The sequence below is a fragment of the Streptomyces sp. NPDC051677 genome, assembly GCF_044453465.1.
GTDB lineage: Bacteria > Actinomycetota > Actinomycetes > Streptomycetales > Streptomycetaceae > Streptomyces.
Genome location: NZ_JBITCT010000025.1, coordinates 9,341 through 66,408 on the forward strand (window position 1 = coordinate 9,341; position 57,068 = coordinate 66,408).

The 57,068-nt window shown below is 71.1% G+C and carries 49 protein-coding genes, 2 tRNA genes and 1 pseudogene (1 of these 52 cut by a window edge); 25 read left to right on the forward strand and 27 right to left on the reverse strand.

Translation table 11 applies throughout. The features are described 5' to 3' along the window. From ACIBAF_RS27045 to ACIBAF_RS27055, 3 genes are all read left to right on the forward strand, one after another. The coding region (locus tag ACIBAF_RS27045; RefSeq protein ID WP_399466382.1) for a VWA domain-containing protein at positions 1–1,018 on the forward strand (1,018 nt) is incomplete at its 5' end. Positions 1,019–1,167: 149 nt separating this feature from the next. Next, positions 1,168–2,892 carry a methionine--tRNA ligase gene (gene metG, locus ACIBAF_RS27050; protein WP_399466384.1) on the forward strand — a complete coding sequence of 575 codons (1,725 nt, stop codon included), beginning with the start codon at positions 1,168–1,170 and terminating at the stop codon, positions 2,890–2,892. A 144-nt stretch (positions 2,893–3,036) separates the two neighbouring features. After that, positions 3,037–3,528, forward strand: coding sequence for a hypothetical protein (locus ACIBAF_RS27055; protein ID WP_399466385.1), 492 nt, complete (start codon positions 3,037–3,039; stop codon positions 3,526–3,528). A 27-nt stretch (positions 3,529–3,555) separates the two neighbouring features. Here the strand turns inward: ACIBAF_RS27055 and ACIBAF_RS27060 are convergent, their stop codons facing one another. Beyond that, positions 3,556–3,738, reverse strand: coding sequence for a hypothetical protein (locus ACIBAF_RS27060; protein ID WP_399466387.1), 183 nt, complete (start codon positions 3,736–3,738; stop codon positions 3,556–3,558). A 409-nt stretch (positions 3,739–4,147) separates the two neighbouring features. Here ACIBAF_RS27060 and ACIBAF_RS27065 point away from each other — a divergent pair, with 409 nt between their 5' ends. Continuing rightward, positions 4,148–5,557: a hypothetical protein gene (locus ACIBAF_RS27065; RefSeq protein ID WP_399466389.1), complete on the forward strand. Its 1,410-nt coding sequence runs from the start codon at positions 4,148–4,150 to the stop codon at positions 5,555–5,557. A 2-nt stretch (positions 5,558–5,559) separates the two neighbouring features. On the opposite strand, the gene ACIBAF_RS27070 is transcribed toward ACIBAF_RS27065, so the two are convergent. Beyond that, positions 5,560–6,909 carry a polysaccharide lyase family 1 protein gene (locus ACIBAF_RS27070; protein ID WP_399466390.1) on the reverse strand — a complete coding sequence of 450 codons (1,350 nt, stop codon included), beginning with the start codon at positions 6,907–6,909 and terminating at the stop codon, positions 5,560–5,562. Positions 6,910–7,106: 197 nt separating this feature from the next. Between ACIBAF_RS27070 and ACIBAF_RS27075 the strand changes: the two genes are divergently transcribed. Then, entirely contained in the window at positions 7,107–7,472 is a 366-nt protein-coding gene (locus ACIBAF_RS27075) for a PH domain-containing protein (RefSeq protein WP_319676688.1), read from the forward strand. Between the two features lie 91 nt (positions 7,473–7,563). After that, positions 7,564–8,241, forward strand: a complete 678-nt coding sequence (locus ACIBAF_RS27080) for a hypothetical protein (RefSeq protein ID WP_319676689.1) — start codon at positions 7,564–7,566, stop codon at positions 8,239–8,241. 32 nt (positions 8,242–8,273) lie between these two features. On the opposite strand, the gene ACIBAF_RS27085 is transcribed toward ACIBAF_RS27080, so the two are convergent. Together ACIBAF_RS27085 and ACIBAF_RS27090 are read right to left on the reverse strand one after the other, a co-directional pair. Beyond that, positions 8,274–9,125: an intradiol ring-cleavage dioxygenase gene (locus ACIBAF_RS27085; protein WP_399466392.1), complete on the reverse strand. Its 852-nt coding sequence runs from the start codon at positions 9,123–9,125 to the stop codon at positions 8,274–8,276. A gap of 259 nt (positions 9,126–9,384) precedes the next feature. Further along, positions 9,385–9,870, reverse strand: coding sequence for a hypothetical protein (locus ACIBAF_RS27090; protein ID WP_399466394.1), 486 nt, complete (start codon positions 9,868–9,870; stop codon positions 9,385–9,387). 285 nt (positions 9,871–10,155) lie between these two features. Between ACIBAF_RS27090 and nadD the strand changes: the two genes are divergently transcribed. Beyond that, positions 10,156–10,752 carry a nicotinate-nucleotide adenylyltransferase gene (nadD, locus tag ACIBAF_RS27095; RefSeq protein WP_399466397.1) on the forward strand — a complete coding sequence of 199 codons (597 nt, stop codon included), beginning with the start codon at positions 10,156–10,158 and terminating at the stop codon, positions 10,750–10,752. Here the strand turns inward: nadD and ACIBAF_RS27100 are convergent. Both ACIBAF_RS27100 and ACIBAF_RS27105 read right to left on the reverse strand, forming a co-directional pair. After that, a complete protein-coding gene (locus ACIBAF_RS27100) occupies positions 10,728–11,573 on the reverse strand; it encodes an SIR2 family protein (protein ID WP_399466398.1) in 846 nt (281 codons plus the stop codon). The genes nadD and ACIBAF_RS27100 overlap by 25 nt on opposite strands. A gap of 341 nt (positions 11,574–11,914) precedes the next feature. Beyond that, positions 11,915–12,592 carry an ADP-ribosylglycohydrolase family protein gene (locus tag ACIBAF_RS27105; RefSeq protein ID WP_399466400.1) on the reverse strand — a complete coding sequence of 226 codons (678 nt, stop codon included), beginning with the start codon at positions 12,590–12,592 and terminating at the stop codon, positions 11,915–11,917. A gap of 288 nt (positions 12,593–12,880) precedes the next feature. Here ACIBAF_RS27105 and ACIBAF_RS27110 point away from each other — a divergent pair, with 288 nt between their 5' ends. Beyond that, positions 12,881–14,137, forward strand: coding sequence for a glycosyltransferase family 4 protein (locus tag ACIBAF_RS27110; protein ID WP_399466401.1), 1,257 nt, complete (start codon positions 12,881–12,883; stop codon positions 14,135–14,137). 29 nt (positions 14,138–14,166) lie between these two features. Here the strand turns inward: ACIBAF_RS27110 and ACIBAF_RS27115 are convergent, their stop codons facing one another. Both ACIBAF_RS27115 and aspS read right to left on the reverse strand, forming a co-directional pair. Then, positions 14,167–15,171, reverse strand: a complete 1,005-nt coding sequence (locus ACIBAF_RS27115) for an intradiol ring-cleavage dioxygenase (protein WP_399466403.1) — start codon at positions 15,169–15,171, stop codon at positions 14,167–14,169. Between the two features lie 150 nt (positions 15,172–15,321). Beyond that, positions 15,322–17,085: an aspartate--tRNA ligase gene (aspS, locus tag ACIBAF_RS27120; protein ID WP_399466405.1), complete on the reverse strand. Its 1,764-nt coding sequence runs from the start codon at positions 17,083–17,085 to the stop codon at positions 15,322–15,324. A 178-nt stretch (positions 17,086–17,263) separates the two neighbouring features. Between aspS and ACIBAF_RS27125 the strand changes: the two genes are divergently transcribed. Further along, on the forward strand, positions 17,264–19,450 hold the full coding sequence (locus ACIBAF_RS27125) for a SpoIIE family protein phosphatase (protein ID WP_399466406.1): 2,187 nt from the start codon (positions 17,264–17,266) through the stop codon (positions 19,448–19,450). Here ACIBAF_RS27125 and ACIBAF_RS27130 read toward each other — a convergent pair. Continuing rightward, positions 19,402–20,466, reverse strand: a complete 1,065-nt coding sequence (locus ACIBAF_RS27130) for an AI-2E family transporter (protein WP_399466407.1) — start codon at positions 20,464–20,466, stop codon at positions 19,402–19,404. The genes ACIBAF_RS27125 and ACIBAF_RS27130 overlap by 49 nt on opposite strands. A 171-nt stretch (positions 20,467–20,637) precedes the next feature. Here ACIBAF_RS27130 and ACIBAF_RS27135 point away from each other — a divergent pair, with 171 nt between their 5' ends. Beyond that, entirely contained in the window at positions 20,638–21,546 is a 909-nt protein-coding gene (locus tag ACIBAF_RS27135; RefSeq protein WP_399466409.1) for a Bro-N domain-containing protein, read from the forward strand. Positions 21,547–21,634: 88 nt separating this feature from the next. Here ACIBAF_RS27135 and ACIBAF_RS27140 read toward each other — a convergent pair whose 3' ends face one another. Both ACIBAF_RS27140 and ACIBAF_RS27145 read right to left on the reverse strand, forming a co-directional pair. Further along, complete coding sequence (locus ACIBAF_RS27140; protein WP_399466411.1) at positions 21,635–22,606, reverse strand: pirin family protein; 972 nt, start codon at positions 22,604–22,606, stop codon at positions 21,635–21,637. Positions 22,607–22,768: 162 nt separating this feature from the next. Continuing rightward, positions 22,769–23,251 (reverse strand): SseB family protein, encoded by a 483-nt coding sequence (locus ACIBAF_RS27145; protein WP_319337746.1) that lies wholly within the window; start codon positions 23,249–23,251, stop codon positions 22,769–22,771. 119 nt (positions 23,252–23,370) lie between these two features. Here ACIBAF_RS27145 and ACIBAF_RS27150 point away from each other — a divergent pair, with 119 nt between their 5' ends. From ACIBAF_RS27150 to ACIBAF_RS27170, 5 genes are all read left to right on the forward strand, one after another. Further along, positions 23,371–24,159 (forward strand): alpha/beta fold hydrolase, encoded by a 789-nt coding sequence (locus ACIBAF_RS27150; RefSeq protein ID WP_399466414.1) that lies wholly within the window; start codon positions 23,371–23,373, stop codon positions 24,157–24,159. 138 nt (positions 24,160–24,297) lie between these two features. Continuing rightward, entirely contained in the window at positions 24,298–26,124 is a 1,827-nt protein-coding gene (locus ACIBAF_RS27155) for an acyl-CoA dehydrogenase (protein ID WP_399466416.1), read from the forward strand. Positions 26,125–26,496: 372 nt separating this feature from the next. Beyond that, positions 26,497–27,795 (forward strand): M18 family aminopeptidase, encoded by a 1,299-nt coding sequence (locus ACIBAF_RS27160; protein WP_399466418.1) that lies wholly within the window; start codon positions 26,497–26,499, stop codon positions 27,793–27,795. Positions 27,796–27,885: 90 nt separating this feature from the next. Continuing rightward, positions 27,886–28,140: a DUF6458 family protein gene (locus ACIBAF_RS27165; protein ID WP_079661102.1), complete on the forward strand. Its 255-nt coding sequence runs from the start codon at positions 27,886–27,888 to the stop codon at positions 28,138–28,140. Between the two features lie 147 nt (positions 28,141–28,287). Further along, positions 28,288–28,785, forward strand: a complete 498-nt coding sequence (locus tag ACIBAF_RS27170) for an LURP-one-related family protein (RefSeq protein ID WP_334578729.1) — start codon at positions 28,288–28,290, stop codon at positions 28,783–28,785. A gap of 88 nt (positions 28,786–28,873) precedes the next feature. Here ACIBAF_RS27170 and ACIBAF_RS27175 read toward each other — a convergent pair whose 3' ends face one another. Further along, positions 28,874–29,674, reverse strand: a complete 801-nt coding sequence (locus ACIBAF_RS27175) for a carbon-nitrogen family hydrolase (protein ID WP_399466420.1) — start codon at positions 29,672–29,674, stop codon at positions 28,874–28,876. Positions 29,675–29,855: 181 nt separating this feature from the next. On the opposite strand from ACIBAF_RS27175, the gene ACIBAF_RS27180 reads away from it, so the two are divergent. After that, positions 29,856–30,680 carry a maleylpyruvate isomerase family mycothiol-dependent enzyme gene (locus ACIBAF_RS27180; RefSeq protein ID WP_399466422.1) on the forward strand — a complete coding sequence of 275 codons (825 nt, stop codon included), beginning with the start codon at positions 29,856–29,858 and terminating at the stop codon, positions 30,678–30,680. A 108-nt stretch (positions 30,681–30,788) separates the two neighbouring features. Here the strand turns inward: ACIBAF_RS27180 and ACIBAF_RS27185 are convergent, their stop codons facing one another. After that, the gene (locus tag ACIBAF_RS27185; RefSeq protein ID WP_399466424.1) at positions 30,789–31,691 is read right to left on the reverse strand and encodes a D-alanyl-D-alanine carboxypeptidase family protein; all 903 of its coding nucleotides are present in this window, start codon (positions 31,689–31,691) and stop codon (positions 30,789–30,791) included. Positions 31,692–31,924: 233 nt separating this feature from the next. Here ACIBAF_RS27185 and ACIBAF_RS27190 point away from each other — a divergent pair, with 233 nt between their 5' ends. From ACIBAF_RS27190 to ACIBAF_RS27210, 5 genes are all read left to right on the forward strand, one after another. Then, the gene (locus ACIBAF_RS27190) at positions 31,925–32,632 is read left to right on the forward strand and encodes a GntR family transcriptional regulator (protein WP_399466425.1); all 708 of its coding nucleotides are present in this window, start codon (positions 31,925–31,927) and stop codon (positions 32,630–32,632) included. A 62-nt stretch (positions 32,633–32,694) separates the two neighbouring features. Next, on the forward strand, positions 32,695–33,942 hold the full coding sequence (locus ACIBAF_RS27195; protein ID WP_399466558.1) for a nitrate/nitrite transporter: 1,248 nt from the start codon (positions 32,695–32,697) through the stop codon (positions 33,940–33,942). A 321-nt stretch (positions 33,943–34,263) separates the two neighbouring features. Next, positions 34,264–34,336, forward strand: a tRNA-Trp gene (locus ACIBAF_RS27200). Between the two features lie 5 nt (positions 34,337–34,341). After that, positions 34,342–34,413: transfer RNA gene (locus ACIBAF_RS27205), tRNA-Pro, on the forward strand. 2 nt (positions 34,414–34,415) lie between these two features. After that, the gene (locus ACIBAF_RS27210; RefSeq protein WP_399466427.1) at positions 34,416–36,785 is read left to right on the forward strand and encodes a hypothetical protein; all 2,370 of its coding nucleotides are present in this window, start codon (positions 34,416–34,418) and stop codon (positions 36,783–36,785) included. Between the two features lie 126 nt (positions 36,786–36,911). Here the strand turns inward: ACIBAF_RS27210 and ACIBAF_RS27215 are convergent, their stop codons facing one another. From ACIBAF_RS27215 to ACIBAF_RS27230, 4 genes are all read right to left on the reverse strand, one after another. Next, positions 36,912–38,411 carry a dihydrolipoamide acetyltransferase family protein gene (locus ACIBAF_RS27215; protein ID WP_399466429.1) on the reverse strand — a complete coding sequence of 500 codons (1,500 nt, stop codon included), beginning with the start codon at positions 38,409–38,411 and terminating at the stop codon, positions 36,912–36,914. Positions 38,412–38,421: 10 nt separating this feature from the next. Continuing rightward, complete coding sequence (locus ACIBAF_RS27220) at positions 38,422–39,429, reverse strand: alpha-ketoacid dehydrogenase subunit beta (RefSeq protein ID WP_399466431.1); 1,008 nt, start codon at positions 39,427–39,429, stop codon at positions 38,422–38,424. A 1-nt stretch (position 39,430) separates the two neighbouring features. Next, positions 39,431–40,633, reverse strand: a complete 1,203-nt coding sequence (pdhA, locus tag ACIBAF_RS27225; protein WP_399466433.1) for a pyruvate dehydrogenase (acetyl-transferring) E1 component subunit alpha — start codon at positions 40,631–40,633, stop codon at positions 39,431–39,433. A 936-nt stretch (positions 40,634–41,569) separates the two neighbouring features. Beyond that, a complete protein-coding gene (locus tag ACIBAF_RS27230; RefSeq protein ID WP_399466435.1) occupies positions 41,570–43,159 on the reverse strand; it encodes a protein kinase in 1,590 nt (529 codons plus the stop codon). A 360-nt stretch (positions 43,160–43,519) separates the two neighbouring features. Between ACIBAF_RS27230 and ACIBAF_RS27235 the strand changes: the two genes are divergently transcribed. Next, positions 43,520–45,157 (forward strand): protein kinase, encoded by a 1,638-nt coding sequence (locus ACIBAF_RS27235; protein ID WP_399466437.1) that lies wholly within the window; start codon positions 43,520–43,522, stop codon positions 45,155–45,157. A 127-nt stretch (positions 45,158–45,284) separates the two neighbouring features. Here the strand turns inward: ACIBAF_RS27235 and ACIBAF_RS27240 are convergent, their stop codons facing one another. Beyond that, a complete protein-coding gene (locus ACIBAF_RS27240; protein ID WP_399466439.1) occupies positions 45,285–45,830 on the reverse strand; it encodes a bacterial proteasome activator family protein in 546 nt (181 codons plus the stop codon). A gap of 163 nt (positions 45,831–45,993) precedes the next feature. On the opposite strand from ACIBAF_RS27240, the gene ACIBAF_RS27245 reads away from it, so the two are divergent. Further along, positions 45,994–46,542 (forward strand): hypothetical protein, encoded by a 549-nt coding sequence (locus ACIBAF_RS27245; RefSeq protein ID WP_399466441.1) that lies wholly within the window; start codon positions 45,994–45,996, stop codon positions 46,540–46,542. A gap of 64 nt (positions 46,543–46,606) precedes the next feature. Here the strand turns inward: ACIBAF_RS27245 and ACIBAF_RS27250 are convergent, their stop codons facing one another. Together ACIBAF_RS27250 and ACIBAF_RS27255 are read right to left on the reverse strand one after the other, a co-directional pair. Further along, positions 46,607–47,587, reverse strand: coding sequence for an NAD(P)H-quinone oxidoreductase (locus tag ACIBAF_RS27250; RefSeq protein ID WP_399466443.1), 981 nt, complete (start codon positions 47,585–47,587; stop codon positions 46,607–46,609). A 91-nt stretch (positions 47,588–47,678) separates the two neighbouring features. Beyond that, positions 47,679–48,377 (reverse strand): annotated as a pseudogene (locus ACIBAF_RS27255) (potassium channel family protein); the annotation flags it as partial. 120 nt (positions 48,378–48,497) lie between these two features. On the opposite strand from ACIBAF_RS27255, the gene ACIBAF_RS27260 reads away from it, so the two are divergent. Further along, entirely contained in the window at positions 48,498–49,616 is a 1,119-nt protein-coding gene (locus ACIBAF_RS27260; protein ID WP_399466445.1) for a potassium channel family protein, read from the forward strand. 51 nt (positions 49,617–49,667) lie between these two features. Here the strand turns inward: ACIBAF_RS27260 and ACIBAF_RS27265 are convergent, their stop codons facing one another. The 5 genes from ACIBAF_RS27265 to pdhA (ACIBAF_RS27285) all read right to left on the reverse strand — a co-directional run bounded on the left by ACIBAF_RS27265 (position 49,668) and on the right by pdhA (ACIBAF_RS27285) (position 55,557). Further along, a complete protein-coding gene (locus ACIBAF_RS27265) occupies positions 49,668–51,047 on the reverse strand; it encodes a molybdopterin molybdotransferase MoeA (protein WP_399466447.1) in 1,380 nt (459 codons plus the stop codon). Next, complete coding sequence (locus ACIBAF_RS27270; protein WP_399466450.1) at positions 51,044–52,012, reverse strand: NTP transferase domain-containing protein; 969 nt, start codon at positions 52,010–52,012, stop codon at positions 51,044–51,046. The genes ACIBAF_RS27265 and ACIBAF_RS27270 overlap by 4 nt, the downstream gene beginning before the upstream one ends. 82 nt (positions 52,013–52,094) lie before the next feature. After that, positions 52,095–53,420, reverse strand: a complete 1,326-nt coding sequence (locus ACIBAF_RS27275; RefSeq protein ID WP_399466452.1) for a dihydrolipoamide acetyltransferase family protein — start codon at positions 53,418–53,420, stop codon at positions 52,095–52,097. Next, positions 53,420–54,424, reverse strand: a complete 1,005-nt coding sequence (locus tag ACIBAF_RS27280) for an alpha-ketoacid dehydrogenase subunit beta (RefSeq protein ID WP_399466454.1) — start codon at positions 54,422–54,424, stop codon at positions 53,420–53,422. The genes ACIBAF_RS27275 and ACIBAF_RS27280 overlap by 1 nt, the downstream gene beginning before the upstream one ends. Next, complete coding sequence (pdhA, locus tag ACIBAF_RS27285) at positions 54,421–55,557, reverse strand: pyruvate dehydrogenase (acetyl-transferring) E1 component subunit alpha (protein WP_399466456.1); 1,137 nt, start codon at positions 55,555–55,557, stop codon at positions 54,421–54,423. The genes ACIBAF_RS27280 and pdhA (ACIBAF_RS27285) overlap by 4 nt, the downstream gene beginning before the upstream one ends. 175 nt (positions 55,558–55,732) lie before the next feature. On the opposite strand from pdhA (ACIBAF_RS27285), the gene ACIBAF_RS27290 reads away from it, so the two are divergent. Further along, entirely contained in the window at positions 55,733–56,242 is a 510-nt protein-coding gene (locus ACIBAF_RS27290; RefSeq protein WP_399466458.1) for an Lrp/AsnC family transcriptional regulator, read from the forward strand. 21 nt (positions 56,243–56,263) lie between these two features. On the opposite strand, the gene ACIBAF_RS27295 is transcribed toward ACIBAF_RS27290, so the two are convergent. After that, positions 56,264–56,854 (reverse strand): TetR/AcrR family transcriptional regulator, encoded by a 591-nt coding sequence (locus ACIBAF_RS27295; protein WP_399466460.1) that lies wholly within the window; start codon positions 56,852–56,854, stop codon positions 56,264–56,266. Continuing rightward, positions 56,851–57,068, reverse strand: partial view of a 3-hydroxyacyl-CoA dehydrogenase gene (locus ACIBAF_RS27300; protein WP_399466462.1) — the final stretch only. It continues 1,297 nt past the right edge of the window; only the last 218 of its 1,515 coding nucleotides appear in the window; its start codon lies off the right edge, out of view; it ends in the stop codon at positions 56,851–56,853. The genes ACIBAF_RS27295 and ACIBAF_RS27300 overlap by 4 nt, the downstream gene beginning before the upstream one ends.

Below are 57,068 nucleotides of genomic sequence, written 5' to 3' on the forward strand. Positions count from 1 at the left end.
GCCGGAAGCGGTCACCGAACCCGAGCCGATCGCAGCCGCGAAGGCGACGGAGCCCGAGGCCGAGGCGATTGCAGCCGAGCCGGAGACCGAGGCCACAGCCGAGGTGCCCGAGCCCGCCGCAGCCACGGAAGCCGCAGAGCCCGAGGCCGAGGAGACCGCGCCGGAAGCGGTCACCGAACCTGAGCCAGTCGCAGCCGCGAAGGCGACGGAGCCCGAGGCCGAGGCTGAGCCGGTGGCGGAGGAAGCCGCGCCGGAAGCGGTCACCGAGGCCGAGGCCGAGCCGGTCGCCGTTGCTACGGGGGCCGAACCGGAGGCCGAGGTGGCCGAGACCGTTGCGGCCGCGGTGGCCGCGGGCGAAGGCGAGGTCGTTGGCGGGTTCCAGGCCCCGCAGGGCCTCGCCACCGCCTACCAGGCAGCCGCCACCGCCCTGGAGGCAACCCACCTCACCGGCACCCGAGCGAAGCTCTACCTCGTGCTGGACCGCTCCGCGAGCATGCGCCCGTACTACAAGGACGGCTCCGCCCAGGCCCTCGCCGAGCAGACCCTCGCCCTCGCCGCCCACCTGGACCCCGAGGACACGAAGGTCCCCGTCGTCTTCTTCTCCACGGAGGTCGACGGCACCGCCGACCTCACCCTCACCGACCACGAGAACAAGATCGACGACGTCCACGCCGGCCTCGGCCGCATGGGCCGTACCAGCTATCACGTCGCCGTCGAAGCCGTCCTCGCCCTGCACGAGAAGTCCTCCGACCCCACCGCCCCCGCCCTGGTGGTCTTCCAGACGGACGGCGCGCCGGACGCGAAGACCCCCGCCACCCACTCCCTCACGGACGCGGCGAAGAACCACCCCGCCGTCTTCTTCTCCTTCGTCGCCTTCGGCGACCCGGAGAACAAGGCGTTCGACTACCTCCGCAAGCTGAAGCTGGCCAACACGTCCCACTTCCTGGCCGGCGAGACCCCGCGCGAGCTCACGGACGCGGAGGTCTACGAGGGCATCCTGGCGACCTGGCGTCCCTGACCTCGTAGATCAACCCGGGCCGCCCCTTCCCACCCCGTAAAACGGGAGGCGGGCGGCCCACCCGTGTCGGCTACGATTTCAAGTTCAAGGCCCACAAGAACACCACCGCACGACACACCGCCGCACGACCGACCTGGGAGCAGCCCCCGATGGCTCGACACCTCATCACCAGCGCCCTTCCGTACATCAACGGAATCAAGCACCTGGGCAACATGGTGGGGTCCATGCTCCCGGCGGACGTGTACTCCCGGTACCTCCGCCAGCGCGGCCACGACGTCCTGTACATCTGCGCGACCGACGAGCACGGCACCCCCGCCGAGCTGGCCGCGAAGGAGCAGGGCCTCCCGGTGGCGGAGTTCTGCGCGCAGGCGCACGACGCGCAGAAGGCCGTCTACGACGGCTTCGCGCTCGCCTTCGACTACTTCGGCCGGAGTTCCTCCCCCCAGAACGTCGAGATCACCCAGCACTTCGCCCGCCGCCTCAACGAGAACGGCTTCATCGAGGAGCGGGCGATCCGCCAGGTGTACTCCCCGGCCGACGGCCGCTTCCTCCCGGACCGCTACGTCGAGGGCACCTGCCCCCACTGCGGCTACGACAAGGCCCGCGGCGACCAGTGCGAGAACTGCACCCGCGTGCTGGACCCGACCGACCTGATCAACCCGCGCTCGGCGATCTCCGGCTCCACCGACCTGGAGGTCCGCGAGACCAAGCACCTCTTCCTCCTCCAGTCGAAGCTCCAGCACGAGGTCGAGGAGTGGGTCTCCCGCCACGAGGCGGACTGGCCGCAGCTGGCCTCCTCCATCGCCCGCAAGTGGCTGACCGAGGGCCTGCACGACCGCGCCATCACCCGCGACCTCGACTGGGGCGTCCCGGTCCCGGCCGACACCTGGCCGGAGCTGGCCGCCGAGGGCAAGGTCTTCTACGTCTGGTTCGACGCCCCGATCGAGTACATCGGCGCGACGAAGGAGTGGTCGGACCTCGACCCGGCCGGCCGCGACTGGAAGTCCTGGTGGTACGAGGCGGACTCCGGTGAGAACCCCGTCCGCTACACGGAGTTCATGGCCAAGGACAACGTCCCGTTCCACACGGTGATGTTCCCGGCGACCGAGCTCGGCGTGCGCGAGCCGTGGAAGAAGGTCGACTACGTCAAGGCCTTCAACTGGCTGACGTACTACGGCGGCAAGTTCTCCACGTCCCAGAAGCGCGGCGTCTTCACCGACCAGGCGCTGGACATCCTCCCGGCCGACTACTGGCGCTACTTCCTGATCGCCAACGCCCCCGAGTCGGACGACTCGTCCTTCACCTGGGAACACTTCACCGCCACGGTGAACAAGGACCTCGCCGACACCCTCGGCAACTTCGTCAACCGCGTCCTGTCCTTCTCCAAGAAGCGCTTCGGCGAGGAGGTCCCGGCGGGCAGCGCGCCCGGCGAGGCGGAGACGAAGCTCGGCGAGCAGATCGCGGAGCTGCTCGCCGAGTACGAGTCGCAGATGGAGGCGCTCCAGTTCCGCAAGGCGGCCGCCGCGCTGCGCGCGCTGTGGTCCGCGGGCAACTCCTACCTGGAGGAGAAGGCCCCCTGGCTGGAGATCAAGACGGACAAGGACGGCGCGGCCCTCACCCTGCGCACGGCGATGAACCTGATCCACCTCTACGCGGTGGTCTCGGAGCCCTTCATCCCGTCGACGGCGAAGACCATGCGCGAGGCGTTCTCGCTGTCCGACGACACCGCGACCTGGGTCACGCCGGACGAGGCGAAGGCCCTCGCCGCCGTCCCCGCCGGCACCCCCTTCACCGTCCCGCCGGTCCTCTTCGCCAAGCTCACGGACGAGGACCTGCAGGCGTACAAGGAGCGCTTCGGCGGCACCGAGGGCTGACGACGGACGACTCCTGTCCTGCCCGCCGCGCGCACCGGTACCAGCGGTGCGGCGCGGCGCGCAGGAAAGGAGAAGATGTAGAGGAAAACGCGAAGGGCTTCCCCCCGCTTCGGCATGTATTCGCCAAGCCGTATGGTTTCCGCCATGGAGGTCCCCGAGGTCATTCCGATCGCCTACCAGCCGAAGCACCGCACCGAGTCCATCGGACGGTACGCGGACGGCCAGTTCCTCGCGTCGGTCACATACGCCTTCCCCCAGGGTTTCCGCCTCGACGACGGCTGGGAAGAGCACAAACGCCTCTACACCGTGCTGCACACCTTCGACGCCGAGGGCCACTACCGTGCCTCGGACATCTGGTGCGCCGGCACCTGGGCGGAGCAGCAGCGCGCCCCGCACGGCGAGGACTCCGTCCTCACCCGCGCCCGCGTCCGCCTGGCGACGCTGCTGCGCAGCCTGCCCCGCCGCGCCTACACGGACATCGCGGTCCGCCCCTTCCAACTCACCTACGAGAACGTCCTGTTCGGCCTGGTGATCAGGAAGGACGAGGACGAGGGCGGCACTCCCGAAGCCTGGGCGGAGCTCTACCCGGACCGCCTCGCCTTCGCCGAACCATGGGACGGCACGTACGACACGTGAGCCGGCGGGCCCGGGATCAGACCGGGATCAGACCGGGGGCAGGTCGGCCCGGTCGGCCCCCTGTTCTTCCTGCCCGCGCGTGCGGCGGGCCCGCAACCGGTTGACGACGACCCCGGCGACGGCGAGCAGGACACCGGCGGCGAGTGAGCCGAGGAACTCCGGCAGGGCGTCCCGTAGCAGCGAATGACCCTGCGTCCGGTCCGACGTCACACCCGACGACGCACCCGTCGTCGTAGCGAGTGCGAGGGCGCAAAGGTAGGCACGGTACCGCAGAGTCGCCCCGCGCCCGCGGCTTTGGCCAGGTTGCGCTTCACGCGTCCACGTCCGTCGTAGCTTGAACATATCGCCCCTTTGAATGAAGTGGGTGGGAGAGACCGGGTCGTCGCGGACCACAGGCAGCGGGATGCGCGGCCCGGTCTCGGCAGGCACGGCCGGGGGCTGACCGGCCGCAATCTCCAGTCGACACCCACGAGCAGGGGCGCTGACGCGTATGACGGGGCAGATCTTCCGTCAACGCGCTCTGACACACGCCCCTTCGCGCCGTCTGCCGAACGGCTGACATATGCGATGCTCCGGCTGATCGATCTGACACAGCCTTGACAGTTGAGGAGCCGCGGCCATGACGGCAGGGTCGCCGGACGGGCAGGAGCCACCGGGCGCACTGCACCGCCTCGCGCAGGAGGTGACGGCCCTGCGGGCGGCGGCCGGAAACCCGTCGCTGCGCGAGCTCGAAACCGTCATCCGCGCGAACGAGAAGAACGACTTCGAGGCGACCGCCAGCCGTCAGACCATCTCCGTCATCGTCAATGCCCGACAGCGCACCAGGTTGGACACGTTGCGCGCCGTGGTGCTGCAACTGCTGCGGATGGACGGCACGTCCCGGACGCCGAAGGAGGAACACGCCGTCTGGGCACGGTTCGAGGCGTTGTGGTGCGACGCGCTGCGGGAGGAGACGTCGGGGGCCGCGCCGGAGGCCACGGCTGCCGCCCAACGGTTCGCGTCCAGGCTGCGCGCGGGCGTCCTGACAGCGCTGGGGGGCGATTTCACCGTCATCAGCGACCGGCTGCGCGAGCTCCTCCCGGCCGGCGAGCCGGACGACGGCGTGACACCGGCCGCGCTGGCGGCTGTCGCCCAGGGCTCCCGGACACCGCAACCCCGCGAAGTGGAGCTTCTGCTGGGCCTGTTGGCGCGGGACGGCCGTCCACTGTCCCGGCAGGACTGTCAGACGCTGATGCTCGACTACCTCGACCTGCTCCGGCGCTGCGCTCCCGACCTGTACAGCCGGTTCATGACGGAGGAGCTGCTGGACGCCTACCGCGCCCACTCGGCCGCCGAACGCGCGGAGCGGCTGCGTCAGAGACTGTCACACCGGGCGGAACAGGCACGGCTGACGGCACGGCTGAAGCTGCTGGAGAGCGACCGTGCCGAGGCCGTGGGCGAGCTCGTCACCCTCCGGGAGGAGCGCGACAGGCTCGCCGCGCTGGCGGCCCCGCAGCAGGACACGCAGGAGTCGAGCGGCCGTATGCCGCCGTGGAACAGGCTCGCTCCGACCGCCGTCATCGCGGACCTCACGGACCCGGACACGCACTACGGCTACTCCGCCTCGTCCTACGACTTCTCCCCGTGGACGAACGGCAGCCTCGGTGCCTACGGCGGCTTTGAGAGCTCTGACAGCTCTGACAGCTCCGACATCTTCGGCAGCTCGGACATCTTCGGCAGCTGTGACGGCTTCAGCGGCTCTGACGGCTTCGGCAGCTCTGACGGCTTCAGCGGCTCTGACGGATTCGACACGTACGCGCCCGCGTACTACGCCGTCGGCCAGACGACGGCGTACCCGACGACGGCATACCCGACGCCCCAGTTGGACGTCGGGTACATGACGGCGGCGGCGCAGAACGAGCCGGAGGCCCCGGCTCCCGTTCCGTCCACCCCCGCGCCGCCGTCTTCGCGCAGGCTGCTGCGGGCGGTGGCGGCCGTCTTCCGACGCGGCGGCGAGGGACGCCACCGCATAGAAGAGAAGGGGTCGTGAGGTTACGAGGCCGTCAGCACGCCCGCGCCCGTCGTCGTCGCCAGCGACGTCGGCAGGTTCTTGGCCGAGGTCTCCAGGCCCGCCGTCAGGGTCGGCGTCCAGTTGACGGTCGTCTTCAGGTCCTTGGACGAGGCTGCGTTGTACGCGGCGACGACGTCCGTGACCGTGCCGTTGACGAGGTTGCCGGCGCCCTTGACCGCGCCGGTGCCGTCGCCGCTGAGCAGCTTGGCGACCTTGCCGCCCGTCGGGAGCTTCCAGTAGTTGTCCTCCGCGACGACCTGGGCCTTGGCGCGGGAGTTGATGCTGTACTGCGTCGCGTAGCCGTTGAGGGCCGTGACGTCGTAGAGGTTGTTGTAGATGTGGACCTGGCCGACGCGGGCCAGCGGGGCGCGCTGGACGATGCCCTTCCAGATGTTGTGGTGGATGGAGACGCGCAGCTTGCCGGCGGGCTCGCTGTCGCTGCTGCCGATGAGCATCGTCTTGTCGTGGTTGGTGAACTGGTTGCGGGACACCGTCACCAGGTCGGAGCTCTTGGTGATGTCGAGCGCGCCGTCGTGGATCTGGTACTCGCGGCCGTAGTACTTCGGGTTGGAGCTGTCGAAGTGGGCGGCGTCGGTGAACGTGTTGTGGTCGGCCCAGACGTGGGTCGCGCCGCGCAGGGTGACGGAGTCGTAGTTGGAGTTCCAGTTGCCCTTGTCGCCGTCGGTCGGGTCCCACTGCGGGAAGCAGTCCTCGGTGGCGGAGAAGTTCAGGTTGCGGACGATGACGTTGTCCACGTTCTGGATCTGGAGCATGCCGCCGGAGATGCCCGCCTTGGTGCCGGGGACGCCGACGATCGTCGTACGGGCGGGGACCTTGAAGACGACGTTCTTCGCCTGCTTGGTCTGCGCGGCGGCGCGGGCCTTCTCCTGGGCGCCGGAGGGCAGCTTCGACCGGCCGTAGGTGGCGGGGTCGTACGCCTTGAGGTACGAGGAGAGGGAGTAACCGGTTCCTGCCGCGTAGCTCGCGCAGGTCAGCTTCTTGCCGGCGTCGTCGGTGTTGGCGTCGATCGTGCCCTTGATCTTGATGATCCGGGGGGCGGTGTCGGACACCGAGCCCAGCGCCTTCACCAGCTGGGCGCGGGTGGAGACGGTGAAGGTGTGCGCGGCGTCGGCCTTGGAGCCACCGGTCGTGCCCGTGCCGGAGGAGGCCCAGCCGTCCTTGGCGGCGAGCGTCTGGTGGTACAGGTCGACGGTCCCGGCGTTGGCGTTCATCACGACGATGCCCGCGCCGACGCCCGCGGCCACGAAGGCGGCGGAGACGACGAGGGTGCGGCGGGAGCGGAGGGACCGGCGGTGGGAGGGAGCTGCCACGGGGGATCCTTACGGGGAGGAGCGGGCTTACGACCTGTCAGTGGTCGCCGCCGTGTGAAGAGTTGCCGCCCGTTGAAAATTTTTTCTCCAGCCCCCTCCGTCACACGAACAAACGTCTTCACGATTCCCCCACCTGCCCCTTAAGGTGCCGCGAGGGGGCAAAACGCCGCCCATGGGGATGAAATTGGGGGACTGTCATGGCGCTCTTCGGGAACGCTCATCCGATCGACAGCGGTCAGGCGCAGCAGGACTACGCGCGTCTGCTGGGCCAGGGCGAGCACGTACAGGCCGCCTACCTGTTGATCCGCGACACCATCATGTTCACGGACCGGCGTCTGATCCTGGTCGACAAGCAGGGGATCACCGGCAAGAAGACCGAGTACCACTCCATTCCGTACCGCAGCATCACCCACTTCGCGGTGGAGACCGCCGGCACCTTCGACCTGGACGCGGAGCTGAAGATCTGGGTCTCCGGCTCGTCCGTGCCGATCGAGAAGACGTTCACGAAGGGCGTGGACATCTACGAGGTGCAGGCGATCCTGACGCAGTTCGTGGCGAAGTAACGCCGTTTCTCGGCGTAGTAACACCGCTTCTCGGCGTAGTAACACCGCTTCTCGGCGAAGTAACGCAGCCGGGGGCTGCTACGACTACGGGGTGGACCTTCTCCAACCCCATCTGCGGCTCCTCGCCGAGGTTTTCGACGCGACCACGCCCACGACCCCGTGGGCGCTGGCCGGCGGTTACGCCCTCCAGGCGCACGGACTGCTCCAACGCCCGCACGGCAACGTGGACTTGGCGACGGAGAGCGCGGAGCCGATGCCGCTCCTCGCCGAGACGCTGAGCGCGGCACTGGCCTCCCGGGGCCGTCACGAGGCGACACTCCAGGACACGGACCCGCTGTGGGCGCACCTGTCCGTACGGGACCGCACGGACGACACGACCCTCCATCTGGCCCTGCACAAGGAGACCTTCTGGAGCCCGCCCGTCCCGACGTCGTACGGGCCCGCGCTCAGCCTCCAGGACGCGGTGGGCACGAAGATCCGGGCGCTGTACGACCGCGGGCTGGCGGTCGACCTGATCGACGCGCGGGCGGCGGCCGCCCGCTTCACCCACCCCGACCTGGAGGAAATGGGCCGCCGTCACGCCCGCGACGACTTCGACCTGCCCACCTTCCAGACCCGGCTGGAGGGCACCGACCACTACCCGGACACCGCGTTCACGGAGTACGGCCTGACGGAGCCCGACATCGCCGAGCTGCGGGCGTGGGCCCAGTCCTGGTCGACGGACATCGCGGAACGGCTGCTGGAGGAGGGGGCGTCACCGGACGAGTGAGCCGGGACGCCCCCTGACCGGCCGAGCCGGGTTCAGCCGGTGCCGTCGTGCGTCGCGTCGGGCTCGACGCCCATGGTGAGGGAGCCCACGACCCCCTTGGCGATGTTCTTCTTGTCGTACTTCAGCTTGAGCAGACCGCCCTGGATGCCGCTCTGGTCGTAGATCGTGTCCTCGGTGAGGGTGGTGCGCTCGGTGGTGCTGGTGGAGTACGGAGCCACGGCGGCCGAGGCGAGCACGGACTCCTCGTCGAAGAAGAACTGGCCGGTGTGGCAGGTGTGCCCGCCCTCGTAACCGGCGTCGGTCCACTCGCCGTCCACGTGCACCTTGGTGTGGATGTGGACGGTGCGGCCGCGGTACCAGCCCGGGAAGATCGTCCTGAAGGTGACCCGGCCCTGCTTGTCGGTCTTCCACGTGCCGCGCAGGTAGCGCTCGTCGTCGGTGGGCTCCTCGTGCCCGCCACCGCCACCGCCGCCGCCACCGGCGGTCGGCGAGCCGGTCGGCGAGCCGGAGGGGGCGTCGGTGGGCGCGCTGCCGCCACCGCCTCCCGTGGAGAGGCTCTCGTAGCCGGAGTAGATGCCGAGCGCGTCGCAGTGCCAGACGTCGACGGCCGCGTTGGCGATGGGCCGGCAGGTCTCGGAGTCGATCACCTTCAGGGCGAGGGTGAGGGGGATGCCCTCCTTGTCCTCGGTGATGTCCTGGCGGATCTTGTCCGCGTCGATGTAGTACGGGCCTTCGGTGGTCTCGGAGGTCAGCTTGTAGCAGACCTCGGAGGAACTGGCCGAGGCGGTGGCCTTGCCCGGCTTCGCCTCCCCGGCGAAGGCCCCGGCGGCGAGCGCCCCGCCCGCACCGACCGCGACGGCCGCGCCCGCACCGGCGACGACCACCTTTCGGCGGGTCAGATCACGCTTGTGCCTGGGCCCTTGCGGACCGTTCTCGGTACCGGCCGAGCTTCCTGTGCTTCCTGTGCTTCCTGTGCTTCCTGTGCTTCCTGTGCTTCCTGTGCTTCCTGAGTTTTCTGCGTTTCCCGTCATGAGCGCTGAAACTAGAAGGCGGCGCTGTCAGAGGCGTGGGAACGACCTGTGCACTCCCAAGCCCAGGCAAAATCCAGCCCGACGCGCGGAGGCGTCAGGCGCTCGCTCGGCACTAGCGAGTCGTCACCGCGAACGCTCCCACCGGCCCCGGCTCCGCCCCCGCTCCTCCGTCGGCGGCGGAGGCCGGCCCCAGCGCCGTCCGCGCCGTCCGGAGGTGCTCGAGGCCCTCCTTCGCCACCCGCGTGACCTGTGCGTACTCCGCCGCCGTGTGGGCCGCGGCCAGCCGCGTCCGGGCCTCCCGGTGACACTCCGCCGCGCGGGTCAGTGAACGCCCCGCCGTCTCGTCCGCCCCCGCCCACGCCCGTACGTCCGGTGGGACCAGGCCCGCGCCCAGCCGCACGAGCCAGTGGTTCGCCTCCGCCTCCGCGTCCAGGCCGGACAGGCCAGACCGGCCGGACAGGCCGGACCGGCCGGACAGGCCGGACCGGCCGGACAGGCCGGACCGGCCGGACACCGAGGGGCGGCTGCGCTGCGCACGGCGTTGAGCGACCACCCCCGCCACCGCACCGACGCTCAACAGTGCCGACAGCGTGATCATGAACCCCATGGAACCCGACACCGGTTTCCTCCCTTGCCCGCCGAACCCCGGCCGACGCTTCGTCCGCCCTCCTCCCCTATGAGACGGCAGGCCGCTGTGGGCGTCCCCCAGGGTTCCTGTGTGCCCGCGGTGAGGTTTCCAAGAGGGGTGACGTCCGGGCGATTCCCCTCCGCCGCGCGCCATCGGCTCGGCGCGCTACCGTAGCCCGGACGCGCGGTGACCTGCCGTCAAACGACAGGTGAGCAGGGCGTGTTGGGGAGCGGACGCATTGGGGGGTGCGCCGGCATGCGGATCGGCATCATGGGCGGAACGTTCGATCCGATACACCACGCCCATCTCCACAACGCCGCCATGGCCGCCGCCGCGTGCGGCCTCGACCACGTCGTGTTGGTGCCCACCGGCGAGCCCTGTCACAAGGATCCGCGCGGGGTGTCGCCGTTCGCCGACCGGTTCACGATGGCGGAGATCGCCTGTCGGCCCGACCCGCTGCTCTCCGTCAGCCGGGTGGAGGTCGACCGGCCAGGGCCGAGTTACACCGTGCCCACGCTCCGGGAGCTGCGCCGCACGCTCGGGCCCGCCGCCGAGCTCTTCCTCATCGTCGGAACCGACACCGCCGAGGGGATCACGCAGTGGTACGAGGCCGAGGCGATACCCCGGCTGGCCCGGCTGATCGTCGTCGGACGGGCCGACCACGTGCCGAACCCCGCCCGGCTGCCCCGCTGCGGGACGTACGATCCCGTTCCCGCGTCACCGTGGCGGATCTCCTCCACCCAGATACGCGCCCGCGTGCGTGACGGCCGCCCCGTCCGCTACCTGGTCCCGGACGGCGTCGCCACGTACATCGCCGAGCGCGGCCTCTACGTCGGCCGGCCCGGCGGCTGAGCCGGCGCCGCCGGTTCCGCCGGTTCCGTCAGGCCCGCGTCGGAGTCGGTGACCGGGACGACCACGGCGTCGCGGGCCCGCATCACGCGCAGCGCCGGGTCCGTCGGGGGACCGCACTGCAGCCAGAACGTGCGCCGGCCGGGGTGCGCGGTCCGCTCCAGGGCCTGGCGCAGGGGGATGTCCCAGCTCGCCGACCAGCCGCAGACCAGCAGATCGCAGTGGTCCAGCACGGTCTGGAGGAAGGTCTCGATGACGGGGTGGTAGGCGGCGAAGCCGCACGAGGTGTCGCGGATGCGGATGTCGAGGTAGTCGCCGTGGAGTTTGACCAGATCGCAGACGTGGGCGAGGGGCTCGCCGGGAGACACCCCCGGAGCAGCCGCACCGGCCGCCTCGTCGGCGGCGACGCGCTCCGTGGCCGCCGCGATCCCCCCGAGTTCCAGGGCGACCTCGGCGCGCACCCCCGCCTCGCCGAGCGCCGTTTCCAGCAGGCGGTCGAAGTTGGTCGTCAGGACGGGGCCGCGCAGGTGGCCGGCGGCGACCAGCGAGGCCAGGGCGCGGTGGGCGGGTGTGGGGCGCGTGGGGCCGCCGTCGGGTCGCCGGTCGAAGTGGCTGGTCGGGAGGGCGAGGGCGTCGTGGGAGACATCGCCTTCGCTTTGCAGCATGCGGATGTAGTTGGGGAGCGCGCCGTGCCGGCCGAGATACCAGGCGACGGGGTCCCCGTCGATCACCTCGCCCTGCCGCGCGGCGATCCCCCGCAGCAACTCCTGCCCGGTCGACACCCCCGCCGACGCGGACACCCCCGCCCCGGCCAACACCGCCACCGGCCTTCGGCACTCCGCGATTCCCCGCACCAACAGCCCCATGGACCGGGCCCGGGGAGACCCTGGACTCCCGGCCACCCCAGCCTCTCCGGCCACCCCAGCCTCTCCGGTCACCTCAGCCTCTCCGGTCACCTCAGGCACCCGCTCACCTCAGGCACACCGGTCACAGCAGTGGCCCCCGTCCGGCGACCGCCCCCGTAACCCGCCCCTCGCCCTCACGAACGGCCTGTTCACGAACCCCCCGCTCCCGTCCCCGACCGATACGCCCCGCGGCGTACACCCGCCAATCCGTCGGCCAGGCGTTCCGCTTCCGGCTCCTCCTCGAAGCGGACCACTGGCCATCAGGGCAGGTCCGTCGCCGCCTCCGGCGCCTGGCCGCCCAGGATGCCGCCGGCCAGGGCCGCCACCGTGTCCGTGTCGCCGCCGAGGAGGACGGCCCGCAGCAGGGCATCGGACAGGGTTTCGCCTGCCGCCGCCTCCGCCAGGACGTGGGCCACCGCCGCGATCGTCTCCCCCGCCGCGAGGCCGATGCCCTCGACCGGTGGTCGCCAGCGGCCGTCCAACGCGTCGAGGAACTCGCGTACACCGGCCGCACCGGTGAACTGACCGAGGGCCCACTCGGCCTCCTCACGGCCGGCGTCCAGGACGGCGTCCAGGCGTACGGACTCCACGGACCAGGCGGACAGCGCGGCCATCACACAGGCCGCGGCGATGGACTCCTCGTCGGTGTGCGTCGCCCTGGCCAGCGCTACGGCGTGGCGGCGACGCAGGTCGGGACGCGAGACGGGGACGGCCCAGCCCACCGGCAGGACGCGCATCGCCGCGCCGTTGGTGCCGCGTCGGCCGGACGGCGCCGAAGTCGAGAAAAGCGTGCGGGATGGTCGCCCCGCCGGGCGTCGCGTCGAGCGTGTCCACGAAGTGCTCTTCCGGCACCGTGCGCAGCCGTTCCCACTGCTCGGCGGGGAGCCGACGGCAGCATCTGCTTTCGAACAGGCGTAACAGGGACGTCTTTCCGGCACCGCCGACCGCCCAATAAAATGTGATCGTTCGCGGCGGCGGATCCTCGTTGACCCGTTCTATGAAACGGCGACTGAGTTCGTACCGGTCCGCGAAGATTCGTACCGCCGATCGCCGAGCCCGGTTCGTGTCATCGAAAATCGACAAGGCCCCTCCCCCGTCGCAGCAACGGGTGAGGTTACCGCCGGAAAGGCCCGGCGGGGAGACGGCACTCGTCGCACGGAAACGCGCGGAACCGCACGGAACGGCGCGCGAGCGCCCCCCTTCAGCTGCGAGGTGGCCGGTTGAGAGTGCTCTTCGTTCCGACGTTCACGCAGACGTCCGGCAGCGGGCGGGCCCGCGCCAGCGACGCCATGGGGTTCGGGGTGACCTGCGCCGACGCCCTCGTCGACGGCCTCGCGTCACACGGCGTCGACGTCGACGTCCTCGACATCGCGCCCACCGCGCGCCAGACCGCCTGGACGGCCCGCTGCCTGGAGGCCTTCGACGCGGCGATCGGCGACAGCAGCAGCGGCAACGGCAGCCGGGAGCAGGCCCGGTCCGGAACCCGGTACGACGTCGTGCTCGCCTTTCACGCCTTCTGGCCGTTCACCTGCGACCTGCGCCGCATCCTCGACGACGCCGGCGCCCGCCTCCCCCTGGTCACCTACACGCACGGCACCCACTGGGACCCCACCGACCTGTTCCGCTTCGAGCGATACCCCCGGCTGCGCTGGGCCGACCTGGGCAACCTGCTCGCCGCCGACCGGGTCCTGCTGGTCAGCGACTATCTGCACCGGACCCTGCTGACCTCGGTGAACGAAGCCGGGCCCGTCGCCGCCAAGGAAATCACCGCGCGACTGCGCCCGGTCGGCCTGCCCCTCGACCTCGCCCGCATCGACGCCGCCCGCCCGACCCACAGCAACAGCAACAGCAACAGCAACAGCAACAGCAACAGCAACGGTTACGGGGAGGACGGCGGGCCCGTCACCGTCGTCTTCAACCACGCCCCCATCCCCGCGAAACGGCCGGAACTCTTCGCCGCCGCGGCCGACGAGGTGCTGCGCCGCACCTCAGCCCGCATCGTCGTCACCCGGCACTTCCCCGCCACCGCACCGGGCGGCGCGGCCCTGCGGGAGCTCGGCCGCCGGTATCCCGGCAGGGTCACGCTGGGCGAGGACCTCCCCCTCGACGACTACTTCCGCACCCTGTGGCACTCCGACATCCAGGTCAGCACCGCCCTCAACGAGAGCCTCGGCGTGGCCACGCTGGAGGCCATGGCCACCGGAAACTGCCCGCTCCTGCCCGCGACCGGCGCCTATCCCGAGATCGCGGCCGGCGATCCCGACGTGCTCTACGACCGCACCGAGGACGTCGCCGACCGGCTGTGCGCCCTCGTCACGGACCCCGCCCGACGCCGGCGCACCGCCCGCCGCCACAGCGCGCGGACGCGTGCGGCCTACGCGCCGGAGCGGGTGGCGGGGGCGGTGCGACAGGTGCTGGAGGAAGCAGTGGGGGAGGCGGCGAAGGAGGTGATGGGGGATGCGGTTGGAGAGAGTCCTGTATGAGCTACACCGACGTCACGACGTCACGACGCCTACGCCGAAGGGGACTCCGACGCTGAAGCCGACACGGAAGCCGATGCGCTGGGCTGCGGCGGCGCGCCCTGACCGTCCTCCGTCGCCTCCGGGTCGACGCCGACCGTGATCGAGCCGTGCACGCCCCTGGCGATGTCCCGCCTGTCGTACCGCAGTCTCAGCAGGCCGCCCTGGGTGCCGCTCTGGTCGTAGATCGTGTCCTCGGTGAGCGTCGTGCGCTCGGCGGTGTTGCTCGCGTAGGGCTCCACCACCGCGGAGGCGAGCACGGCCTCCTCGTCGAAGAAGAACTGGCCGGTGTGGCAGGTGTGCCCGCCCTCGTATCCGGCGTCGGTCCACTCGCCGTCCACATGCACCTTGACGTGGATGTGGACGCAGCGGCCGCGGTACCAGCCCGGGAAGACGGTCCGGAAGGTGACCTGGCCGTGCCGGTCCGTACGCCAGGTGCCGCGCAGGTAGCGGCTGTCGTCCGTGGGCTCCTGGTGGCCGCCTCCCGGGGGCGCGCCGGTGGGGGCGCCCGTGGGCGCGCCCGTGGGCGCGCCGGTGGGGGGTTCGCCGGTGGGTGCGGGACCGCCGCCGCCACCGCCGTTTCCCTGGTCCTCGTAGCCCGAGTACACGCCCGCCGCGTCGCAGTGCCAGATGTCGACGGCCGCGTTCCGCAGCGGCTTGCAGGTGTCCGAGTCGATGACCTTGAGGGCGAGGAGGAGCGGGATGCCCTCCCGGTCCTCCGTGACGTCCCGGCGGATCTTGTCGGCGTCGATGTAGTAGGGGCCCTCGACGGTCTCCGAGGTCAGTCGGTAGCAGACCTCGCCATCGGTGTCCGCCGTACCCGCCGTACCCGTGGTGCCGGCCGTTCCGGTCGGAGCCGGTCTGCCGCGCTCGGCGCCGGCGCTCGCGGCGAAGGCGGTGCCGCCCAGCCCCGCCGCCGCGATACCGCCCGCGCCGGCGACCACGACCTTGCGGCGCGTTAAGTCCTGTTCGCTGTGTGGTTTCTGAGTTCCCGTCATGAGGACCGGACGCTAGGGAGGAAAACTGTCAGGAGCATAAGGGCGAGCTGTCAGTTGCCGGGGAAAAGGAAAGTGGCCCGGAACCGACGTCGGTTCCGGGCCACTTTCCCATTCAGCTTCAGCTTCAGCTACGCGGCGACTGCTCGCCCGCTACTTCGGCTGCGGCTTGCGCACCGACAGGTGCAGCTCCCTCAGCCGGGCCTCCTCCAGCTCCGTCGGCGCGCCCATCATCAGGTCCTGGGCGTTGCCGTTGAGCGGGAAGGAGATCGTCTCGCGGATGTTCGGCTCGTCCGCGAGGAGCATGACGATGCGGTCGACGCCCGGCGCGATGCCGCCGTGCGGCGGGGCGCCGAAGCGGAACGCGCGCAGCATGCCGGCGAACTTCTCCTCGACGGTCTCCCGGTCGTAGCCCGCGATCTCGAACGCCTTGAGCATGATCTCCGGCTCGTGGTTCCGGATCGCGCCGGAGGACAGCTCGACGCCGTTGCAGACGATGTCGTACTGCCAGCCCAGGATGTCCAGCGGGTCCTGGGTCTCCAGGGCCTCCAGGCCGCCCTGCGGCATCGAGAACGGGTTGTGCGAGAAGTCGATCGCGCCGGTCTCCTCGTCCTTCTCGTACATCGGGAAGTCGACGATCCAGCAGAAGCGGAAGACGCCCTCCTCGAAGTGCCCGGCGCGCTTGGCGGCCTCGACCCGCACCGCGCCCATGATCTTCGAGACCTCGTCGAACTCGCCCGCGCCGAAGAACACCGCGTGGCCGGCGGCCAGCGACAGGCGCTTGGTCAGCTCGGCGACGTTCTCCTCGGTGAGGAACTTCGCGATCGGGCCGGAGAGCGAGCCGTCCTCGGCGACACGCACCCAGGCCAGGCCCTTCGCGCCCTGCGAGACCGCGAAGTCACCGAGCTGGTCGAAGAACTTCCGGGGCTGCGCGGAGACGTCCGGCACGGGCAGCGCGCGCACGTGCTTGCCGGCGAAGGCCTTGAACTCCGAGCCCTCGAAGATGTCGGTGATGTCGACGAGCTCCAGCTGGGCGCGCAGGTCCGGCTTGTCGGAGCCGTACTTCAGCGTCGACTCGCGGAACGGGATCCGCGGGAACGGCGAGGTGACGTGACGGCCGTTGCCGAACTCCTCGAACAGCTCCGTCATGAGCTTCTCGATCGGCTGGAAGACGTCCTCCTGCTCGACGAAGCTCATCTCGACGTCGAGCTGGTAGAACTCGCCCGGCGAACGGTCCGCGCGCGCGTCCTCGTCACGGAAACAGGGGGCGATCTGGAAGTAGCGGTCGAAGCCCGAGATCATCAGCAGCTGCTTGAACTGCTGCGGAGCCTGGGGCAGCGCGTAGAACCGGCCCGGGTTCAGCCGGGACGGGACGACGAAGTCGCGGGCGCCCTCGGGGGAGGTCGCGGACAGGATCGGCGTCGCCATCTCGTTGAAGCCCAGCGCCGTCATCTTGTGCCGGATGGCCGAGATGACCGCCGTCCGCAGCATGATGTTGCGGTGCATGCGCTCACGGCGCAGGTCCAGGAAGCGGTACTCCAGACGCCGCTCCTCGTTGACCCCGTCCTCGGTGTTGATCGTGAACGGCAGCGGGGCGGCGGCGCCCAGCAGCTCGACCTCGCCGACCTCGACCTCGACCTCGCCGGTCGGAAGGTCCGCGTTGACGTTCTCCGTGCCACGCGAGACGACCGTGCCGTCGACGCGGACCGTCGACTCCTTGGTCAGCTTGTCGAGGGCCTCGTACGCGGGCGTCCCCGGACGGGCGACGAGCTGCGTGATGCCGTAGTGATCGCGCAGATCGATGAAGAGGATGCCGCCCAGGTCGCGCCGATTGTGCAGCCAGCCGCTCAGCCGGACGTCGGTGCCGACGTCAGAGGCGCGGAGCTCGCCGCAGGTGTGGGACCTGTACCGATGCATCGTCGTTCATCCAGTCTTTGCGGATCGGGGGCACGTTTCACGTGAAACAGAGCACGTTAACAGGGCACGTTTCACGTGAAACAACCCCCAGGGTACCGGGCAGTCACTGATCACCTCCCCTCAATACCGGTGCGCCGATCAGTGGCACTTGTCGATCGCATGTTCTTAAAGTGGGGCAATGCGCACTGGCGAGCCTCTGCCCGCCGTGGGGGAGGTCCTCACCTCCCTCGCGACCGGCCTGTGGCACTGGAGCACCGCCACCGGACTGGTCACGGTCGACGCCGAGGCAGCCCGGCTGCTCGGGCTGCCCGCCGAGGAGACGGTCCTCACCGAGGCCCAGACCCGGGCCCGACTGCACCCGGTGGACTGGAACGAGATCACCGGAGTGGTCCCGCTCGCCGTCGCCGAGGGCACCCTCGCCGAGGTGCGCATCCGGATCATGGACGATCGCGGGCGGGTCGTCCGGGTCGTCCGCAGCCGTTCCAAGCCGTCCTTCGACCGGGCCAAGAAGGCGTACGAGCTGATCGGCACCCTCCAGGAGGTCACCGAGCCCCGCCCTGGCACCCCCGCCGGGCGTACCGCCGTCACCGGTGACTGGCGGCGTGCGCGGGAGGCGTTCCTGCTGGACGCGGGCCGAGCGCTGGCGGAGGCACGGTCCACGGAGGAGGTCCTGCGGGTCGCGGCGGGCCTGTCGATGCCGGGCTTCTCACCGGACGGACTGGCCGTCTTCGGCGTGGAGGGCGACCGGCTGACGATCATCGGCCACCACGGGCAGCAGCCCGGCGACGAAGGTCCCTTCGCCCAGATGTCCATCCATACGGACTATCCGGCCGCCGAGGTCGTGCGCACCGGCCGGGCCGTGTATCTGTCCTCCCCCGAGCGGTACAAGGAGCGCTACCCGCTCACCTGGCCTCTGGCCTCCCACTTCGGGCGCCAGTCGTGGGCGTTCCTGCCGCTGACGGTGGCCGGCCGCACGATGGGCGCCTGGATGGCCGGCTTCGCGTACCCGGTGGCGTTCACGCCGGACGAGCGGTCGGTGCTCACGACGGTAGCGCGGATGCTCGCCCAGGCGCTGACCCGCGCGGGCGCGGCGGAGACCCAGCGCGAGCTGACCGACGGCCTGCAACGCTCCATGCTTCCGACCCTCGGCCCCGAGATACCGGGCATGACCCTCGCCGCCCGCTACATACCGACCGGCGGCGGCCTCCAGGTCGGCGGCGACTGGTACGACATGATCCCGCTGCCTGGGGGCACCCCCTCCGGGGGAGGCAGATTCGCGCTGGTCATCGGGGACGTCCAGGGCCACGACGTCCGCGCGGCGGGCCTGATGGGCCAGCTGCGCATCGCGCTGCGGGCGTACGCGTCCGAGGGCCACCGCCCCGACGCCGTCCTCTCCCGCGCCTCCGGCTTCTTTCACGGCATCAACCATTCCGAGGACGGCGAGGACGGCGACGGTGCCGGCCTGCGCTTCGCGACCTGCCTGTACATCGAGGTCGACCCGGTCACCGGGGTCCTGGAGGCCGCGCGGGCCGGCCATCTGGACCCGGCGATCCGGATGGCCGACGGCACGGTCCTGGTCCGCGCCACGGCCGGCGGACTCCCGCTCGGCATCGACCCGGACGCCGACTACCCCACCACCCGGCTCGCCCTGGAACCCGGCGAGGCACTGATGCTGTGCACCGACGGCCTGCTGGAGACGGGCGGACACGACCTCGACACGGGCTGGCGGCGCATCCGCAAGACCCTGGAGGCGCACGAGGGGGATCTGGAGGCGCTGGCCGACGCCCTGGTCCAGGCGGTGCACGGCCCCTCCTCCCACCACACCACGGGCCCCCTGGCAGACCGCCGCGAGGACGACATAGCCCTCCTGCTCCTGTGCCGCCAGGGCGAGGGCGGCTGTGGCCCGGGGTCTCCGGGCGCTCCGGTCGCGGCCCGGCGGCCCGTGCGTCGCTCGATGCTGACGGTCGCGCAGGCCGAGCCCGAGCGGATCGCCGTGGCCCGGCAGCAACTGCGCGAGCTGCTGCACGACTGGACCCGCGAGGACCAGGTCGACTCGGCGGTCCTGCTCGTCTCCGAGACCCTGACCAACGTCCTCGTCCACACCGACGCCGACGCGCTGCTCGTCGCCGAGGTCACCGGCGCGCCGGGCGAGCGCCGCCTGCGCATCGAGGTCACCGACACCAGCGACGACCTCCCCCACAAGCGCCGCCCCGGCGAACTGGCCTCCTCGGGCCGCGGCCTGATCCTCATCGAACTGCTCGCGGACACGTGGGGGGTCGCGCCGAGGGGCGAAGGCAAGAGCATCTGGTTCGAGATCTACGAGCCCGGCGGCTCGGGAGATTCCGGCCGACCGGGCGGGGCGTAACGCTCACGCAGCTCGTACGCCACCCCGAAGGCGGCGGCCGTGACGGGCACGGCGAGCAGCATGCCCAGCACGCCTGCCACCGAGGCCCCGGCGGTGATGGCGACCATCACCACCGCCGGGTGCATCTGCACGGTCCGGCTCTGGATCACCGGTTGCAGCACATGCCCCTCCAGCACCTGCACGGCGAGCACCACCCCGAGCGCCCACAGCGCGATGACGAACCCCCGGTCGGCGAGCGCGACCAGCACGGCGACGGCGCCGGAGACGAAGGCGCCGAGATAGGGGATGTAGGCGCCGACGAAGACAAGCGCACCGAGCCCCACGGCGCCGGGCACATCGAGGACGAGCAGCCCGACGGTGATGCACACGGCGTCGATGAAGGCGATGAAGGTGGTCCCCCGCATGAACCCCTCGACGGCCCGGAACGCCCGCCGGGCGATGGCCTCCAGGAGGTCGGCACTCCCACCGGGAGCGACGGAACGCAGCACGCCGACGAACCGATGCGAGTCCCGCAGAAAGAAGAAGACGAGGAACAGCGCAAGGACGGCAAGGGCGATGCTCTCCCCGACGACGCTCACCCCGCTGATGACATTGGACGCGGCCGTCCCGCCGAACTTGGTCAGCAGCTCCTTGGCATTGGAGGCGAGATCGTCGAGCGAGGTCCCGGCGGCCCCGAACCGCGCGGCGAGATCCTGCCCTGCGTCCTTCAACGAGGCGACGATCTCGTCCCCGGTGTCGACCAGGGCGGCGACGACGATATAGACGGCGCCGCCCACCACACCGACCACGGCGACACAGGTGAGCCCGGCCGCCACCGCCCGAGGCACCCCGGCCTTGACGAGCCGCCGATACAACGGCCCGAGCAACGCGGTCCCGAGCAACGCGAGCAACACGGGTGTGACGGCGGCCCGCAGCTCCGAACAGAGCCGGATCCCCACATACCCGACGCCGGACACGAGCAGGACGACACCACACCAGGCGGCCAGCCTGCGAACGGGGACGGGGAGCAGGTGCACGCATCCAGCGGATCACGGGGGCAGAGGGCTGTCCTGCGGTGAGAGCCACATGAGTGACGGTTCGTCACCTTGGCGAAGATTCAACGTCCTCACCCCTAAAGGTGAACATCCTTGCTGTGGACACCTGTTGCTCCCGCATATGCCTAATGTCCGGTACGGAGGTGATGCTCGATGTACGAGCAGAACAACACACCGCCGCCGAACCAGTCGGCGGCACAGCAGCAGGACGCGATCGACATCAGCGACTTCGTGTTCGCGGCCACGGGCGCGCGGGTACGAAGGCTGACCATGCCCGACGGCACACACTGGTTCCCGGCAGTCGATGTTGCCACTGAACTCGGCTACGCGAACACCCGGGATGCGCTGCGGCACAGTGTCGCGCAACGTCACACAACATCCCTTGACGATCTTGCACGAAGCGTCGACACAAGCGACGCTTCATGCAACATTGCAGGTCAAGGGCTCAAGAAGTCGATGAAGATGGTGAATCTTCCCGGACTCATCCAGCTCGTCAACGGCTGCACCAAGCCGGAGGCCCAACCCTTCAAGACCTGGGTCTGCGAAGTCATCGCCACCGTCCAGCGCGATGGCTCGTACTCCCTCGAACCGGCCTCGTTGCAGCCCGCTCCCACCGGCGGCACGGCCTATGTCATGCCCCAGCAGGTCACCGACATCCTGGTCGCACTCGAACAGCGCAGCATCCGGACGGACGAGCTGCTGCGGCAGATCAACGACAGCCAGAAGGTGATGGTCGAGGTACTGAGGGACATGGCCCAGACCCTCCGTCGTCCCTCCGACCGCGCTCGCACCGTCCAAGCACCGGAGTTGACGCCCGAGCAGCTCCTGACCAACTGGAAGACCAGGAACCTCGTCGTCACCGAGGACATCCACACGGTGGCCGCCCACCTGGCCCCGGCATTGCTGCACGGCGGCGCCGACTACAGCGTGGAAGAGATCGCCGTCTGCACCGGGCTGACGCCCGACCGCGTCGGGGACTCCCTGGAGCTGCTGGCCGAGCACGGGTGCGTGCGACAGGCGGGCCGCGCTCCGGACGGCGCGGCGTTCTACGTGCTGCCGTAACCCCGTAACACCGACACCGGACAGGCCCGAAGTCGCAAATCCAAGTTGCGGCTTCGGGCCTTGTCGCACCGTACCGTGCCCTCGGCCCTTACAGGCCGCCCTCCGTCATTCCGTGCACCGCGGGAATCGTGCCCAGTCGGCCCTTCTGGAAGTCCTCGAAGGCCTGCTGCAGCTCGTCCTTGGTGTTCATCACGAACGGGCCGTAGTGGGCCATCGGCTCACGGATCGGCTGTCCGCCCAGCAACACGACCTCCAGGTCCGGCGTGTGGGAGTCCTGCTTCTCGTCCGCGCGGACCGTCAGCGCGGAGCCCGCGCCGAAGACCGCAGTCTGACCCATGTGGATCGGACGGCGCTCGGCACCGACCGAGCCCTTGCCCGCCAGGACGTACGCGAGGCCGTTGAAGTCCTCCCGCCACGGCAGGGTGATCTCCGCGCCCGGCGCCAGCGTCGCGTGGATCATCGTGATCGGCGTGTGCGTGATGCCGGGGCCCTGATGGCCGTCCAGCTCGCCGGCGATGACGCGGAGCAGCGCGCCGCCGTCGGGGGTGGTCAGCAGCTGGACGTGGCCGCCGCGGATGTCCTGGTAGCGCGGCGCCATCATCTTGTCCTTGGCCGGCAGGTTCACCCACAGCTGGAGCCCGTGGAAGAGACCGCCGGACATGACCAGCGACTCCGGCGGCGCCTCGATGTGCAGGAGGCCCGACCCGGCCGTCATCCACTGGGTGTCGCCGTTGGTGATGGTGCCGCCGCCGCCCTGGCTGTCCTGGTGGTCGAAGATCCCGTCGATGATGTAGGTGACGGTCTCGAAGCCGCGGTGCGGATGCCAGGGCGTGCCCTTCGGCTCGCCCGGCGCGTACTCCACCTCGCCCATCTGGTCCATCATGATGAACGGGTCGAGGTGGCGGTAGTTGATCCCGGCGAACGCGCGGCGCACCGGGAAGCCCTCGCCCTCGAATCCGCTGGGCGCGGTCGTGACGGCGAGCACGGGACGTGCCACCGCGTCCACCGACGCGGAGACGCGCGGCAGGGTCAGCGGGTTGTCGACGGTCACTGCGGGCATGTCCGACCTCCTAGGGCGACGTGTGTCCGAGTTTAGTTGAGCATTGAACTTTCTGCCACCCAGAACGACGAAAGCCCGGAGGACATTCCCTCCGGGCTCCGCAGTGGTTCGCCTGGGCCGGGCGCCGAGATTCACGGCCGCCCGGCCGGCCCCCTCGGCCGCTCAGCCGTACATCCGCCGCATCGCGAACTCCACCATCTGCTCGACCGCCTTCGCGTCGAACACCATCCGGTGCTCGCCCTCCATGTCGAGGACGAACCCGTAGCCGGTGGGCAGCAGGTCGATCACCTCGGCGCCGGTGATCACGAAGTACTTGGACTCCTTGCCCGCGTACCGGCGCAGCTCCTTGAGGGAGGTGAACATCGGGATCACCGGCTGCTGGGTGTTGTGCAGGGCGAGGAAACCGGGGTTGTCGCCGCGCGGGCAGTAGACCTTGGAGGTCGCGAAGACCTGCTGGAAGTCCTCGGCGGCGAGCTGCCCGGTGGTGAAGGCCCGCACCGCGTCCGCGAGGGAGGGCGGGGACGGCTCCGGATAGAGCGGCGGCTGCTGGCCGTACCCGCCGTGGCCGCCGGGCATCTGCTGCTGCGGCGGGGCGTACTGCTGCTGCGCAGCACCGCCGTCCATGGGCTGGCCGTATCCGTACATGGGCGCAAGCGTACCGAGACGGGCGGCGCGGCGAAGGGGCGGGCAATTTATCTAGCGGTCGATACGGAAATGCCGCTACGGTGTTTCGGTATCGGTTGCTACACATACCGGGGGGACGCATGCCTTCTTCGTACGCCCGCACGGTTCGCGGTTCTGGGCCGGGCCTGTTGCTGGCGCACGGCGCCGGAGGGTCCGTCGGGGCGAACTACGGGCCGGTCATGGACGCCCTGGCGGCCCGACACACGGTCGTCGGCGTCGACTACCCGGGCACGGGCGGCACCCCGCGCGCCGGGCGGCCGCTCGAACTGGACACGCTGGCGGACGAGTTGACGGCGGTTGCCGACGCGGAGGGACTGGATCGGTTCGCCGTCAGCGGGTACTCCCTGGGCGGATCCGTGGCGATACGACTGGCCGCGCGCCATCCCGAGCGGGTCACCGCGCTGGTTCTGACGGCCCCCTTCCCGTACGCCGACGCGGAGCTGCGGCTGACCGCCCAGGTGTGGCAGGCGCTGTGCACGGCGGGGGATGCCGACACCCTCGGCCGGTTCGTGCTGGCGCACGCCCTGAGTCCGGCCGCGCTGGAGGCGCTGACGGCGCCGGAGCTGGAGGTGGCGGCGCAGCTGGCCGGGCGGATGGCCCCCAAAGGCACCGCCGACCACGTGGACCTGGTGATCCGGGCCGACGTCCGCGCGGACCTGGCCGGGATCACCGTGCCGACGCTGGTGATCTCGCCGGTGGCCGACCGGCTGGTCCCGCCCCGGCTGCACCGCGCCACGGCGGCCGGGATCCCGGGGGCGCGGCTGACGGAGATGCCGGGCGGTCACCTGCCCTTCAGCGAACACCCGGCGCGCTGGGCGGCCCTCCTGACCGAAGCGCTCCGGGAACCCGTCGCCGACCCCGTCAGGTAGACCCTTCTCACACTTGGGCGAGTGGGGGTTGCGACTTATTACCGGCGGGTAGCATCATCGTAGGTACTTGCTACTTGTTGGTACGTGAACTAGCGCGAGGTCCAAGTCCCTCGCCGATCTCTCTACGGAGCCGTCGCCATGGGGCACTACAAGTCGAATCTCCGCGACATCGAGTTCAACCTCTTCGAGGTGCTCGGGCGCGACAAGCTGTACGGCACCGGCCCGTTCGAGGAGATGGACACCGAGACCGCGAAGAGCATCCTCGAGGAGCTGACCCGCCTCGCGGAGAACGAGCTGGCGGAGTCCTTCGCGGACGCCGACCGCAACCCGCCGGTCTTCGACCCCGAGACCAACACCGCGCCGGTTCCCGCCTCCTTCAAGAAGAGCTACAAGGCCTTCATGGACTCCGAGTACTGGCGGCTCGGCCTGCCCGAGGAGATCGGCGGCACCACCTCCCCGCGCTCCCTGATCTGGGCGTACGCGGAGCTGCTGCTCGGCTCGAACCCGGCCGTGTGGATGTACGCCTCCGGCCCGGCGTTCGCCGGCATCCTCTTCGACGAGGGCAACGACGTACAGAAGAAGATCGCCCAGCTCGCCGTCGAGAAGACCTGGGGCTCCACCATGGTCCTCACCGAGCCGGACGCCGGCTCGGACGTGGGCGCCGGCCGCACCAAGGCCGTCCAGCAGGAGGACGGCTCCTGGCACATCGAGGGCGTGAAGCGGTTCATCACGTCCGGTGAGCACGACATGGAGGAGAACATCCTCCACTACGTCCTCGCCCGCCCGGAGGGCCACGGCCCCGGCACCAAGGGCCTGTCCCTCTTCCTCGTCCCGAAGTACCTCTTCGACTTCGAGACCGGCGAGCTGGGCGAGCGCAACGGCGTGTACGCGACGAACGTCGAGCACAAGATGGGCCTCAAGGCCTCCAACACCTGCGAGATGACCTTCGGCGACCAGCACCCCGCCAAGGGCTGGCTGATCGGCGACAAGCACGACGGCATCCGCCAGATGTTCCGCATCATCGAGTTCGCCCGCATGATGGTCGGCACGAAGGCGATCTCCACGCTGTCGACGGGCTACCTGAACGCGCTGGAGTACGCCAAGGAGCGCGTCCAGGGCCCCGACCTGGCGAACTTCATGGACAAGGCCGCGCCCAAGGTCACCATCACCCACCACCCGGACGTGCGCCGCTCGCTGATGACGCAGAAGGCGTACGCGGAGGGCATGCGCGCGCTGGTGCTCTACACGGCTTCCGTCCAGGACGAGATCCAGGTCAAGGAGGCCGCGGGCGAGGACGTCTCCGCGCTGGAGGCGCTCAACGACCTGCTCCTGCCGATCGTCAAGGGCTACGGCTCCGAGAAGGGCTACGAGCAGCTGGCACAGTCGCTGCAGACCTTCGGCGGCTCCGGCTTCCTGCAGGAGTACCCGATCGAGCAGTACATCCGCGACGCCAAGATCGACACCCTGTACGAGGGCACCACCGCGATCCAGGGCCAGGACTTCTTCTTCCGGAAGATCGTCCGCAACCAGGGCGCGGCGCTGAACTCCCTCGCCGAGGACATCAAGAAGTTCCTCGCGCTCGGCACCGGCGGCGAGGAGCTGGCGGGCGCCCGCGAGCACCTGGCCAAGGCCGCCGTCGAGCTGGAGGCCATCGTCGGCCTGATGCTGACCGACCTCGCGGCCACCGAGCAGGACGTCAAGAACATCTACAAGGTGGGCCTGAACACCAGCCGTCTGCTGCTGGCCTCGGGTGACGTGGTCGTCGGCTACCTGCTGCTGAAGGGCGCCGCGGTCGCCGCCGAGAAGCTGGAGACGGCCTCCGCCAAAGACGTGGCGTTCTACACCGGCAAGATCGCGGCGGCGAAGTTCTTCGCGGCGAACGTCCTGCCGGGCGTCACGCTGGCCCGCAAGATCGCCGCGGACGTCGAGCTGGACCTGATGGAGCTGGACGAGGCCGCGTTCTAGGATCCACCCGGATCCGGGTGGATCCGGGTGGATCCGGGTGGATCCGGGTGGATCCGGGTGGATCCGGGTGGATCCGGGTGGATCCACCCGGATGTCTCCTGACCGACCTGGACCCACCCGGACTCACCCGGACTCACCCGGATCCCTCCGACCCACTCGGATGTCTCCGGACCCACCCGGATGTCTCCGGATCTCTCCGCATCTCTCGGGAGAGGTCCGGATCTCTCCGGACCAGCCCGGACCACCCCTGACCACCCGGACAACCGCGGGGCGCTCCCCGGAAGCGCTCCCGCGCAGCACTCCACATTGTCCTCACGAGGGCCCGCTCCCATCGCCGGGAGCGGGCTTTCGTACGTCGTTAAGGTGAACCCCATGAGCGAACCCTCCCGCTTCGACCGCGGCCACACCGACGACCTCATGACGTTCCTGACGGCGAGCCCGTCGCCGTACCACGCCGTGGCGAACGCGGCGGAGCGACTGGAGAAGGCCGGATTCCGGCAGGTCTCGGAGACGGACGCCTGGGAAGGGACCAGCGGCGGCAAGTACGTGCTGCGCGGGGGCGCGATCGTGGCCTGGTACGTCCCCGAGGGCGCCGCGCCGCACACGCCGTTCCGGATCATCGGCGCACACACCGACTCCCCGAACCTGCGCGTCAAGCCGCGGCCCGACACCGGCGCGCACGGCTGGCGCCAGGTGGCCGTGGAGATCTACGGCGGTCCGCTGCTCAACTCCTGGCTCGACCGCGACCTGGGCCTGGCCGGCCGGCTGACCCTGCGGGACGGTTCGACGCGCCTCGTCGACGTCGGCCGTCCGCTGCTGCGCGTCCCCCAACTCGCCATCCACCTCGACCGGTCGGTCACCGCCGACGGCCTCAAGCTCGACAAACAGCGCCATCTCCAGCCCGTCTGGGGCCTGGGCAACGACATGCGCGACGGCGACCTCATCGCCTTCCTGGAGGAGGAGGCCGGGCTGGCCGCCGGCCAGGTCACCGGCTGGGACCTGATGACGCACTCCGTGGAACCGCCCGCCTACCTGGGCCGCGACCAGGAACTGGTGGCCGGACCGCGCATGGACAACCTGCTGTCCGTGCACGCCGGGACGGCGGCGCTGGCGGCCGTGGCGACCGGCGGCGAGAAGCTGCCGTACATCCCGGTCCTGGCCGCCTTCGACCACGAGGAGAACGGCTCGCAGTCCGACACCGGCGCGGACGGACCGCTGCTGGGCAACGTGCTGGAACGTTCGGTCTTCGCGCGCGGAGGGTCGTACGAGGACCGGGCGAGAGCCTTCGCGGGCACCGTCTGTCTGTCCTCCGACACCGGTCACGCCGTCCACCCCAACTACGGCGAGCGGCACGACCCGACGCACCACCCGCGGGTCAACGGCGGGCCGATCCTCAAGGTCAACGTCAACAACCGCTACGCCACGGACGGCACGGGCCGAGCGCTCTTCGCCGCCGCCTGCGAGAAGGCGGACGTCCCGTTCCAGTCGTTCGTGTCCAACAACTCCATGCCGTGCGGCACGACCATCGGCCCGATCACCGCCGCCCGGCACGGCATCCGCACGGTCGACATCGGCGTGGCCATCCTGTCCATGCACAGCGCCCGGGAACTGTGCGGCGACGCCGACCCGTACCTGCTGGCCAACGCGCTGACAGCGTTCCTGGAAGGGTAGTTGAGGGACGGTCAGGGGTACTTCGCGGGGAGGGGGGTACCCGGCCGCCGGAGCCGGACCGACCGGTACTCCTGACAGGGAGGCGACATCATGGGCCTCGGCGGGTGCATCATCCTCATCGCCGTGGGAGCCATCCTCACGTTCGCGACCGACTGGGACATGCAGGGGGTCAACCTCGACCTGGTCGGCGTCATCCTGATGATCGTGGGCCTGATCGGCGTGACGACCTTCAGCAGCATCGCCCGGCGCCGCCGGGTGATGGTGCCTCCCTCGACCACGGTGGTCGAGACGGACCGACACCGCGACGGCTACCGCGACGGGTACAGCGACGGCTACGGCGTCTGACCCGCTCCCGTCCGCCCCGCCCTCCGCGGGGCGGACCGGAACCGGGGTCCGCCGCGCGCCGGTCACAGCGGTGAAGAAGCAGAGCGGTCTCAGCCCGTCGGCCTAGCGGCGGCGTCGTGGCGCGGTCGCCGGGGAAGCTGTACCGGCATGAGATTCCTCGTGCGCGACCGGCTCCTCGGCATCGGTGACGACTACTGGATCGAGGACGACCGGGGCAACAAGGTGTACCTCGTCGACGGCAAGGCGATGAGGCTGCGGGACACGTTCGAGCTGAAGGACACCCGTGGGCAGGTCCTGATCGACATCCACCAGAAGATGTTCGCCCTGCGGGACACGATGGTGATCGAGCGGGGCGGCGAGCCGCTCGCGACGGTCCGGCGCAAACGGCTGTCCCTGCTGCGCAACCACTACCGGGTGGGCCTGGCGGACGGCCGCACCGAACTCGACGTCAGCGGCAAGATCCTCGACCGGGAGTTCGCGGTCGAGTACGACGGCGAACTCCTGGCCGTCGTCTCCCGGCGCTGGCTGCACGTGCGGGAGACCTACGGCGTCGACGTCGTACGGGAGGACGCGGATCCGGCGCTGCTGATCGCGGTGGCGGTGTGCGTGATCCACCTCGCCGACAAGGAGCGGGAGGACGACTGAGGGGACGGCTGAGGAGGACCCAGGACGACTGAGGACGCTTGAGGACGACCAAGGACGACCAAGGACGACCGAGGACGACCGAGGACGACTAGAGAGCCCGGGGCCGTGGCAGTCCCAGTACTCGGTCCTTCAGGGCCGGGAACTGTTCCCGGGTCGCGGCGACCTTCGCCGGGTCGAACTCGACCCTCAGGATCTCCTCGCCCGCGCCCGCCTCCGCCAGCACCTCGCCCCAGGGATCGACCACGATCGAGTGACCTGCCTGGGGAACTCCGGCGTGCGTCCCGGCCGTTCCACAGGCGAGCACGAACGCCTGGTTCTCGACCGCCCGCGCCTGGGCCAGCAGCGTCCAGTGCGCCCTGCGGCGCTCGGGCCAGCCCGCGCAGACGACGAAGGTCTCGGCGCCGGCGTCCACGAGACCGCGGAACAGTTCGGGGAAACGGAGGTCGTAGCAGGTGGCGATGCCGACGGCCGTCTCGGGGAGGCGGACCGTCATCAGCTCCTCGCCCGCGCCCATCAGCACGGCCTCGCCCTTGTCGAAGCCGAAGCGGTGGATCTTGCGGTAGGCGGCGGCGAGCTCACCGGAGGGGGAGAAGACGAGAGACGTGTTGTAGAGGGGGCCCTCAGGGTCCCGCTCGGGGATCGAGCCCGCGTGCAACCACACGCCCGCGTCGCTCGCGGCCTTGGCCATCGCCTCATACGTCGGCCCGTCCAGGGGCTCGGCCTCGCCGCCGAAGTCCTCATAGGCGAACGCCCCGGTCGTCCACAGTTCCGGCAGCACCACCAGGTCGGCGGCCCCGGCCTGTTCCCGTACCAGCGCGGCGACCCGCAGCCGCCGCGATTCGACCGATTCGCCCTCTTCTACGGCGATCTGGATCAGAGAGGCGCGCACACTACCACCGTCCTGGCATTCGAGTCGTCCACACGGGCCTACGATCGTCACACGAAAGCACTGCCGGGGTGCCTCACAGCAGCGTAACTTAGCGTTCCGAAACACCGCCGACAGCAGCCACCTCCCGCTGGCAACGCCGCCACAGCCCACCCGAGTACCGACCGCCGAGGGGTCCCGTTCCGTGAGTCTGCATCCCACCCTCCAGCCCTACGCCGACGCCTGGACCCACTCCATCGAAGCGATATCCGAGCTGGTGCAGCCGCTGGTGGAGGCGGACTGGAACCGCAGGACGCCCTGCCCGGGCTGGTCGGTGCGCGACGTCGTCTCGCACGTGATCGGCCTGGACTGCGAGATGTACGGCGATCCACGCCCTATTCACACCCTCCCGCGCGACCTGTTCCACGTCACCAACGACTTCCAGCGCTACATGGAGATGCAGGTCGACGTCCGCCGCCACCACACGGCGCCGGAGATGACGTCCGAGCTGGAGTACACGGTGATCCGGCGCAACCGGCAGCTGCGCAACGAGTCGCGGCAGCCCGACACGGTGGTGCGCGGCCCGCTCGGCACCGAGCTCACGCTCGAGGAGTCCATGCGCGGCCACGCGTTCAACGTGTGGGTGCACGAGCAGGACCTGCGCGCCGCCCTCGGCCGCCCCGGCAACCTCGACTCCCCCGGCGCGCACATCGCCCGGGACGAGCTGCTCGCCGCCCTGCCGACGGTCGTCGCCGAGAAGGCCGACGCGCCGCGCAGCTCCGCGGTCGTCTTCGACGTGCACGGCCCGATCGAGTTCCTGCGCACGATCCGCGTCGACATCCAGGGCCGCGGCACCCTGGAGACGGCGCCCGCGCTCGGCCCGGCCGCCGCCTTCACCCTCGACTGGGAGACGTACGTGCGGCTGGCCTGCGGTCGGGTGACGCCGGAGGCGGTCTCGGACCGGGTGAAGGCGGAGGGCGAGCCGGAGCTGACGGCGGCGGTCCTGCGGAACTTCGCGGTGACCAGGTAGCACCCGCAACCGCATCAGGGCCTGCGGGCCCGTCGAGGCCGGCGGGGCCGACAACGGGACGGGCCCGTCGTGTGGATCACGACGGGCCCGTGTGGAGCGGAGCGGGCGTCAGCCCAGTCGGGCGAAGCCGTAGTTCAGCAGCTTCGTCGCGTCGGCGGCGCGCACCGTCGCGTTGGTGGAGGCCAGCACCGTGCCCACGACGGTCTTGCCGTTACGGGTGGCGGCGAAGACGAGGCAGTACTTCGCCTCGGGGCCGGAGCCGGTCTTCACGCCGATGGCGCCGCTGTAGCTGCTCAGCAGCGTGTTGGTGTTGGTCCAGGCCGCCATGGTGCGAGTGGAGCCGGTCTTGGTGATGGTCTTGGCGGTGTAGGACTTCGTCTTGACGACCGCGCGGAAGTTCGCGCTCTTCAGCGAGTTGCTGGCGAGCTTCGTCAGGTCCTTGGCGGTCGAGTAGTTCGACCCGTTGCCGATGCCGTCGAACGAGTCGAAGTGCGTGTTCGTCATGCCGAGCGTCTTCGCCTTGCTGTTCATCTTGGCGATGAAGTTCTTGACGCGGGCGGCGCGCGTCGTGCCCGTGCCGAACTTGTCGGCCAGGGCGTACGCGGCGTCGCAGCCGGACGGCAGCATCAGCCCGTAGAGCAGCTGACGGACGGTGACCTTGTCACCGACGATCAGCCGGGCGGACGACGCGTTGTTCGCGACGATGTAGTCGCTGTACGCCTTCTGGATCACGACGGTGGCGTTCAGGTTGAGGTTCGTCTGCGACAGCACGACGTTCGCCGTCATGATCTTCGTCGTGGAGCCGGTGGACAGCTTGGTGTCCATGCCCTTGTTGTAGAGCGCCGCACTGTTCGCGTTGTTCATCACGAAGCCGGTCTTGGCGGCGATCGTCGGTATGGCAACGGCCTGCGCGGGTGCCGCGGTGAGGGCTCCGGTCGCGAGCACTGCGCCGGCGGTGACGGCAACGGCTGCGGCCCTGCGGACTCGAATGCCCTTGATAGCGGTTATCAACTGAAATACCCCGATTACGTCGAATGCCCCTGCGATGCGGCCAAGTTGAAGGGGATAGCAGAAGGGGCCGCATGTGTGTGACACGTAAGTAGCACAGAAAGTTGTGCGGCTGCTGGACCGAATTTCCGATTACTTGGCGAGGCTCTTACCTGCCCCTGACGCCGACCCCGTCTCCCGGTCCCGGAATGTGGACCGGCCCCCCGATGCGTACGTGTTGTATCTATCCTGTGGACATGCCATCGTCCGCCCCGCCCGCCCCCGCCGCCATCCCCGCTCAGCCGCCCGCCCCGGCTCCCGCTCCCGTCAAGCAGCCGCCCGCCGCCGACCGCGTGTACGGGCACGTCAAACAGGGTGTCCTGGACCGCCGTTACGAGGGCGGCACCCTCCTCACCGAGGGCGAGCTCGCCGAGGCCGTGGGGGTCTCGCGCACACCGGTGCGGGAGGCGCTGCTGCGCCTGGAGGTGGAGGGGCTGATCAAGCTCTACCCGAAGAAGGGCGCCCTGGTCCTGCCGGTCTCCGCACAGGAGATCGCGGACGTCGTGGAGACCCGTCTGTTGGTCGAGGAGCACGCGGCGCGCAAGGCCGTCCCCGCGCCGGCCGCCCTCATCGAGCGCCTGGAAGAGCTGCTGGCGAAGCAGAAAGAGCAGGCCGCGGCGGGCGACCTGGCGGGGGCCGCGGTGACGGACCGCTGTTTCCACGCGGAGATAGTCCGCAGCGGCGGCAACGAGATCCTGTCCCGGCTCTACGACCAACTCCGCGACCGGCAGCTGCGGATGGGCGTCGCCATCATGCACACGCACCCCGACCGGATCGCCAAGACGCTCACCGAGCACGAGGAGATCCTCCAGGCGCTGCGCTCCGGCGACGCGGAGGCGGCCGTCGGGATCGTGCACCGGCACGTCGACTGGTTCTCGCACCTGGCTCGCGGGGAGGTCCGATGAGCGCCGGCGCCCGCCGCGTGAACTCCACCCTTCCGGGTGACCCGCCGGGCGGACGGCGCGCGATGGCCGTCTGGGGGATCGGCGTCTCCGTCTACTTCGTCGCCGTCATCTTCCGTACGTCGCTGGGGGTGGCCGGCCTCGACGCCGCCGACCGCTTCCACGTGAACGCCTCGGCGCTGTCCACGTTCTCGATCCTCCAGCTCCTGGTCTACGCGGGCATGCAGATACCGGTGGGCCTGCTGGTCGACCGGCTCGGCACCAAGAAGGTGCTGACCATCGGCGTCGTGCTGTTCACCGCCGGCCAACTCGGCTTCGCCTTCTCCCCGTCCTACGGCACCGCCCTCGCCTCCCGCGCGCTGCTCGGCTGCGGTGACGCGATGACGTTCATCAGCGTTCTGCGGCTGGGAAGCAGGTGGTTCCCGGCGCGCCGCGGACCGATGGTCGCCCAGATGGCCGGTCTGGCCGGCATGGCGGGCAACCTGGTCTCCACGCTCGTCCTGGCCCGCCTGCTGCACGGCATCGGCTGGACGGCCGCCTTCGCGGGCAGCGCGCTGGCGGGCGTCGTCGTCCTGGTCCTCCTGCTGCTCTTCCTGAAGGACCACCCCGAGGGCCACGAGCCCGAGCCGTTCCCGCACCGGGGCGCGGCGTACGTCCGCCGTCAGATCGTCGCGTCCTGGCGCGAGCCCGGGACCCGGCTGGGGCTGTGGGTGCACTTCACCACCCAGTTCCCGGCGATGGTGTTCCTGCTCCTGTGGGGTCTGCCGTTCCTGGTGCAGGCACAGGGCCTGTCCCGGGCGACGGCCGGCGAACTCCTCACCCTGGTGGTGCTGTCCAACATGCTCGTGGGCCTGGTCTACGGCCAGATCGTCGCCCGCCACCACGAGGCGCGGCTGCCGCTGGCCCTGGGCACGGTGGGCGCGACGGCCCTGACGTGGGCGACGACCCTGGCATACCCGGGCGAGCGGGCGCCGATGTGGCTGCTCGTGACGCTCTGCGCGGTCCTCGGCGCATGCGGGCCCGCCTCCATGCTCGGCTTCGACTTCGCCCGCCCGGCCAACCCGCCCGAGCGTCAGGGCACGGCCTCCGGCATCACGAACATGGGTGGTTTCGTGGCGTCGATGACGACACTCTTCGCGATCGGCGTGCTGCTGGACGCGACCGGCGACGACTACACGATCGCCTTCTCCTGCGTCTTCGTCCTCCAGGCCCTCGGCATCAGCCAGATCCTGCGCCTGCGCAAGCGAGCGGCCCGCCGAGAACGGGAGCGCCTGGTGGCCAGCCGGGTAGAGACGGTCCACGTGCCGGTGTAGGGGCACGGGCACAGGTACGGGCATGGGCACTGGTTACGGGTCACGGGTCACGGGTCACGGAACGGGTCTCGGGCACGGCGCACGGGCACGGCACGCGGGCACGCGTACGGGCACGGCACGCGGGCACGCGTACGGGCACGGCACGCGGGCACGGCACGCGGGCACGGCGCACGGGCACGGCGCACGGGCACGGCACGCGGGCACGGCACGCGGGCACGGCGCACGGGCACGGCGCACGGGCACGGCACGCGGGCACGCGTGCGGGGCATCGCGAAATCCGGTTGTCCGGGCACCCGTTCGACCTCTAGCGTCACGTCTCATCGACGTGTAGCTCAGTAGCCAGAGCACCGGGCTCCACACCCGGAGGGCGCGGGGGCGGAACCCGCCACGTCGGCTCATCGGCGTGTAGCTCAGCAGCAGAGCACCGGGCTTGGGACCCGGAGGGCGCGGGGGCAGCACCCGCCATGCCGGCTATGAACGACGACGCTGACCAGCAGCATCCGGCCCCGGCAACCCCGCAGGCCAACCCGGGCTACGCCGCCGGCCAACTGGCCAAGGCGCTCAGGACCGCGCTCACCCACGACGACCCCGACACCCGCCACCGGGCCGAGGAACGCGGGCGTGCGTGGCGCTCCGTGCTGACCGGCATGGCGAACGGGCTGCTCGGCATCGGCTCCCGCACCCCCGTCAAGGGACTGCCCGCATGGGTCACCCCCGCGGTGCTCCGCGGCGGCTTCGCCACCGGCGAGCCGAGCGCCGGCGGCCCCCTGACGGCGTACGAGGTCGAGGCCGCGCGCCGGGCCGGAGTGCCGCAGGACCGACGGGCGCTGTTCGCGTACTGGCTGTCCGAGGACGGGCTGGCGCAGCTCTGCGAACTCCTCGACAGCGGACGGTACGAGGTGACCGTCCCCGAGGAGGCCGCCCTGCTCACCGTGGCCTGGCTGGCCCGGGCCGGGGAGACGGACGCGGCGCTCACGCTCGTCGAGGAACTCGCGCCGTTCGCGGATCGGCTGCGGTTCGCACCGCGCCCGGCCGACCGCCCGGCGCCCGACGCCGGGACGGTCCACCGACAGACCGTCGCCGAGGCCGGCCAGAGCCTGGCGCGGCGACGGACCAACGCGGCGGTGGAGACGCAGCGGGAGGCCCTGGCCGTCTGGCAGCCGTTCGGCGACGAACTCCTCGCGCACTGGCTGGAGACCGCCGACGCCGGACAGCCGGACACCGGGCAGGCGGACGCCGGGCAGCCCGACCAGGTGGGCACGCGCGTCCCCGACGACGGCTGGCACGAGCGCGGCGCCGAACTGCTGCGCCGCTACCGCGACCTGGCCCGCCGCCACACCCGCTGCACCAAGCACCTGAAGCCGAAGGAGAACCTGGCGATCCTGCGCGGGGCACTGGAGGAGACCGTCGCCGGGCGGGAGTTGGACGCCCGCTGGCTCGGACTGCTGCGGCACGCCGTCACCTCCATGGTGCAGCGGCGCGGACTGCCCGACTCGGCGGAGTTCCGGGCGCTGCGCCGGGAGCAGGCCGCCCAGGCCGCACTGCCCTCGCACCACGCACTGGCCCAGCTGGTGCTGCGCCGGCTGTCCGGGCTGGACCAGCAGGCGGGCGTGGCCGAGGTCGCGCCGCTGGTCGCCCCGGTGAGCGGCGAGGAGGCGCGGGAGACCGGGCTGCCCGTGCGAGCCGTCGTCCCGGCCGGTGTCCGCCGTCCCGTCGAGGCCGCGCTGAGCGCCCCCCTCGGCACGCTGGTGGAGCTTGGGATCGTGCCCTCCGCGGAGGTGCTGGCGGAGCTCGTCCCGCAGCTCGTCGCCGTCACCGCCGCGCAGGCCCACCCCGACCCGGCCCTGCGGACGCTGGCGGCCGCCCACCACCGGGCGTTCGCGGGCCGCCGTTCGCTGCTGCTGCTCAGCCTCCAGCGGCAGGTACGCGCGGAGGAACTGCCGTGGGTGCGGGCCGTGGCCGGGCAGCGCACGGACAGCGAAGCGGGCGAGGTGTCGGCCCGCGCGCTGCGGCAGCTGGGCGAGCTGACCGTGCAGGCCTTTCCCGGCACGCTCCTGCCCAACCCGCTGATCCGCGAGCTGTCCGTCCTGGCCCGCCAGGCCGAGCTGGGCGCGCCCCTGGTGGAGGAGCTGGCCGCTGACATCTTCATGGGCACGTTCACCCCGAAGTTCCTCACCGCGGCCCGGATCGCGGCGGAACTGCTGGGCGGCGGATCGCTCTACGAGCGCTACTACGGCATCGACTACCGGGCCGTCCGCAACCTGGCGATCGTCGAGACCGGAGAGGCGCTGACCCGGTCCTACGGGGCAAGGACCTCGCCCGGGTTCGCGAAGCTGTGCGTGGAGCGGGAACAGAGCGCCTCGTCCTCGTTCGACCGGCAGCACGGATACTGGTCGCCGGCCGCGAACGGCATGGTGATCGAGCAGGCGCAGATCCTCACCACGCACAATCTGGCCACGCTGGTCCACCGGGTGGGCATCGCCCCGGCCGTGGGCTGGGAGGAGCTGGCCCGGCGCTGCTTCGTCACCGTGTGCCGGCTGACCACCCGTGTGCAGGCCAACCCACGCCCGCTGCCCACGATCAAGGACGTGGCCTACGCGTGGCGGCAGCTGCTGTTCCACCTGTCCCTGTGCACGCCCGCCGAGCGGACCCGCACCCTGGCCTGGCTGTCCGAGGAACTCACCCGCCACCCCGCCCATGTGACCGCCCGGCTGGCCCCCGCCCTGACCGGACTGCACCAGGTCGCCGAGGGCGGCCGCCCGGACGAGGGCGCGGGCCGTCTGCTCCTCGGCTGGACGACGGACGGCCACTGGCTGCGCACGGAGCCGGCCTCGACCGCCTGAGGTCTCCCCCGGCGGGGAGGGGGCCGCGCTCCCGCTCGGGGTGCGCGGCCGTTCTCCTGACGGCCTGGCTGCTTCCAGGCTTCCTGCGCGTCCTGCGCCTCCAGGCTTCCTGCGCTTCCGGGGCGGCTACCCCCAGGTGATCAGCTTCTTGGGCTGTTCCAGGATCGCCGCCACATCCGCCAGCACCTTCGAGCCCAGCTCCCCGTCGACCAGCCGGTGGTCGAAGCTCAGTGCCAGCGTCGTCACCTGGCGGGGCTTCACCTTGCCCTTGTGGACCCACGGCTGGAGCCTGATCGCGCCGACCGCGAGGATCGCGGACTCGCCGGGGTTCAGGATCGGGGTGCCGGTGTCGACGCCGAAGACGCCGACGTTGGTGATGGTCACCGTGCCGCCCTGCATGGCAGCGGGGGACGTCTTGCCCTCCCTCGCCGTCGAGACCAGCTCGCCCAGGGACTCCGCCAGCTGCGGCAGCGTCTTGGCGTGGGCGTCCTTGATGTTCGGGACCAGCAGGCCCCGGGGGGTCGCGGCCGCGATGCCCAGGTTGACGTAGTGCTTGACCACGATCTCCTGCGCCGCCTCGTCCCAGGACGCGTTGATCTCCGGGTTGCGCCTGATGGCGACCAGCAGCGCCCTGGCGATGAGGAGCAGCGGGTTCACCCTGAGTCCCTGCAGGTCCTTGTCCTGCTTGAGCTCCTCGACGAGCTTCAGCGTGCGCGTCACGTCGATCGTCACGAACTCCGTGACGTGCGGCGCGGTGAACGCCGAGCCGACCATCGCCAGCGCCGTCGCCTTACGGACACCCTTGACCGGGATACGCGTCTCCCGCGCCGCGTCGTACGACGGTACGGGCACGGCCGTGGGCGCGGGCGCCGTGACCGGGGCCTGAGGCGCCGGTGCCTGCGGGGCCGCCGCAGGCGCCTGCGGCTCGGCTGCCGGAGCCGCTGTCGGAGCTGCCGCCGGGGCCGCCGCCGCGTGGACGTCCTCGCGGGTGATGATGCCGTCCGGGCCGGACGGGACCACCGTGGCGAGGTCGACGCCCAGGTCCTTGGCGAGCTTGCGCACCGGCGGCTTGGCCAGCGGGCGCTCCTTCGGGGCCGGCCCGCTGCCGTGGCCGTTGAGCTCGGTCTGGACCGTCTCCGGGACCTGCGGCACCGAGATCTCGGGGCCCTTGCGCGGGCGGCGCTTCGTGGAGGAAGCGGCCACCCCGTACCCGACGAGGACCGGCTGGCGGCCTGCGCCCGCCGGCTTCGCCGCCTGGGCCTTCCCGGCCTCCGGCTTCGCCGTCTCGGACTGCTTCTCCGGGGCGGACGGCGTCTGCGCGGGAGCCTGCGCCGGCACCTCGGCGACCGGGGCGTCGCCCGCCCCGCCCGCCACGTCCACCGCGATGATCGACGTGCCCACGTCGACCGTGGTGCCCTCGGAGAAGTGCAGCGCGCGCACCACCCCGTCGTAGGGGATGGGCAGTTCGACGGCGGCCTTGGCCGTCTCGACCTCGCACACCACCTGGCCGTCCGTCACCGTGTCGCCGGGCTGGACGTACCACTTGAGGATCTCGGCCTCGGTGAGCCCCTCGCCCACGTCGGGCATCTTGAACTCGCGTACGGACGCTTCCGTCATCGTCGTCACGACCCTCTCCTCAGTACGCCAGGGCACGGTCGACGGCGTCGAGCACCCGGTCCAGACCAGGCAGGTACTCCTCCTCCAGGCGCGCCGGCGGGTACGGGGCGTGATAGCCGCCGACCCTGAGGACCGGTGCCTCCAGGTGGTAGAAGCAGCGCTCGGTGATCCGGGCGGCGATCTCCGCGCCCGAGCCGAAGAACACCGGCGCCTCGTGGACGACGACCAGACGGCGTGTCTTCTCCACGGACGCCTGGATCGAGTCGAAGTCCAGCGGGGACACCGAGCGCAGGTCCAGGACCTCCAGGTTCTTGCCCTCCTCGGCGGCCGCGTCGGCGACCTCCTGGCAGAGCTTCACCATCGGGCCGTAGGCGACGAGGGTGAGGTCGGAGCCCTCGCGGACGACCCGGGCCTTGTGCAGGGGGCCGGGGATCGCCTCGGTGTTGACCTCGGCCTTGTCCCAGTAGCGCCGCTTGGGCTCGAAGAAGATCACCGGGTCGTCGCTCTGGATGGCCTGCTGCATCATCCAGTACGCGTCGGACGCGTTCGACGGGGAGACGATCTTCAGGCCCGACACATGGGCGAAGAGGGCTTCCGGCGACTCCGAGTGGTGCTCGACCGCGCCGATGCCGCCGCCGTAGGGGATGCGGACGACGACCGGGAGCTTGACCTTGCCGAGCGAACGCGCGTGCATCTTCGCGAGCTGCGTGACGATCTGGTCGTAGGCCGGGAAGACGAAGCCGTCGAACTGGATCTCCACGACTGGGCGGTAGCCGCGCAGGGCCAGGCCGATCGCGGTGCCGACGATGCCGGACTCGGCGAGCGGGGTGTCGATGACGCGGCTCTCGCCGAAGTCCTTCTGCAGCCCGTCCGTCACCCGGAAGACGCCGCCGAGCTTGCCGACGTCCTCCCCCATGATCAGAACCTTGGGGTCGGCCTCCAGGGCGTGCCGCAGCGACTCGTTGATCGCCTTGGCCAGGGCCAGGTTCTTCGAAGCCGCAGCCTTGGCTGTCGCGGTCTCGGTCATCTCACTTACCCCCGTCTTCGTCCGCGAACGACGCCTGGTAGGCGGCGAACTGGGCCCGCTCCTCGTCGACGAGCGCATGCCCGTCCGCGTACACGTTCTCGAAGATGGCGAAGTGGTCCGGGTCCGGCATGGCGCGGACCGCTTCGCGCACTCGCCTGCCCAACGCCTCGCTCTCCGCCTCGAGTTCCGCGAAGAATCCCTCGTCCGTGTGGTTTGAGGCCTCCAGGTGGCGGCGAAGGCGCAGGATCGGGTCCTTCGCCTCCCAGGCCTCCCGCTCCTCGTCGGCCCGGTACTTCGTCGGATCGTCGGAGGTGGTGTGCGCGCCCATGCGGTACGTGTACGCCTCGACGAGGGTGGGGCCCTCGCCGTTGCGGGCCCGCTCCAGCGCCCACTTGGTGACCGCGAGGCAGGCCAGGACGTCGTTGCCGTCGACGCGGACGCCCGGGAAGCCGTAGCCCTGCGCGCGCTGGTAGAGCGGCACCCGGGTCTGCTTCTCGGTGGGCTCGGAGATCGCCCACTGGTTGTTCTGGCAGAAGAACACGACCGGCGCGTTGTACACCGCGGAGAAGGTGAACGATTCGGCCACGTCGCCCTGGCTGCTCGCGCCGTCGCCGAAGTAGGCGATCACCGCACTGTCCGCGCCGTCCTTGGCGATGCCCATCGCGTAGCCGGTCGCGTGCAGCGTCTGGGAGCCGATGACGATCGTGTAGAGGTGGAAGTTGTTGCTGTTGGGGTCCCAGCCGCCGTTGTTCACACCCCGGAACATGCCGAGCAGGTTGGTCGGGTCGACCCCGCGGCACCAGGCGACGCCGTGCTCACGGTAGGTCGGGAAGACGTAGTCGTCCTCGCGGGTGGCCCGGCCGGAGCCGATCTGGGCGGCCTCCTGGCCGAGCAGCGAGGCCCACAGGCCCAGCTCGCCCTGGCGCTGCAGGGCGGTGGCCTCGGCGTCGAAGCGGCGGGTGAGCACCATGTCGCGGTAGAGGCCGCGAAGGTCTTCGGGGGTGACGTCGGCGACGTACTTGGCGTACTCCGCGTTCCTGCTGCTCTTGACCCGCTTGCCCTCCGGCGTCAGCAGCTGCACGAGCTCGGGCTCGGCACTCTTCCGCGCGGTGGTGCGGGTGGTGGTGCGCTCGGTGCCGGTGGCGCCGGCCTTGCCTCCGGCGCTGCGTCGCGGCTTGCGCGCGGCAGTGCTCTCCACGGTCACGTGTGCTCCTCCGTCGGTCCTGGCCCCCGGGGTTGCCGGGTGACCTGGGGGTCCCCCCTGCTCGTTCAGAGCCTGGGGGAGCGGCTCACCTGTTTCCGACCCGTTGCACGGGGTGGGTGCCACTCGGCCGGAACAGGCGTGACAGGTGCCCCGGCGAGCGCCCTGCAGTCAACACGTTACCCAGTGCTCCACATATCTGTGAAACCCCTCCTGACCTGCGTTTTTGCTTGGATTTCCAAGTAAATCGGCAAAGTCGGGAAGGAACCTGGTCACAGCCTTGCAGGAGGCCGGAGCAACGGCACGTTATCCCGGCCGGGCAGGCCACGGGAAGAGTCGGTTTCGGAGACCGATCGGGTGAGCGCCGGACGCCTGCGTGACCGCACCCACCCCCGGGACGACCTGAGGCGACCACCTGTGCCACCTACTGTCCTTCGGTGACTTTCTGTGACAACGTCCAGCTCACAGCCCCGTTCAGTGCCCTGGCACCGGGCGCGCGCCACCCTCCTGTGTACCCCCTACATGCCCCGCGCGCCCCCTCTGGGCGCTCTGCTGCGCCGGCACGCCGCCACTTCCTCAAGCACCACTTCGACCCCGACGCCGCCGACCCCGCCTCCATCGCCCGCCGGCACCGGGCCATCGAGCGCCTGGCCGACCTGGGCGCCCCGGTCGCGCCCCCGCCGCCCGGCCACGACGTCCGGCCACGACGGCCGCCACCGTCACGGCGCCCAGCTCACCCCCGGCCAGCTCACCCCCGGCCGGTGCGGCCGGTGCACGGCGACTTCCACCCCTTCAACCTGCTCTTGCGGCGCGTTCGCGGACTGAGCGGGACTGAAACGGGGCCCAACGGGCTCCAGGGGGCCGCGAAAACGAGCACGCGCGCGTGGAGACCTGTTGAAAGGCCCACGCGCGCGTGGCTGACGAGATGGCGTACGCCGGTCAGTTGCCGAGGTTCCCGAGCGTGGTCCCCTGGTCCGTGCCGCTCGTGGTGCCCTGCGTCGTGCCCTCGCTGGTCCCGCCGTCCGTGCCCGGGTCGGTCGAGACCGGGGGGCTCGGGTCCGCGGTCGGCGCAGTCGGCGTCGGGTTGTCCGACGGCGACGCGGGGGCCGACTGCGACTGGCTGTACGACGGCTTGTCCGACGGCGTGTACGGCGGGGTGTAGTCCGAGTCGGAGTTCGAGCCGGTGCTGTCGTCCGAGGTGTCGTCGGTGGCCGTCTCGGACGGCTCGTCGCTCGGCGTCTCGCTGGGCGAGGTCGCGGCCGACGGCGAACTGGAGGGCGACTTCGTGGTGTCGCCGCCGCTGCCGCCCGAGCCCTTGCCCTGCAACGCCAGCGCGACGCCCGCGGCGATGGCGATCACCGCGAAGACGGCCAGGATCCACAGCTTGCCGCGGCCGCTGCCCTTGTTGCCGTGGCCCTCGAAACCGCCGTCGTCACCGCCGCCGTAGCCCGTGGGCAGGATCGGCTGCGGGATCTGCGAAGTGCTGGAGCCGTCGGCGCCGTGCGGCAGCACGGTCGTGCTCGCGAAGCCGCCGGCGGGCGTGCCTCGGCCGTCGTGCGCGCCGACCGGGCCGGTGTTCCAGGTGCCGGTGTGACCGCCCTGGTCGTACAGCATCTGCAGGCCGTACTGGACGAGGCCGCGCATCTCCTCCGCGGTCTGGAACCGGTCGTCCGGGTCCTTGGCCAGGGAGCGCATGACGAGGCCGTCGAGCTCCGGCGGGCACACCCCGTCCGAGGTCTGCGACGGCGGCACCGGGATGTCCTGCACATGCTGGTAGACCACCGACAACGGTGTCTCGCCCGTGAACGGGGGCCGCAGCGCGAGGAGTTCGTACAGCAGGCAGCCCGTGGCGTACAGGTCGGAGCGGTGGTCGACGGCCTTGCCGAGCGCCTGCTCCGGGGAGAGGTACTGCGGGGTGCCCATGACCATGCCGGTCTGCGTCATCGTCGTGGACGCGCCGTGCAGGGCGCGCGCGATGCCGAAGTCCATCACCTTGACCGCGCCGTTGTGCGTGATGATGACGTTCGCCGGCTTGATGTCGCGGTGCACGATGCCGTGCTGGTGCGAGTAGGCGAGCGCCTCCAGAACGCCGGAGACGATGATCAGTGCCTGCTCCGGCCCGGGCGCCTCGGCGTTGAGGAGAAGGTCGCGGATCGTGCGCCCCTCGACGATCTCCATCACGATGTACGGCACGCTCTGGCCGCCCACGAAGTCCTCGCCGGAGTCGTACACGGCGACGATCGCATGGTGGTTGAGGCCGGCCACCGACTGGGCCTCGCGCGTGAAACGGGCCTTGGACACCGGGTCCTCGGCGAGGTCGGCGCGCAGCAGCTTGACCGCGACGGTCCGTCCGAGGCGTACGTCCTCGGCCGCGAACACCTCGGCCATGCCACCCCGGCCGAGTCTGCGGGTCAGCCGGTATCGGCCGTCCCCAACCAGCCCGCCGTTGCCCCAGTTCTCCGGCGCATCTGACATACCGCCGCCAGTCGCCTCGGGGTCGGACGGGCCCTGAGCGCGCTGCTGTGCCATCAGTCCTCGCCGTCGTTTCTGCCCGCGGTGCGCGCGGTGTTGTTACGGTCTCCGTCGGCCACGCTACAGCCTCTGCGCAAGCCTCCGGTCCGGGACGATCCCCGCAACCATGCCCCGGACGGCCCCCGGGCACCGGTCCGGGTCGGACCGGCCATGAAACCCGTACGCCGTACCGGCGTGCAAATTCTGTGTACCGGCGGTACGGCACCTGTAACGCTTCCGCGACGCTTCTTTCTCGTAGGGTCACGGAACGGGCACCGAGCTTGACGTGTCAGTGCCCTACGGCAGACTTGGCCGGGAATAGCTCTTTCGATCAACGACAAGTCAACGGCGCCTGAGGGCCTACGGGGGACGCAGAAGATGAGCCAGGACGGCGCGCAGGGCCGGTACGCGGGGCGGGCGCTCGCCGCGGGCCGCTATCAGCTGCGCGACTTGCTCGGCGAGGGCGGCATGGCCTCGGTGCACCTCGCCTACGACGCCGTGCTCGACCGTCAGGTCGCGGTGAAGACCCTGCACACCGAACTGGGCCGTGAGCAGGCCTTCCGTGAGCGCTTCCGGCGCGAGGCCCAGGCCGTGGCCAAACTCACGCACACCAACATCGTCTCCGTCTTCGACACCGGCGAGGACGAGGTCGAGGGGCTGACCACGCCGTACATCGTCATGGAGTACATCGAGGGCCGCCCGCTCGGCTCCGTGCTCGACGAGGACGTGCGGCAGCAGGGCGCGATGCCCGCCGACAAGGCGCTGAAGATCACGGCGGACGTGCTGGCGGCGCTGGAGATCAGCCACGAGATGGGGCTCGTCCACCGCGACATCAAGCCCGGCAACGTGATGATGACCAAGCGTGGCGTCGTCAAGGTGATGGACTTCGGCATCGCGCGCGCCATGCAGTCCGGGGTCACCTCGATGACGCAGACCGGCATGGTCGTCGGCACCCCGCAGTACCTCTCGCCCGAACAGGCCCTGGGGCGTGGGGTGGACGCCCGATCCGACCTCTACTCGGTCGGCATCATGCTGTTCCAACTCGTCACCGGGCGGCTGCCGTTCGAGGCGGATTCACCGCTTGCGATCGCGTACGCGCATGTGCAGGAGGAGCCGGTGGCTCCCTCCTCGATCAACCGGGCGCTGCCCCCGGCCGTCGACGCGCTGATCGCCCGCGCGCTGAAGAAGAACCCGAACGAGCGCTTCCCGACCGCCGTCGCCATGCGCGACGAGTGCCTGCGCGTCGCCGCCTCCTTCCAGCCGGCCCCGCCGAGCATCGTCCCGGGCGCGCCGACGTCGAGCGGGGCGGGCGTGGGCTCCGCGGTGTTCCCGCCGGTCGGCCAGGGCACCCCGGCGCCCCAGGCGGGCGTCCAGACGCCCTACCAGCCGGCCCCGACCCCGAACCCGTACGGCACGCCGACGCCGTCCCCCTCCTACGGCTATCCGCAGCAGGGCGGCTACCAGACGCCCGCTCCGGCGTACGGCCACCAGCAGGCGCCGCACACCCCGCCCGCGTACAACCTCGCCCCGCAGCCGTCGACCACGGTGTCCTCGGGCGGCGGCAGCCGCAAGAACAGCAGGACGGTGCTCATCGGCTCGGCCGTCGTCGCCGTGGTGGCGGTCGGCGGCCTCATCGCCAGCCTCATGCTGAACGGCGGCAGCGACGACGACGCCAAGGGCGGTACGACCAGCGCCTCGCCGTCGGCGACGAAGGCGGCGGACTACCGCGGGCCGGACACCTCCAAGACGATCGAGTCGACCGAGTGCTCCGAGCCGGAGGAGTCGTACAACGACCCGGACAAAATCCGGGTGCCGAACTTCAAGTTCAAGTACATCGCCTCGGTCAAGGCGTGCTTCCAGGCCGCCGGCTGGCCGTACAAGATCACGAAGGTGGACGAGAACACGTACGGCGACGGGGCGGTCATGGACCAGTTCCCCTCCGCCGGGACGGACGTCGACCCGAAGGACATGCCCGAGATCGAGCTCAAGGTCTCCTCGGGCAACCCGGCGTCGTGACGGCCTGACCTCGTCGTGACGGCCTGACGTCGTCGAGAAGGGCCCGGCGATGACGCCGGGCCCTTCTTTGTGTACGTCTGCTCGCGTCCGTCCGCTTGTGTCCGTCTACGGGTACGGGGCCGCGGTCCTACAGGTACGGTCCGCCCGTGCGGCCGCCCGCGCGCGGGTCGTCCGCGCCCTCGTGGCTCACGCCCGGCGGCAGCGCGCGGCGCATCTGCTCCAACTGGGCGCGCGCGGCCATCTGCTGGGCGAAGAGGGTGGTCTGGATGCCGTGGAAGAGGCCCTCGAGCCAGCCGACCAACTGGGCCTGCGCAATGCGCAGTTCCGCATCGCTCGGGGTCGATTCCTCGTTGAACGGCAGCGACAGCCGCTCCAGCTCCTCGACCAGCTCCGGTGCCAGGCCGTCCTCCAGCTCCTTCACCGAGCTCGCGTGGATCTCCTTCAGCCGGGCCCGGCTCGCCTCGTCCAGAGGAGCCGCGCGCACCTCCTCGAGGAGCTGCTTGATCATGCTGCCGATGCGCATGACCTTCGCGGGCTGCTCGACCATCTCCGTCACCGGGATCTCACGGGAATCCTCGTCAGCGTCGATGCCGCCGAGCGCCATGCCGTCCTGACCTACGACCAGGATCTTCTGGGCGTTCTCCGGCGACCTTTCGTTCCTCGGCATCTCCATGCCGCCATTCTCTCGCACGTCCCCACCTCATCACCGTGGTGCCCCCCATGAAAGGTGATCCACCGTTTCCGTTCGGCGTAGTCCGTAATGCGCTGATAATTCACTGATGTGAGGCTTGTTGGGACTTTTCTTGGCAACCGGGTACCGGGAGGGGGTCACGGACGTGACTCCATGGCAGCGGGCGTTGTGCGGAATGCGCCTGGGCGCGGTGGGCGCACTGGGAGTGGTCGTGCTGCCCTACGGGGCCGTCCCGTCGTACGCGGCGGTGTCGGCGTACGGGCACGTCCCGCCGTACGTCACCGTGTCCGCGTCCGCCACCCCCGTCCCCTCCTCCCCTGAAACGGACCGGGCAGGCAGCCGGGCGGGCGAGGGCCGCGAGCGGCCCGGCCGCAAGGTCGACCAGCGGGAGGACGAGGACGAAGAGGGGCAGGACACGGCGGGGGAGGACACCGGCGAGGAGGACTCGGACGAGGGGAGCGGCGACGCGGAGGCCGGTGACGGCGACGGTGACCTCACCGGATCCGAGTCCCCGCAGGCCGTCGTCGTTCCCGCGACCTCCGCGACCCCCCAGGACGCCGGACGGCAGTCGGCCACGCAGGCAGAGCGGGCCGACGGCCCCGTGCTGCAGATCCTGCCGCTCGGCACCGGCCTCGTCCTCATCGGCCTGGGCATCGCCCTCGCCCTCGCCGCGTTACGCCTGCGCCGCGGCTAGGACTGATCTGCGCAGGTGAGCGGGGTGTGGGGCGTCCGCCCGGGGCAGGGCCCGACGCTTGTGGCTACGACGCGACCAGGAGCACCTTGCCGATGTGGCCGCTGTCCTCCACGACCCGGTGGGCGTCGGGAGCGTCGCTCATCGGGAGTTCACGGTCGACCACGGGGCGTACATGGCCGGCGGCCAGCAGCGGCCAGACGTGCTCGCGGACGGCCGCGACGACGGCCGCCTTCTCCTCCAGGGGACGGGCCCGCAGCGAGGTCGCGCTGATGGCGGCGCGCTTACGAAGGAGCGCGCCGATGTTCAACTCGGCCTTGACCCCGCCCTGCATGCCGATGATCGCGAGCCGGCCGTTCACGGCGAGCGCCTGGACGTTGCGGTCCAGGTACTTCGCGCCCATGTTGTCGAGGATGACGTCGGCGCCGGCGCCGCCCGTGGCCTGCTTCACCTCGGCGACGAAGTCCTGCTCACGGTAGTTGATCAGGATGTCGGCGCCCAGCTCGGCGCAGTACGCCAGCTTCTCCTTGGTGCCCGCGGTGACGGCGACCTTCGCGCCGACGGCCTTGGCCAGCTGGATCGCCATGGTGCCGATGCCGCTGGAGCCGCCGTGCACGAGCAGCGTCTCACCGGGGCGGAGGTGGGCGATCATGAAGACGTTCGACCAGACGGTGCTGGTCACCTCCGGGAGCGCGGCGGCCTGAACGAGGCCGACGCCCGTCGGCACGGGCAGCAGCTGGCCGGCCGGCACCGCGACCTTCTCGGCGTAGCCGCCGCCCGCGAGCAGCGCGCACACCTCGTCGCCGACGACCCAGCCGGAGACACCGGGGCCGATCGCGGCGATCCGGCCGGAGCACTCCAGGCCGGGGTAGGGGGAGGCCCCGGGCGGCGGGTCGTAGAAGCCCTGGCGCTGCAGGATGTCAGCCCGGTTGACGGCGCTGGCCGCCACCTCGACCAGGACCTCGCCCTCGCCGGGTACGGGATCGGGGACCTCGTCCCACACGAGCGCCTCGGGACCACCGGGTTCGGGAATCGTGATCGCATGCATGAGAGGGACGCTACTCCTCGCCCCTTGGCCGGAGGTCGCCCGGTCGCTGGGGTGGGCAGCGCTGTTCGCGCTGGTCCCGTCGGGAGGCTTCTCAGGCCCGTGGGAGGGGCGGGACACCGGGCATGCCGGGTGTTCCGAGGGTGCCCCGTGCGCTGTCCGGGCCGACCCGCATGATCGTGACCAGCCGGTCCGTCGGTTCCAGCACGCCGATCGCCGGGTCGTCGTAGGCGAGGACGCGGTGCCCGCGGACGACGCTGACCACCAGGTCGTCCGTCTCCCGCGGGCCGCGGCCCGCCTCCGCCTTGGTCACGGGCCGTTCCACCAGGTCGAGCCCGTCGCCCTGCTGGATGAGGTCCTCCATGACCCGGCCCGCCGCCGGGCTGAGCACGGACAGACCGAGCAGCCGGCCGGCCGCACCCGCGCTGGTGATGACCTCGTCCGCACCGGACTGCTTGAGCAGCGGAGCGTTCTCCTCCTCGCGGACCGCCGCCACGATCTTCGCCCCGGGGTTGAGCTGGCGCGCCGTCAACGCCACCAGGACGGCCGTGTCGTCGCGCTGCGTCGCGATGACGATCCGCCCCGCCCGCTGCACCTCGGCCCGCCGCAGCACATCACTGCGCGTCGCGTCCCCGACGACGCCCTCGTAGCCCTCGGCCGTCGCCGCCTCGATCACCTTCGCGCTCGGGTCGATCACCATGACCTGTTCCTTGCGCAGGCCGGCGGCGCAGGCCGTCCGGATCGCGGACCGCCCCTTCGTACCGAAGCCGACGACGACAGTGTGGTCGCGCAAGGGGACCTCCAGGATCATGGACAGGCGCGGACTCATGGACAGGTGTTGCTTCGTGACGGGCACGACCCCGCCGGGAACCATGGTGCCCACCGAACGAACGACCACCACAGGGGGCACGCGATGAAGGACGACCAACGACAGCCTGTCGGCCCGGTCAGGTTCTCCCTCTTCAGGTCCCTCTGGTACCGCTCGCGCACCGAGGCCCGGGACGACGCCGAGGCGGGCCGCTCCATCACGATGCCCGTGCGCACCGGCGTCCCCCCGCTCCAGCAGGTGCTGCGGCGCCTCGCCATGGGCCTGCTGGTCCTGGCCGTCACCACGCTGATCGTCTACGCCGACCACGACGGCTACAACGACAACGCAGACGGCTCCGTCGGCCTCCTCGACTCCGCCTACTACGCCACCGTCACCCTCTCCACCACCGGCTACGGCGACATCACCCCGGTCAGCGACACGGCCCGACTCGTCAACATCCTCGTCATCACACCGCTGCGCGTGCTGTTCCTGATCATCCTGGTCGGCACCACCCTGGAGGTGCTCACCGAGCGCACCCGGCAGCAGGTCCGCATCCACCGCTGGCGCGCCCGCACCAGCGATCACATCGTGGTCGTCGGATACGGCACGAAGGGCCGCCACGCCGTGGAGACCCTCGTCGGGCAGGGCATCGCCAAGGACCGGATCGTGGTCGTGGACGCACAGCGCAAGTCCGCCAGCCTGGCCGGAGACGACGGGCTGGTGGCGGTGACCGGCGACGCCACCCGGTCGGAGACGCTCCTCAAGGCCGAGGTCCAGCGCGCCTCCCGGGTGATCGTCGCCCCGCAGCGCGACGACACCACCGCCCTGGTCACCCTCACCGCCCGCCAGCTGAACCGGCGCGCCACGATCGTCGTCGCCGCCCGGGAGGACGAGAACGTGCCGCTGCTCAAGCAGAGCGGCGCGGACACCGTGATCACCAGCTCCAGTTCCGCCGGCCGACTGCTCGGCGTCTCGATGGTCAGCCCGACCGTGGCCAGGACCTTGGAGGACCTGATGACCCTCGGCAGCGGCCTGGACCTCATCGAGCGCCCGATCACCGAGGCGGAGGCGGGACAGGCGCCCCGCGCCTGCGCGGACCTGGTGGTGGCTGTCGTCCGACGTGAGGAACTGCTGGACTACGCCGATGCCCGGCTCACCCGCCTGCAGCCGGGGGACCGAGTGATCACCGTCAGCCGGGCGGTCCCGGCCGCCGAACAGGCGTGACGACGTTTCACGTGAAACAGCCACGGTTTCACGTGAAACGCGGAGCGTGTTTCACGTGAAACAGGCGCCGATCCCGGCCGTCGCCCACGGCAGATCGAGGAGTTCGGCCTCCTGACCCGCCCGTGCGCCGCCCGGCGGTACGACGGCGAGGGCGTCGGCCGCTGCGATACCCCGCAACATGGCCGGACCGTTGTAGTGCAGCGGCACGGCATGATCGCCCCGCAGCACGACCGGAATGAGCCGGGTGTCGTAGGGGTGCCCGTGCGCCGCGTCCCTCAACGGCAGCGCGTACGGCTCGGGAGCCCGGCGGGCGGCGAGGGTGCGCAGCAGGGGCTCGGCGAGGGTGAGCAGGCCGGAGACGGCCGCGAGGGGGTTGCCGGGCAGACCGACGAGGTGCTGGTCATCCTTGAGGCGGGCCAGCAGCATGGGGTGACCGGGGCGCACCTTGACGCCGTCGACGAGGAGTTCGGCGTCGAGGCGGCGCAGGGTGGGGTGCACATGGTCGACCGGCCCCGAGGCCGTGCCCCCGGTGGTGACGATCAGATCGGCGCTGGATGCGGTGATGGCCTTGCGCAGGGCCTTCGCGTCGTCACCGAGCCTGCGTACGGCGGTGACCTCGGCCCCGAGCGCCCGCAGCCACGGGGGCAGCATCGGGCCGAGCGCATCCCGGATGAGGCCGTCGTGCGGGCGCCCCTCGGCGAGCAGTTCGTCGCCGAGGACGAGCACCTCGACCCGGGGACGGGGGACAGCGGTCAGCGTGTCGTACCCGGCGGCCGCGGCGAGGCCGAGCACGGCCGGGGTCACCACCGCTCCCGCGAGCAGCAACTGGTCCCCGCTGCGGCACTCCTGCCCCCGCGGGCGGATGTCCTGCCCGTGCTGCATCTCGCGGGTCGGGTGCAGCCGGCCGTTGTCGTCGGTGCGGCCGTGCTCGCTGCGCAGCACCGCGGTGGTGTCCGCGGGGATCCGGGCGCCGGTGGCGATCCGGACGGCCTCGCCGTCGGCGAGGGAAGCGGGCGCGGCGCTGCCGGCCAGCACGCCCTCGTTCCGTACGTGCCAGGGGCCGGGTCCCGCGACCGCCCATCCGTCCATCGCGGAGGTGTCGAAGGAGGGCAGGTCGGTGAGGGCGGTCAGGGGGGCGGCCAGGACGAGGCCGAGGGCGTCGCCGAGGGCCACGGAGACGGGCGCGCGGCGGGCGGCACAGGACCGTGCGGCACGGGCGGCGATCGTCCGGGCCTCGGGCCAGGGGGTGGCCTGGTGGCGGTGCTCCCCCGCGGCGGCCCGGTGACCGGGCTGCGGGGCGCGGGAGGACGGGGAGCCGTTGCCGTTGCCCTCCCTCCGCGTGGGGCCGTTTCCGTCCTTCACCAGGGCGAGCGCCTCCTCGACGTCGAGGTCCTCCGCGTCGAGGCCCTGCCGGGTGCCGCGGGGCGTCATCCGGCGTCCGGTCCGGAACCGCCGGGCTCGACGGCCTTGTCCTTCTTGCCCTGCTGGGCCTGGTCCTGCTGGGCCTGGTCCTGCGGAGCCTGGTCGTGCCGGGCGGCGGTGTCCTGTTCGGCCTCCTGCGCCCAGCGCAGGGCCAGCGCCGCGGCCTTGCGGGCGGCCTCGGAGACGGCCTCGGGGCCTCCCTGGGCCTGCGCGGCGGCGTAGCCCACCAGGAAGGTGGTCAGCGGGGCCGCGGGCCGGGCCACCCCGTGGGCGGCGTCACGGGCGAGATCGAGGAGGACGCCGGTGTCGACATCGAGGTCGATGCCCAGCTCGTCCTTGACTGCGGAAATCCATTCATCCAACACGTGGCCATGCTCCCTGATACGTGCCCTGGCGGTGGCGATGTCGTCCCAGGTGTCGCAGTCGAAGGACGCGACCGGGTCGGAGACGCGGGTGAGATCGAGTCCGGCGGTCAGCCGGCGCAGGGGCAGCCCGGTGAGGCCGCCGTGGTCGGCGGTGAGCACCGCCAGCTCACGGCGCAGGGCGGCCGTACGGTACGCGGCGACGAGCGGCTGGTCGCAGCCGTCGGCGTCGGTGAGCATCGTGCCCTCGGCCCCGCCGGCGCGCAGCGCGGTCAGCAGCCGTCGCACGGTGTCCGCCGCGAGGAAGGGCAGGTCGGCGGAGAGGACGAGCACGTCGTCCGCCGCGGTGTGCCGTACTCCGGCGTCGAGCGCGGCGACGGGGCCCGCGCCGGGCGGGTCCTCGCGCGCCCAGCGCACGGGCCGGGCGGTGGGGCGGGGGTCGGCGACGACGACGGTGGTGCGCGCGTCGGCGCAGGCGCCGAGCACCCGGTCCAGCAGCGCGCGTCCGCCCACCCGCACGCCGGGCTTGTCGGCGCCGCCGAGCCGCCGGGCACCGCCGCCGGCAAGCACGACGGCGTCGTACGCGGGCTCGGAAGGCTCGTTCGAGGTCACTCCCCGAGTATGCGGGCCGCCCCGGCTATGCGTGCCCCCACGATCACGGGAAACGCGGGTAACGCCTACGGTGTGTGCGTGATCACAGGGTGCGCAGGAGCACCGCCGGTTGCTCCACGCAGTCCGCCACATAGCGCAGGAAGCCGCCCGCCGTGCCGCCGTCGCACACCCGGTGGTCGAAGGTGAGCGAGAGCTGGACGACCTGGCGCACCGCCAGCTCGCTCTCGTGCACCCACGGCTTGGGGACGATGCGGCCGACGCCGAGCATGGCCGCCTCGGGGTGGTTGATGATCGGCGTGGAGCCGTCGACGCCGAACACGCCGTAGTTGTTCAGCGTGAAGGTGCCGCCGGTCAGTTCGCCGGGGGTGAGGTGGCCGTCCCGGGCGGCGTCGGTGAGCCGGGCGAACTCGGCGGTGAGCCCCTCGGCGTCCAGGGTGTGCGCGTCGCGTACGACGGGCACGACGAGGCCCCGCTCGGTCTGCGCGGCGAACCCGAGGTGGACGTGGTCGAAGCGGACGACCTCCCGGGCCGCCACGTCGACGGTGGAGTTGAGCTCCGGGAACCGGGCCAGGGCCGCGGTGCAGATACGGGCGAGCAGGGCGAGGAGTGAGATCTTCGACCCGCCCGCAGCGTTCATGGCGGCGCGGGCGCGCATCAGTTCCGTCGCGTCGGCGTCCACCCAGCAGGTCGCGTCGGGAATCTCCCGACGGCTGCGGGAGAGCTTGTCGGCGACGGCGCCCCGGATGCCCTTGAGGGGAATCCGATGGCTTCCGGCGAGAGCGGAGGGCTCAGGCGACTGCTGTGCCTGTGCCGGCTGTTCCCGGGGGAGGGCCTCGCGCAGCGCGTTCTCCACGTCCGCCCGCAGGATCAGCCCGTCGGGCCCGGACCCCGTGAGTTCCCGCAGGTCCAGGCCGTTCTCCCGGGCGAGCCTGCGCACCAGGGGGGAGATCACGGGCACGGGCCGGTCCAGCGCCTCGGCCGGGACCGCCGGGACCGCCGGGGCCGCCGGGGCCGGAGCGACCGCGGTCGCGCGGGCGGCACCGGCGACCGTCGGCTGAGCCGGCCGCACCCGCCTGCGCCGCGCCGGCGCCTCCGACGTGCCGTAACCCACCAGCACGTTGCCCGAGCCCTCGGTGGGACCGGCCGCGTCGCCCGAGGTCGGCGTACCGACCGCCACCGTGATCAGCGGGGCCCCGACGGGCAGCTCCGTGCCCTCATCGCCGAAGCGGGCGGTGACCACGCCGCCGTAGGGGCAGGGCACCTCGACCATCGCCTTGGCCGTCTCGACCTCGACGACCGGCTGGTCGACGGCGACCACGTCACCGACCTGCACCAGCCAGCGGACGATCTCCGCCTCGGTGAGTCCCTCTCCGAGGTCGGGGAGCTTGAACTCCAGCACCTGTGCCATCAGTTCTCGGCCTCCCACTGCAGCCGCGCCACGGCGTCCAGGATGCGGTCGACGCCGGGCAGGTGATGCCGCTCCAGCATCGGCGGCGGGTAGGGAAGGTCGAACCCGGCGACCCGCAGCACCGGCGCCTCCAGGTGGTGGAAGCAGCGCTCCGTGACCCGGGCCGCGATCTCTCCTCCCGGCCCGCCGAAGGATCCCGACTCATGGACGACGACCGCGCGCCCGGTCCGCCGTACCGAGGCGCAGACCGTCTCGTCGTCGAAGGGCACCAGGGACCGCAGGTCGACGACCTCGAGGTCCCAGCCCTCGGCGCGCGCCGCCTCCGCGGCTTCGAGGCAGACCGGCACCGACGGCCCGTATGTGATCAGTGTGGCGCTGCGGCCCGGGCGCCGCACCACCGCGCGGCCTATCGGGTCGACGGTCTGCGGGTCCTGCGGGTTCCAGGCGTCCTTGGACCAGTACAGGCGCTTGGGTTCGAGGAAGACGACCGGGTCGTCGGAGGCGATGGCGGCGCGCAGCAGGCCGTAGGCGTCGGCGACCGTGGCGGGGGTGACGACGTGGAGGCCCGGGGTCGCCATGTAGTACGCCTCGGAGGAGTCGCTGTGGTGCTCAACGCCGCCGATGCCGCCGCCGTAGGGCACGCGGACGGTGATGGGCAGGGGCATGCGTCCCCGGGTGCGGTTGCGCATACGGGCGACATGGCTGATGAGCTGTTCGAACGCCGGGTAGGCGAAGGCGTCGAACTGCATCTCCACGACCGGGCGCAGGCCGTACATGGCCATGCCGACGGCGGTGCCGAGGATGCCCGCCTCGGCGAGCGGGGTGTCCGTGCAGCGGTCCTCGCCGAACTCCTTGGCGAGACCGTCGGTGACCCGGAACACGCCGCCGAGGGCGCCCACGTCCTCGCCCAGGACGTGCACGGACGGGTCGGCGGCCATCGCGTCGTGCAGCGCGCGCGTGAGGGCCTGCGCCATGGTGGCGGGCTTGAGGGCGACGGTGGTCATCGGTGCGCGCCTTCCTGCTCCGCCTCGAGCTCGGCCTGCAACAGGGAGCGCTGTTCCCGCAGTTGGGGGGTGTCTTCGGCGTACACGTGGGCGAACAGGTCCATCGGGTCCAGGGCCGGGTCCTGGTTCATGCGGGCGCGCAGGTCGGCGGCCATCGCCTCGGCGGCGTCGCGCGTGGACTGCTGTATGTGCTCGTCGAGCAGCCCGCGCGCGGTCAGTTCGTGCTCCAACAGTTGGATCGGGTCGTGCTCGCGCCAGGTCTCGACCTCGGCGTCGCCGCGGTAGCGGGTGGCGTCGTCGGCGTTGGTGTGGGCCTCGATGCGGTAGGTCACCGCCTCCACCAGGGTGGGGCCGCCGCCCTCGCGCGCGCGGCGCACGGCGTCGGCCAGCACCTCGTGCACGGCGGCGGCGTCGTTGCCGTCGACCAGGCGGCCCGGCATGCCGTATCCGACGGCCTTGTGGGCCAGCGTGGGGGCGGCGGTCTGCTTGGCGAGCGGGACGGAGATCGCGAAGCCGTTGTTCTGCACGAGGAAGACGACCGGCGCCTGCCAGACGGCGGCGAAGTTCAGCGCCTCGTGGAAGTCGCCCTCGCTGGTGCCGCCGTCACCGACCATGGCGAGCACGACCACGTCGTCGCCCTTGAGGCGGGCGGCGTGCGCGAGGCCGACGGCGTGCGGAAGCTGGGTGGCGAGCGGCGTGCACAGCGGCGCGACGCGGTGCTCGTAGGGGTCGTAGCCGGTGTGCCAGTCGCCGCGCAGCAGGGTGAGGGCCTCGACGGGGTCCACACCGCGGGCGACGACGGCGAGGGTGTCGCGGTAGCTGGGGAAGAGCCAGTCCCGCTCCTGGAGGACGAGCGCGGCGGCGACCTCGCAGGCCTCCTGGCCGGTGCTGGAGGGGTAGACGGCGAGTCTGCCCTGCTTGGTGAGGGCGGTGGCCTGGACGTTGTAGCGACGGCCGCGCACCAGCTGGGCGTACAGCCGGCGCAGCAGTTCGGGGTCGGCCTGCGCGGCCGCGTCGGTGCCGAGGACGCGGTACGGCTCCGCGTCGGGCAGCAGCGGCGCGGGGTCGGTACGGGGCTGCCAGGCGGGCGGCGGCGTGGGCCGGTACGTGCCCCGCTGCTCCATGACCGTCATGACGGCACCTCCTCGTGGAAGCGGCTACGGGAGGCGCGTCGAAGGTGATGCGCCTCACCTACCGATTGTTCGGTCGTCGGCACATTTTGGCTACGGGGCCCTTCAGGCTGTGGACAAACGGTTCTCCACAGCCTGAGATGGATGCAGTACGTCCATGGTAGGGAAGCGGGGGGACATGGCACCTGAACAAATGGCCGAAGGGGGGCCGGTCCCGGAGAGCGGTGTCCCGCTGCAGCCGCCGCGCCCGCTCGACGCCATCGATCAGGACATCCTGCAGATGCTCCAGGCGGACGGCCGCGCCTCGATACGGTCGGTCGCCGAGCGGGTCCACGTCTCGCGCGCCAACGCCTACGCACGGATCAACCGGCTCATCGAGGACGGCGTCATCCGCGGCTTCGGGGCCCGCGTGAACCACGAGCGGGCGGGCCAGGGCACCAGCGCCTACATCACGCTGAAGATCGTGCAGAACTCCTGGCGAACCGTGCGCGAGCAGCTCAGACAGCTGCCCGGCGCCTCCCACATCGCCCTCGTCGGGGGCGATTTCGATGTCCTGCTCCTGGTGCACACGCCCGACAACAGGGCGCTGCGCGAGGTGGTGCTCACCCGGCTCCAGGAGATCCCCGAGGTGCTCAGCACGCGCACGCTGCTGGTGTTCGAGGAGGAGGACCTGGAGCCACAGGGCTGAGCAGCCACAGGGCCGGCCCGCTCAGTCCGCCGTGCGCAGACCCTCGAAGACCAGCCGCACCACCGCGTCGGCCACCTCGCTCTCGACCATCCCCCGGCCGCCCGGCCGGTACCACTCGACGAGCGAGTTGATCATCCCGAAGACCAGCCGCGTCGCCAACCGCACGTCCATGTCTCCGCGTACGTCCCCGTCGGCGGCGGCCGCCCTCAGCAGATCGGCGACCCGGTGGTCGAAGTCGCGGCGCCGCTCCAGGGCCCACCGCTCGGTGTCGGTGTTGCCGCGCACGCGCAGCAGCAGCGTCACGTACGGCAGTTCGCCGATGAGCACCTCGACCATGCGCCGCACGACGTACTCCAGGCGCTGTGAGGCGTGCCCCACGCGCGCGTGCTCCTCGTCGAGGATCCCGAAGAGGCCGTCCAGGGCCCGGCTGACGGCCCGCCGCAGCAGTTCCTCCTTGCCGGCGACGTGGTGGTAGATCGACGACTTGGAGATGCCGGCGGCCTTGGAGAGGTGCTCCATGGAGGTGCCGTCGTAGCCGCGCTCGTTGAAGACCTGGACGGCGACCGAGAGCAGGGTCTCCGGGGTGTACGTGTCGCGTTTGGCGGTGGTCACGAGGCGCCCTCCCGCTTCTCGGTGGCGTAGGAGTGCCGGTAGAGCGCGAGGGACGGCGCGTAGCGGCCGGAGGGGTCGCGTTCGTGCAGGTCGTCCAGGAGGGAGCAGGCCCAGGTGCGGCCCAGCCTGCGGCTCCACTCGAAGGGGCCGAGGGGGTAGTTCACGCCCAGGCGCATCGCGGTGTCGATGTCCTCCTCGGTGGCCACGCCCTTGG

Coding starts and splice junctions, on each gene's coding strand:
- metG (WP_399466384.1), top strand. CDS start 1,168: ATGGCTCGACACCTCATCACCAGCGCCCTTCCGTACATCAACGGAATC.
- ACIBAF_RS27055 (WP_399466385.1), top strand. CDS start 3,037: ATGGAGGTCCCCGAGGTCATTCCGATCGCCTACCAGCCGAAGCACCGC.
- ACIBAF_RS27065 (WP_399466389.1), top strand. CDS start 4,148: ATGACGGCAGGGTCGCCGGACGGGCAGGAGCCACCGGGCGCACTGCAC.
- ACIBAF_RS27075 (WP_319676688.1), top strand. CDS start 7,107: ATGGCGCTCTTCGGGAACGCTCATCCGATCGACAGCGGTCAGGCGCAG.
- ACIBAF_RS27090 (WP_399466394.1), bottom strand. CDS start 9,870: ATGATCACGCTGTCGGCACTGTTGAGCGTCGGTGCGGTGGCGGGGGTG.
- nadD (WP_399466397.1), top strand. CDS start 10,156: ATGCGGATCGGCATCATGGGCGGAACGTTCGATCCGATACACCACGCC.
- ACIBAF_RS27115 (WP_399466403.1), bottom strand. CDS start 15,171: ATGACGGGAACTCAGAAACCACACAGCGAACAGGACTTAACGCGCCGC.
- aspS (WP_399466405.1), bottom strand. CDS start 17,085: ATGCATCGGTACAGGTCCCACACCTGCGGCGAGCTCCGCGCCTCTGAC.
- ACIBAF_RS27125 (WP_399466406.1), top strand. CDS start 17,264: ATGCGCACTGGCGAGCCTCTGCCCGCCGTGGGGGAGGTCCTCACCTCC.
- ACIBAF_RS27135 (WP_399466409.1), top strand. CDS start 20,638: ATGTACGAGCAGAACAACACACCGCCGCCGAACCAGTCGGCGGCACAG.
- ACIBAF_RS27140 (WP_399466411.1), bottom strand. CDS start 22,606: ATGCCCGCAGTGACCGTCGACAACCCGCTGACCCTGCCGCGCGTCTCC.
- ACIBAF_RS27145 (WP_319337746.1), bottom strand. CDS start 23,251: ATGTACGGATACGGCCAGCCCATGGACGGCGGTGCTGCGCAGCAGCAG.
- ACIBAF_RS27150 (WP_399466414.1), top strand. CDS start 23,371: ATGCCTTCTTCGTACGCCCGCACGGTTCGCGGTTCTGGGCCGGGCCTG.
- ACIBAF_RS27155 (WP_399466416.1), top strand. CDS start 24,298: ATGGGGCACTACAAGTCGAATCTCCGCGACATCGAGTTCAACCTCTTC.
- ACIBAF_RS27160 (WP_399466418.1), top strand. CDS start 26,497: ATGAGCGAACCCTCCCGCTTCGACCGCGGCCACACCGACGACCTCATG.
- ACIBAF_RS27165 (WP_079661102.1), top strand. CDS start 27,886: ATGGGCCTCGGCGGGTGCATCATCCTCATCGCCGTGGGAGCCATCCTC.
- ACIBAF_RS27170 (WP_334578729.1), top strand. CDS start 28,288: ATGAGATTCCTCGTGCGCGACCGGCTCCTCGGCATCGGTGACGACTAC.
- ACIBAF_RS27190 (WP_399466425.1), top strand. CDS start 31,925: ATGCCATCGTCCGCCCCGCCCGCCCCCGCCGCCATCCCCGCTCAGCCG.
- ACIBAF_RS27195 (WP_399466558.1), top strand. CDS start 32,695: ATGGCCGTCTGGGGGATCGGCGTCTCCGTCTACTTCGTCGCCGTCATC.
- ACIBAF_RS27210 (WP_399466427.1), top strand. CDS start 34,416: ATGAACGACGACGCTGACCAGCAGCATCCGGCCCCGGCAACCCCGCAG.
- ACIBAF_RS27220 (WP_399466431.1), bottom strand. CDS start 39,429: ATGACCGAGACCGCGACAGCCAAGGCTGCGGCTTCGAAGAACCTGGCC.
- ACIBAF_RS27230 (WP_399466435.1), bottom strand. CDS start 43,159: ATGGCACAGCAGCGCGCTCAGGGCCCGTCCGACCCCGAGGCGACTGGC.
- ACIBAF_RS27235 (WP_399466437.1), top strand. CDS start 43,520: ATGAGCCAGGACGGCGCGCAGGGCCGGTACGCGGGGCGGGCGCTCGCC.
- ACIBAF_RS27240 (WP_399466439.1), bottom strand. CDS start 45,830: ATGGAGATGCCGAGGAACGAAAGGTCGCCGGAGAACGCCCAGAAGATC.
- ACIBAF_RS27250 (WP_399466443.1), bottom strand. CDS start 47,587: ATGCATGCGATCACGATTCCCGAACCCGGTGGTCCCGAGGCGCTCGTG.
- ACIBAF_RS27260 (WP_399466445.1), top strand. CDS start 48,498: ATGAAGGACGACCAACGACAGCCTGTCGGCCCGGTCAGGTTCTCCCTC.
- ACIBAF_RS27265 (WP_399466447.1), bottom strand. CDS start 51,047: ATGACGCCCCGCGGCACCCGGCAGGGCCTCGACGCGGAGGACCTCGAC.
- ACIBAF_RS27275 (WP_399466452.1), bottom strand. CDS start 53,420: ATGGCACAGGTGCTGGAGTTCAAGCTCCCCGACCTCGGAGAGGGACTC.
- ACIBAF_RS27280 (WP_399466454.1), bottom strand. CDS start 54,424: ATGACCACCGTCGCCCTCAAGCCCGCCACCATGGCGCAGGCCCTCACG.
- pdhA (WP_399466456.1), bottom strand. CDS start 55,557: ATGACGGTCATGGAGCAGCGGGGCACGTACCGGCCCACGCCGCCGCCC.
- ACIBAF_RS27290 (WP_399466458.1), top strand. CDS start 55,733: ATGGCACCTGAACAAATGGCCGAAGGGGGGCCGGTCCCGGAGAGCGGT.